Below are 55,411 nucleotides of genomic sequence, written 5' to 3'. Positions count from 1 at the left end.
GCCGGCGGCATGGTGCAGATGATCTCGCACGGCTTCATCTCGGCGGCGATGTTCCTCGCGGTGGGCGTGCTGTACGACCGCCTGCACAGCCGGCAGATCGCCGACTACGGTGGCGTGGTGAACACCATGCCGTGGTTCGCCGCGTTCTTCGTGCTGTTCGCGATGGCCAACACCGGGTTGCCGGGCACCTCGGGCTTCGTCGGGGAGTTCATGGTCATCCTGGCCGCGTTCAAGGCGGACTTCTGGATCGCCTTCCTCGCCGCGACCACGCTGATCCTGGCCGCGGGCTACACCCTGTGGCTGGTCAAGCGCGTGATCTTCGGCGCGGTGGCCAATGACAACGTGGCCGGCCTGTCCGACATGAACCGCCGCGAGTTCTTCCTGATGGGCGTGCTGGCCTTCTTCACCCTGCTGCTGGGTGTGTGGCCGGCGCCGCTGCTGGATGTGATGAACGCGACCATCGACCACCTCGTGGCGCATATCGCGCAGTCGAAGCTCTGAAGGGACGCCTGACATGAATTTCGAGATCCCCAATTTCCTCCCCGCCGTGCCCGAGATGTTCGTGCTCGGGATGGCGTGCCTGATCCTGGTGATCGACGCGTTCCTGCCGGATTCGCGGCGCGATGTCACCTACGGCCTGGTGCAGGCGACGCTGGTCGCGGCGGCCGGCCTGACGCTGTGGCTGATGGGGCCGGAGACGGTCCTGACCTTCTCGGATACCTTCGTGAAGGACCCGATGGCCGACATCCTGAAGGTCGCGGTGTACGTGACCAGCTTCCTAGTGTTCCTGTATGCCCGTCCATACCTGATGGAGCGCGGTATCCACAAGGGCGAGTTCTACGTGCTGGGCCTGTTTGCGGTGCTCGGCATGATGATCATGATCTCCGGGCACAACCTGCTGACCCTGTACCTGGGCCTGGAGCTGCTGTCGCTGTCGTCCTACGCGCTGGTCGCCTTCTGGCGCGACAACAGCCGGGCGACCGAGGCGGCGATGAAGTACTTCGTGCTGGGCGCGCTGGCCTCCGGCCTGCTGCTGTACGGCATGTCGATGATCTATGGCATGACCGGCTCGCTGGATATCGCCGTGATCGCCGCCGAGCTGGTGGCCGCGGACGACAGCCTGAACATCCCGCTGGTGTTCGGCCTGGTGTTCCTGGTGGTGGCCGTCGCCTTCAAGCTGGGGGCGGTGCCGTTCCATATGTGGGTGCCGGATGTCTACGACGGCGCCCCGACGGCGGTGACGCTGTTCATTGCCACCGCGCCGAAGATCGCCGCGTTCGCCTTCCTGATGCGCCTGCTGGTGGAGGGCATGGGCCCGATGCACGCGGACTGGCAGGGGATGCTGATCATCCTGGCCGTGCTGTCGCTGGCGGTGGGCAACGTGATTGCGATCGCGCAGACCAGTATCAAGCGCATGCTCGCCTACTCGACCATTGCCCATATCGGTTTCCTGTTCATGGGCATCCTGGCGGGGACCGACAGCGGCTACGCCTCGGCGATGTTCTACGTGATCGTCTACGCGATCACCGCGGCCGGTGGCTTCGGCATGATCGTGTTCCTGTCGCGCAAGGGGTATGAAGCCGACCAGATCGACGACTTCAAGGGCCTGGCCAAGCGTAACCCCTGGTTCGCCTTCATCATGCTGTTGCTGCTGTTCTCGATGGCCGGCGTGCCGCCGACCGTCGGGTTCTACGCCAAGCTGGCGGTGATCCAGGCGGCCGTGGGCGCGGACCTGGTGTGGCTGGCGATTGTTGCGGTGATCTTCTCCATCATCGGCGCCTTCTACTACCTGCGCGTGGTCAAGATGATGTTCTTCGACGACCCGCAGGAGGGCGCAGAGGAGCCGGTGCAGCCGTCCGGCGCGCTGGCCACCGCGCTCAGCATCAACGGGCTGGCGGTACTGCTGCTGGGAATTTTCCCGGGGCTTCTGCTGTCTCTCACCCACTACGCAATCATTGGGTAAGTCGTGACACAGTGGATTCCGTTCGAGGCCCTCGTCTGGGGGTTTGTGGTAGTCGCGTTCATCAGCGCGAACCTGCCGTGGCTGAGTGAGCGCATCGCATTGATGGTGCTGCCGAAAGATGGGACCAAGGGTCCCTGGACCCGGATCTTCGAGTGGTTCGGGCTCTATATCCTCGCCGGGCTGATCGGTAAGGGGCTGGAGTTCCAGGCAACCGGCGGCATCCATTCGCAGGGCTGGGAGTTCTATGTGATCACCCTGTCGCTGTTCGCGATGTTCGCCCTGCCGGGGTACATCTGGCGCTACGACCTGCGCCCGCATCTGCGTACCGGCGAGCGCCGCACCCGGTAAATAATCATCGGAAACCCTTGCGGCGCCGGACGGCGCTTTGGTATAGTTCTGCGTCTCGGATGCGGGGTGGAGCAGTCTGGCAGCTCGTCGGGCTCATAACCCGAAGGTCGCAGGTTCAAATCCTGCCCCCGCTACCAATTGTCAGAGAGGCCCCGTATGGGGCCTTTTTGTTAAGGATCGATGGTCCGGCCGCAACTGCTCGCGGCCGGGCTGGGTCCTTAAGGCCGCGCTCCCGCGCGCCTCGCAGCGGAAGGTTCGCTGCAGCCATCGTTAGAGGTGTACGAGGGGCGTTCGGCGCCCTTTTTTTGTTTCCGGGTCCCGCCATCGGGACGGAGTCGATCGAGACGCCCTTGTCGCAGAAGGCTGAACAACTGAACACGCTGCTCACCCCGGTGGTCGAGGGGGAGGGCATGCAGCTTTGGGGGCTGGAGTATCACGCCGGTTCCAAGCCGCCCGTCGTGCGGATCTTTATCGATGGCGAGAATGGCGTCACGGTGGACGACTGCGCACGGGTCAGCGAGCAGGTGGGCGCGGTACTGGAAGTCGAGCAGGTCCTGAAGGGCAACTACACCCTGGAAGTTTCCAGCCCGGGCGTTGAACGCCCCCTGTTTACCCCCGAGCAGTTCCGGCGCTACATCGGACACCCGGTGAAGGTGCGCCTGTCATGGCCGGAGCACGATCGCCGCAATTTCCGTGGCGTGCTGCTGTCGGTGGACGAACCCATGATCGAGGTGGAAGTGGACGGCATGGCCTACGAGCTGCCGCTGGCCGCGATCCACAACGCGCGCGTCCTGGAGCAGCTGTAACGCGGCTGCTGCGTGGGACGCTGCTACGCTTTTGTTGAATCGGCAGGTGACTGCCGAGTGCGGAGAGGCAAGACATGAACAAGGAGATCCTGCTGGTCGCCGATGCCGTGGCGAACGAGAAGGGAGTGGAGAAGGACATCATCTTCGACGCCCTGGAATCGGCCCTGGCGATGGCGACCCGCAAGTACCACGGCGGCAAGATGGACGTGCGCGTAAGCATCGACCGCGAGGAGGGCGACTACGAGGCCTTCCGGCGCTGGACCGTGGTGGACGACGAGGACCCGGAGTTCGAGTCCCCGGAGTACCAGATCCTGCTGTCCTATGCCCAGCAGAAGAACCCCGATGCGCAGGTTGGCGACGTGATCGAGGAGCCGGTCGAGGCCGTCGACTTCGGGCGTATCGCCGCCCAGACCGCCAAGCAGGTCATCGTGCAAAAGGTGCGCGAGGCGGAACGCGCCAAGGTGGTCGAGGAGTACCAGGATCGCGTGGGCACGCTGGTCATGGGTATCGTCAAGCGCACCGACCGCAACGGGACCTACGTGGATCTTGGCAGCAACGCCGAGGCGCTGATTCCGCGCGAACACATGATCCCGCGCGAGACGGTACGCACCAATGACCGCCTGCGGGGCTTCCTCAAGGAGATCCGTCCCGAGGCGCGCGGACCGCAGCTGATCCTCAGCCGGACCGCGCCGGAGTTCCTGATCGAACTGTTCAAGCTCGAGGTGCCGGAGGTCGGGCAGAACATCATCGACATCATGGGCGCGGCGCGCGATCCGGGCATGCGCGCGAAGATCGCGGTGCGCTCGAACGACCCGCGCCTGGATCCGGTCGGGGCCTGTGTCGGCATGCGCGGATCGCGCGTGCAGTCGGTCTCCAATGAACTGGCGGGCGAGCGCATAGACATCATCGTCTGGGACGAGAACCCGGCGCAGTTCGTGATCAATGCGATGTCGCCGGCCGAGGTCCTGTCGATCGTGGTCGACGAGGACAAGCAGTCGATGGACATCGCGGTCGAGGAGGACAAGCTGTCGCTCGCGATTGGTCGTGGCGGGCAGAACATCCGCCTGGCCTCCCAGCTTACCGGCTGGGAACTGAACGTGATGACCGAGGAGCAGGCGGCCGAGAAGAGCGAGGCCGAGGCACAGCAGCTGGTCACCTTCTTCATGGAGGCCCTGGATGTCGACGAGGAAGTCGCCGGCATCCTGGTCCAGGAAGGCTTTACCACCCTGGACGAGGTGGCCTACGTGGACGAGGCCGAGCTGCTCGCGATCGAGGAATTCGACGAGGACATGGTCGAGGAGCTGCGCAACCGCGCGAGCGATGCACTGCTGACCAAGGCCATTGCGGCCGAGGAAGGCCGTGAGGGCTATCAGCCCGCCGAGGATCTCCTGAGCATGGAGGGCATGACCGCTGCGCTGGCGAACAAGCTGGCGTCACACGGCGTGTGCACCATGGAGGACCTGGCGGAGCAGGCATCCGACGACGTGGTCGAGATGACCGGTCTGGATACGGAGGAGGCGTCGGCGCTGATCATGACGGCGCGCGCCCCGTGGTTCGAGACCGGGGATTAACCCCCGGTCGCCGTTATCGCGAACCCGTATCCCGGCTGTCGGCTGGCCTGAAAAGAATCTGGAATGGAGGTAGGCGCCATGGCGCAAATGACAGTGCAGCAATTCGCGGAATCGGTGGGGACACCGGTTGACCGCCTCATGGTTCAGCTCAAGGAGGCGGGCGTCGAGGTCGATGGTCCCGAGGCGGCGATCACCGATGCCGAAAAGCGCAAGCTGCTCGATCACCTCCGCCAGTCGCACGGCGAAGGCGGCGAGTCGGGGCGTGTGACCCTGAAACGCCGCACCCAGGCGCAGACCCTCAAGGTCAGCTCTGGCCAGGGCCGTTCCAAGACGGTCAACGTCGAGGTGCGCAAGAAGCGTACGCTGAAGCGCAAGCCCGCCGAGGCACAGCCCGAGGCGCCGGTGGAAGAGGCCCCGGTGGTCGAGGAACAGGCCCCGGCGCCGGAGGCCCCCGAAGAGACCCGCGCCGCGGCCCCGGTGGAGGAGTCGGTCGCCGAGTCGCCGGCCGAGGAGACCCCGGCGGCCGAGGAAGCCCCGGTCGAGGAGCCCGAGGCGCCCGCCGAGCCGGAGCCCGAACCCGAACCCGAACCCGTCGAGGAGGCGCCCGCCGAAGAGGCCGCGCCGGAGCCGGAGCCGGCCAAGCCGAAACGTCCGCTGAGCCGCACCGAGCAGCTGGCGCTGCAGGTCGAGGCCGAGCGCGAGGCCCAGCGCAAGGCGTCCGAGGCGCGCAAGCAGGAGGCGGCTGAACGCGAGGAACGCCAGAAGCGCCGGCAGAAGGAGCTGGAGGCCCAGGAGGCCAAGCGCGAGAAGGAAGAACAGGCGCGTCTGGAACGCGAGGCTGCGGCCAGGGCGGCGGCGCCCGCGGCGCCGGCAGGTGATGCGAAGGCCGGCAAGGGTGCCCGCAAGGGCGGCCGCAAGGACGATCGCAAGGAACTGCATGTGGCCGGCGACCGGCGCGGGCGCCGCAAGAAGGGCGAGAGCCGCAAGGCCCAGTCCGCGGCTGCCCAGGCGGTGACCAGCAAGCACGGCTTTGCCAAGCCGACCGCGCCGGTGGTGCGGGATGTCGAGGTGCCGGAAACCATTACCGTGGCGGACCTGGCGCAGGCGATGGCGATCAAGGCGCCGCAGCTGATCAAGGCGCTGATGGGCATGGGTGTGATGGCCACCATCAACCAGTCCATCGACCAGGACACGGCGATGCTGGTGGTCGAGGAGATGGGGCACAACCCCATCGCGGCCAAGGAGACCTCGGTCGAGGACGAGATCGATACCGGTCTCGAGCAGACCGCCGAGGCCAAGCCGCGCCCGCCGGTGGTCACCGTGATGGGTCACGTGGACCACGGCAAGACCTCGCTGCTGGACTACATCCGCAAGGAGAAGGTCGCCTCTGGCGAGGCGGGTGGCATTACCCAGCACATCGGCGCCTACCATGTGAAGAACAACCACGACGGCGTGACCTTCCTGGATACGCCCGGCCATGCCGCGTTCACCGCGATGCGGGCCCGGGGCGCGCAGTCCACCGACATCGTGATCCTGGTGGTGGCCGCGGATGATGGCGTGATGCCGCAGACCATAGAGGCCATCCAGCACGCGAAGGCGGCGGGTGTGCCCGTTGTGGTCGCGGTCAACAAGGTCGACAAGCCGGAGGCCGAACCAGAGCGCGTCATGAACGAGCTGGCCCAGCACGAAGTGATCCCGGAGGCCTGGGGCGGCGATACCCAGTTCATCCATGTCTCTGCCCATACCGGACAGGGGATCGACGAACTGCTGGAGGCCCTGGGCCTGCAGGCCGAGGTGATGGAACTGAAGGCCCCGGACGAGGGCCCGGCGCGTGGCGTGGTCATCGAATCGCGCCTGGAGAAGGGCCGCGGCCCGGTGGCCACCATCCTGGTCCAGTCCGGCAAGCTCAAGCACGGCGACATCCTGCTCTCGGGCAAGGAGTACGGCCGCGTGCGGGCGATGTTCGACGATACCGGCACGGCGGTGAAGGAAGTCGGTCCGTCCATGCCCGTGGAGGTCCTCGGCCTGTCCGGTGTGCCAGAGGCGGGTGACGAGGTCCTGGTGGTCGCGGACGACAAGACTGCCCGTGAGGTGGCCGAACATCGCGACACCAAGCAGCGCGAGCGCAAGCTGGCCGCGCAGCAGGCGGCGAAGCTGGAGAACATCTTCAACCAGATGCAGGAAGGCGAGATCGCCACCGTGAACATCCTGATCAAGGCGGATGTGCAGGGCTCGGCCGAGGCGCTGCGCGAATCGCTGGTCAAGCTGTCCACCGACGAGGTGCGTGTGAAGGTGGTCTCCGCCGGGGTTGGCGGGATCTCCGAGTCCGACCTGAACCTGGCGATGGCCTCCGAGGCGATCGTGATCGCGTTCAACGTGCGTGCCGATGCGGGCGCCAAGCGCCTGGCCGCCGAGAACGAGATCGACGTGCGCTACTACTCGGTGATCTACGAGGCGATCGACGACGTGAAGCAGGCGCTGTCCGGCCTGCTGTCGGCCGAGATCCGCGAAGAGGTGATCGGTCTGGCCGAGGTCCGCGATGTGTTCAAGGCCTCCGGCTTCGGCCAGGTCGCTGGCTGTCTCGTGGTCGAGGGCGCGGTCAAGCGTGGCAATCCGATCCGCGTGCTGCGCGATAACGTGGTGGTCTACGAGGGCGAGCTGGAAAGCCTGCGTCGCTTCAAGGACGACGTGAACGAGGTCAAGGCCGGCACCGAGTGCGGGATCGCGGTGAAGAACTACAACGACGTGAAGGCGGGCGACCAGATCGAGGTCTTCCAGCGCGTCGAGGTGGCCCGGACCCTCTGATGCCCGGAAACCGCGACTTTCATCGCTCGGACCGGGTCGGCGAGCAGATTCAGCGCGAGCTGGCCGAGCTCATCCGCATGGAGGTCAAGGATCCGCGCGTTGGCATGATCACCTTGGCGGGGGTCGAGGTATCCCGCGACCTGGCTCATGCCCGGGTGTATTTCACCCAGCTGGGCGGAGCCGAGAAGGGCGCGGAGGCGCAGCAGGGGCTGAACAATGCCGCCGGGTTCCTGCGCCGGGCTCTGGGGCAGCGCATGCGCCTGCGCTCGGTGCCGCAACTGCGCTTCACCTACGACGACACCCCGGAGCGCGGGGCGCACCTGTCGTCGCTGATCGACCAGGCACTGGCCGAGGATCGTGCGCACCACGCGGACGATCCCGATGCCGGGGACGGTAGCGGCGAGTCCTCACAGGGGGATGCCGAGGACGCCCGTGACCCGGGCGAAGGGCCGGAACGCGGGGCCTGAGCCCCGGCGTTTCCGGTCGGGCGATCCATCCATGGCGGGCAAGCGGCGCGAGGTCGACGGCATCCTGTTGCTGGACAAGCCTCGGGGGCGCAGTTCCAACCAGGCGCTGGGTCGCGTCAAGTATCTGCTGCAGGCGAAGAAGGCCGGTCACACCGGGGCACTGGACCCGCGGGCGACCGGCCTTCTGCCGTTGTGCTTCGGTCAGGCGACCAAGGTCTCCGGCTGGCTGCTGGATGCGGACAAGCGCTACATCGCCGAGGCACAGCTGGGAGTGGAGACCGACAGCGCCGACCTCGATGGCGAGGTGATCCGCGAGTCCCGGGTGCCGGCGATTGCATCGACCACCCTGCGCGAGCTGGAGCAGCGTTTCAGCGGCGATCAGGCCCAGGTCCCGCCGATGGTCTCGGCGCTCAAGCACCAGGGCCAGCGGCTGTACGAGCTGGCGCGGCGCGGGGTGGAGGTCGAGCGGCCGCCGCGCCCGGTCCGTATACATTCCCTGCGTATCGAGCAGACCGCCCCGGACCGGCTGCGCCTGGAGGTGCACTGCTCCAAGGGCACGTACATCCGGTCGCTGGTCGCCGATATCGGGCATGCGCTGGGGTGCGGTGCGGCGGTGGATACCCTGCACCGGGTCGGGCATGGCCATTTCGATGCCGAGTCCATGGTGTCGCTGGAGACGGTCGAGGCCGCGTTCGAGGCCGGCGGGGCCGCGGCCATCGAAGCCCTGCTGCAACCCGCCGAGGCGGCGCTCGCGCACTGGCCGGCGGTGACCCTGGATGCGGCCGCCAGTGCCGCCATGCGCCACGGCAATCCCGCGGCGGCGACGGCGGTGATCGCCGAGGCCCCGGGCGCGTCCGATGCCCCGCGCGAATCCGAAACCGGCTGGGCCCTGGTCCGGGTGTTCGATGCCGCAGGGGCCTTCCTGGCGGTGGGGGTGCGCGACGACGCGGGGCAGGTGCGGGCGCGGCGGCTGTTCGTTCCCGCGGCCTGACGGCGGCCCGGCAAGCGGGTGGTTGTATTCTGTTCATGCCGGCGTGGGCCGTGGTACCATTGCGCGCCTATCGCCAGCGCCACTGGTCGATTAACGGTCAAGTAATCTCAGGAGTCAGGTTTTCATGTCGCTCACTACCGAAGAAAAATCGGCCATCGTCGAGAAGCACAAGCGCGATGCCAACGACACCGGTTCGCCGGAGGTCCAGGTCGCGCTGCTGACGGCCCGCATCCAGCATCTGATGGGGCACTTCGACAAGCACAAGCAGGATCATCACTCGCGCCGCGGCCTGCTGAAGATGGTCAGCCAGCGTCGCAAGCTGCTGACCTACCTCAAGCGCCACGACCAGGACCGCTATCAGGCCCTGGTTCAGGAGCTTGGGCTGCGCCGCTAAGGCCGGCACGACAGGCCCGCGCCACTGGTGCGGGCCTGTTCGCTTTCGGGGCCGCGCAATGGCCCGCGAAGGCCAGAATTCAGGCATCAACGTTGGATGAACACGGGAAACGGGAAATAACGTGGCATACAAGAAGTCGTTCCAGTACGGAAACCATACGGTCACCTTCGAAACCGGTGACATCGCTCGCCAGGCCAGTGGCGCCGTCCTCGTCAACATGGCCGAGACCGTGGTCCTGGTCACCGTGGTCGCCCGCAAGGAGGCCGATGCGGGACGCGACTTCTTTCCCCTGACCGTGAACTACCAGGAACGCACCTACGCCGCGGGCAAGATCCCCGGCGGGTTCTTCAAGCGCGAAGGGCGTCCGAGCGAGAAGGAGACCCTGACCTCGCGCCTGATCGATCGCCCGATCCGCCCGCTGTTCCCGGAAGGCTTCAAGAACGAGACCCAGGTGGTCGCGACGGTGATGTCGATCAACCCCGAGGTGGATCCCGACATCCCCGCGATGCTCGGCACGTCCGCGGCGCTGGCGCTGTCCGGGGTCCCGTTCGCGGGTCCGATCGGGGCCGCGCGGGTTGGCTACCGCGCCGGCGAGTACCTGCTGAACCCGACCTACAGCGCGCTGGAGGAGTCCGACCTCGATCTGGTCGTGGCCGGCACCGAGAATGCCGTGCTGATGGTTGAATCCGAGGCCAACCAACTCTCCGAAGAGGCGATGCTGGGGGCGGTCATGTTCGGCCACGAGCAGATGCAGGCCGCGATCCAGGCGATCCGCGAGCTGGCGGCCGAGGCCGGCAAGCCGGCCTGGGAGTGGGAGGCCCCGGCCACCAGCGATTCGCTGGAGGATCAGGTGAAGGCCGTAGTGGGCGATGCCCTGGTCGAGGCCTACCAGATTGCCGAGAAACAGGCGCGTACCCAGCGCATCGGCGAGCTGCGTACCCAGGCCGTCGAGGCCCTCGCCAGCGACGCCGAGTCCGGCCCATCGGCGGATGCCATCAAGACCGCCTTCCACGATCTCGAGTACCGTCTGGTGCGCGATCGCATCCTCGACGGCAATCCGCGCATCGACGGCCGCGACAACAAGACGGTCCGCCCGATCCGCATCGACACCGGCGTGCTGCCACGTGCCCACGGCTCCGCGGTGTTCACGCGCGGCGAGACCCAGGCCATGGTAGTCGCGACGCTGGGGACCGACCGTGACGCCCAGGTGATCGACGCGATCGAGGGCGAGCGCCGCGACCGCTTCATGCTGCACTACAACTTCCCGCCCTACTGCACCGGCGAGACCGGATTCGTGGGCTCGCCCAAGCGCCGCGAGATCGGGCACGGGCGTCTGGCCAAGCGCGGCGTCGCCGCGGCCATGCCGAACGACGAGGACTTCCCGTACGTGGTCCGCGTGGTCTCCGAGATCACCGAATCCAACGGCTCCAGCTCCATGGCCTCGGTGTGCGGTACGTCGCTCGCGTTGATGGATGCCGGGGTGCCGCTGAAGGCGCCGGTCGCGGGGATCGCGATGGGCCTCATCAAGGAAGGGGACCGCTTTGCGGTGCTGTCCGACATCCTCGGAGACGAGGACCACCTGGGCGACATGGACTTCAAGGTCGCCGGGACGTCGGACGGCGTCACCGCCCTGCAGATGGATATCAAGATCGACGGCATTACCCGCGAGATCATGGAGCAGGCGCTGGCGCAGGCGCGCGAGGGCCGCATGCACATCCTCGGCTGCATGAACGAGGTGCTGCCGCGTCATCGCGACGAGATGTCCTCCCACGCGCCGCGCTTCATCACCATGAAGATCAACCCGGACAAAATCCGCGATGTGATCGGCAAGGGCGGGGCCACCATCCGGGCCCTGACCGAGGAGACCGGCGCGAGCATCGACATCCAGGACGACGGGACGGTCAAGGTTGCCTCCACCGACCAGGCGGCGGGTCTCGAGGCCAAGCGCCGCATCGAGGAGCTGACCGCGGATATCGAGGTGGGCCGGCAGTACACCGGCAAGGTCGCCAAGATCATGGATTTCGGCGCGTTCGTCTCCATCCTGCCGGGCCGCGACGGCCTGGTGCACATCTCGCAGATCTCCGACGAGCGAGTCGAGAACGTGGGCGATTTCCTCGCCGAGGGGGATTCCGTGACGGTTCGCGTACTCGAAGTGGACAAGCAGGGGCGCATTCGTCTGAGCATGAAGGCAGTCGAACCCGAGTCCTGATCGGGCTCGTTTCGTTCACGGGCACCGGGTTGCGGTGCCCGGCCATTCAGATTCGGGACGCTTCGGCATGGATCTCGTCAGCATTCGCAAGAGCTACCGGCGCTACGCCCGTCATTACGACGCGACGTTCGGGCGGGTGTTCGCGACCGGGCGCGCAAGTGCGCAGGAAACCCTGGCACCGCTCTCCGGCAAGCGCATCCTCGAGGTCGGGGTGGGTACGGGCATCTCGCTGCCGGACTACCCGGACGACTGCGAGGTCGTCGGGATCGATGTCTCCCGGGAGATGCTGGAGGTCGCACGGGGCCGCCTGAACGGGGGACTCCCGGCCGTATCCGGGCTTTGCGAAATGGACGCGGAGCAACTCGGCTTTGCCGACAACAGCTTCGATGCGGTGGTGGCGATGTACGTGGCCACGGTGGTGCCGAACCCCGACGCCCTGTTCGCCGAGATGTGGCGGGTCTGTCGCCCCGGCGGTCGCCTGCTGGTGGTGAATCACTTCGCCTCGCAGCAATGGCTGTTGCGCGGCTTCGAGCGCTGCCTGCGCCCGCTGTCCAAGGCCGTCGGATTTCGCCCCGATATGGAGTTCGAGGACTTTGTCCGCGTCACCGGGCAGGAACCCTGCATGGTCGCCCCGGCCAGCCTGTTCGGCTACTGGAAACAGGTCGAATTCCGCAAGCCTGCCTGAGCGGCGCCGCTCGCCGGGCTCCGCTACAAGCACTGCCTTGGAATGCCCCCTAGGGGCCGCCCCGGGAGATCGCCACGTCGCTACGCTCCTCGCGATGACGGGGCGCGTGATGATTCCGGGGTGTGTCAGAGGCGTGTGAAGAGCGGCAGCTCGTGGCGGCGCGCATTGGCCGCGATGAAGCGGCCTCGCCCGTCCTGTTCGCGGTCCAGGCGCGCCTGCTCGGTGGACGCCTCGCCGACGATCGTGGCCAGGAAGACCTCCAGTTCGCCCCCGTCCACCCGCAGGCGCCCAAACGGTGACCCGTCCGCGGCGGCGTGCCAGAACAGCCGCGGCTGCCAGTTGCAGCCCTGGATCTTCGGGTGCTGGAAGAGCGCGATCAGGCGGTGTTCGAGTGCGTCGGGCATGGGAACCTCGGTCGGGCTGTAGCGGACGAAAGCCTCAGAGAGACGTCTGAGTGGCCCTGGCCGTCGCGCCAGTGGTCGGAAAAGGCGTTACTGTAGAGGAACCCGCCCACCGCGTCAGAGGATCCGACGAATGGCCATCGACTGGAAGCGCTATGACCCCGCCCCGTTCTATGACGAACTGATCAATAAGCCCGGCAAGCCGCGCGGGCCGGGCAAGGCGCTGGCGGAATACCTGGCCTCGCTGGACGAGGGCGAGATCCACAGCCGCAAGCAGGCCGCGGACAGCGCGATCCTCGAGATGGGGATCAGCTTTACGGTGTATACGGAGGGCGAGAATATCGACCGCGCCTGGCCGTTCGACATCATCCCCCGGGTGATCGCGCGCAAGGAGTGGGACCAGGTGTCCGCCGGCCTGGAGCAGCGCCTGAACGCGCTGAATCTCTTTATCGACGACATCTACAACGAGCAGCGCATTTTTCAGGACAAGGTGATCCCGCGCTACGTTCTGAACCAGTCGAAGAATTTCCGCGAGCAGTGCATCGGCATCAAGCCGCCGCAGGGCGTCTGGGCGCATATCTGCGGTACCGACCTGGTGCGCGACGGATCGGGGCAGTTCTACGTACTGGAGGACAACCTGCGCGTCCCGTCCGGGGTGTCCTACATGCTGGAGAACCGCCAGGTCACCAAGCGCGTGTTCCCGGAGATGTTCGAGAGCTCCAGCATCCTGCCGGTGGATGAATACCCGACTCAGCTGTTCGACATGCTGGCGTCGATCTCGCCGCGCCCGCAGGACTATCCCGAGATCGCGGTGCTGACGCCCGGCATCTACAATTCCGCGTACTTCGAGCACTCCTTCCTGGCCCAGCGCATGGGCGCCGAGCTCGTGGAGGGCGCGGACCTGGTCGTCGGGGACGACGACTGCGTCTACATGCGCACCATCGACGGTCTTGAGCGCGTGGACGTGATCTACCGCCGCATCGACGACGAATTCCTCGACCCGGAGGTGTTCAACCCCGATTCGATGCTGGGCGTGCCCGGACTGATGCGCGCCTGGCGCAAGGGGAACGTGGGCCTGGCCAACGCCCCCGGTGCCGGCGTGGCCGACGACAAGGTGATGTACGCCTATGTCCCCGAGATCATCCGTTACTACCTGGACCAGGAACCGATCATCCCCAATGTGCCGACCTATCTCTGCGTGAACGAGAAGGATCGCGCCTATGTGCTGGACCACCTCGACGAGCTGGTGGTGAAGCCGGCCAACGAGTCCGGCGGCTACGGCATGCTGGTGGGCCCGCACGCGACCAAGAAGCAGCGGGCCGAGTTTGCCCAGCTGATCAAGAAGGACCCGCGCAACTATATCGCCCAGCCGACGCTGGATCTTTCCGTCGCCCCGACCCTGTGCGGCGACGAGATCGAGCCGCGCCATCTGGACCTGCGCCCGTTCATCCTCCAGGGGGTGCGCACCGACGTGACCGCCGGCGGGCTGACGCGCGTGGCCATGCGCAAGGGCTCGCTGGTGGTGAACTCCTCGCAGGGCGGGGGCAGCAAGGACACCTGGATCGTGGACGAGGAGAACTGAGATGCTCTCGAGAGTCGCCGAACGCGTTTACTGGATGGCGCGCTATGTCGAGCGCGCCGAGAATACGGCACGCATGGTCACGGCCTTCAATCTGCTGGCGCTGGACATGCCGAAATCGGTGCAGGTGTCGTGGAAGGGCCTGGTCGAGGTCACCGGCAACGAGGACCTGTTCGATAATCACTATCAGCGGGACGACGAACGCAATTGTGTGAAATTCCTGCTGGCGGATGCCGACAACCCGAGTTCGGTGCTCAACTCCCTGCGGGCGGCGCGCGAGAATGTGCGTACCACCCGCGATCTGGTTCCCTCCGAGGCCTGGGAGGTGATGAACGAGCTGTACCTGTTCGCCCGTGACCATATCGATCAGGGCATCGGCAAGCGCGGCCGGTTCGAGTTTCTCTCCGAGGTGGTTCAGCGCTGCCAGACCCTGACAGGGCTGCTGGCCGGCACCATGAGTCATGATGCGGCCTATGACTTCATCCGCCTGGGGCGCAATCTGGAGCGCGCCGACATGTCCACCCGGCATGTCGACGTGGGCGCCCTCAAACTCCTGAAAAAGGACGGCGAGGATCCCGAGCCCTACGAGGGGCTGCTATGGACCAGCATCCTGCGCTCGGGGAGTGGCTTCCAGATGTATCGCCAGCATGTTAAGCGGCGGATCAACGGTGTGGACGTGGTGCGGTTCCTGCTGCAGGACACCGCCTTCCCGCGTTCGGTGACCCACGCCCTGACTCAGGTGCAGGATGCGCTGGAGAAGCTGCCGCGCAACGAACTGCCGCTGCGCCTGGTGATCCAGGCGCGCCGCCACGCCTCCAGTGCGCATGTGGAGGAGCTGATCGCGGAAGACGGCCTGCATGCCTTCATGGATGTGCTGCAGCGGGATATCGGGGACATCCACGGTGCGAACGTGGAGACCTGGTTCCGGATCGCGCCGGCGCAAACCCAGACGCAGGCGGCATAGGGAGGCATTCGATGGATCGCGGGTGAAGCTGCGATCCGTTCAGCGGCGGGACTTTTTCGCTTTGCTCGAAGTGGGCGCTGCGGCCTTGCCGGAGCCGCGGCTGACCCGCGTCCCGCGCTGCTTGCGCGCGTGGGCGGACTCCCAGTCGAAGCGCGGCAGGTCGGTGAAGGCCTTCTTGATGTTGGTGTCCCAGGCCTGGGTGAGCGAGCGCAGGTAGGCGTCGTCGGTCTCCAGGCACAGGTAATGGTCGAAGGTCAGGGTGCCGCGCTCGTAGACCATCACCTCGATCGGGGGCCCCACAGTCAGGTTCGAACGAATGGTCGAGTCGATGGAGACCAGCGCGCAGCGCGCGGCATCCCCCAGCGGGGTGGCCGGTTCGATGATGCGGTCCAGGATCGGCTTGCCGTACTTGCTCTCGCCGATCTGCAAAAAGCGCGTCTGCTGCGAGGTGGTGATGTAGTTGCCCTGCGGGTAGACCATGAAGATCGCCGGGGCATCGTCGCCGATCTGGCCGCCGATGATCAGGGTGGCCTCGGCCTTGATGCCAGAGCGGGACAGGGCCTCGGAGTGTTTCTCCGCCTCTTCGCGGTTGAGCCGGCCGAGGTATTCGGCGGCATCCGACATGCGCTCCACCGTCGCCAGGCTTTCCTCGGCGCCTTCCTCCATGTCGCGCTTGAGCTGCTGCACGACCGACTGCGTGGTGGCCAGGTTGCCGGCCGCGAGGACCACGAATACCCGCTGCCCCTCGATCTCGAAGGTGTGCATCTTGCTGTAGGTGCTCACCTGGTCCACGCCCGCATTGGTGCGGGAGTCGGAGGCGAAGACGAGGCCGTCGTCCAGGTCGATGGCGACACAGTAGGTCATGGGGGCGCGGGTTTCCGGGCAAGGCAGTGACGGCATACTAGGGCTGGGGTCGGGGGGCGTCAACGCAGTGTCGCGTTGAGTGCCGTCGGCGGATGCACCGAACCGGTGCCCCCGCCGCGTGGTCTGCAGGCCTACTGAATGCGTGTTCTTGCGAGGAGATGCCGATGTTTCGTTCCGGCCTGTGGCTGTTGCTGACCCTGCTGTTCCTGCCCTCGTTGGCGAGTGCCGATGCGCTCGAGCCCGATGCCCTGATCGAGCGCATGCAGGTGGGCGGGCTGGTGATCTACTGGCGGCATGCGGCCACCGATCGCAGTCGCCGCGATCAGGACCTTACCGACATGAGCCGCTGCGAGATGCAACGCAATCTGGACGACCGCGGACGCGAGCAGGCGCGCCGGGTCGGCGCCGGCTTCGAACGTCACGCGATCCCGGTCGAGCGCATTTTGAGCTCGGCGTTCTGCCGCAATATCGACAGCGCCCGGATCGCCTTCGGCGAGGGCTCCTGGGAGGTTCGGGACGACCTGTTCAACGTGCCGCCGGTGCGCGACCGTCAGCGACAGCAGGCGCTGGTGACGGCCCTGCGGGACTATCTCGTGACGCCGCCGGAGGATGGCGACAGCAACGTGGTGATCGTGGGGCACAACATCAACCTCCAGCGCGCGGCGCGGGTGCGCATCGACGAAGGCGAGATCGCGGTGTTCGAGCCGGGCGGGGATGCGCCCCGCGTGCTCGGCATACTGACCCCCGAGGATTTCGACTAAGCGACCCCGGCCCACCCTGGCGGGCCGGGGTCGCGTGGCCGGGCAGAATGACGCCGGAGCGTCTACGCAAAGGGGAGGGCGGAAAGATCGGGGGTGATGTGGTGATGAACGGGATGGTGGGTGGAGTACTGGCCCTGATGCTGGCGATGGTGGCCCCGGCCGGCGCCGAGCCGCTGGCACCGAAGGCCCTGATCGAGCGCCTGCAGGCGGGCGGGCTGGTGATCTACTGGCGGCATGCGGCCACGGATCGGTCGCACGACGACTATGACCTCTCCGACATGACGGACTGCGAAGGGCAGCGCAACCTGAGCACCCGCGGGCGGGAACAGGCGCGGCAGGTGGGCAAGGGCTTCGAGCGGCACGCCATACCGGTCGAGCAGGTGCTGACCAGCGAGTTCTGCCGTAACTGGGAGACCGCGCACTACGGGTTCGGCGAGTACGAGATCCGGACCGAACTCTACAATCTGCCGATTATTCAGGATGCTGCGCGCCGCGAGGAGCTGATCGAAGGGCTGCGGCGGCACCTGAACACGCCGCCCGAAGCCCCGGGGAAGAACATTGTGATCGTGGGCCATGACCTGAACCTGCGCCACGCCGCGGAGGTGGAGATCGACGAGGCCGAGATGGCCGTGTTCGAGCCGCATACTGACGGGCCGCGTCTGCTCGGAACGCTGCAGCCCGATGACCTGATGCACTGAGCCAGGAAAACTCGGATCCATGCACACAATCGCGCGCCCGTCGCTTGGGTGTGGCGCGCGTGGTGAAGGCCGGCCCCGGGTCGGGGCCGGGGCGGGTCGGTCAGTAGAGGAAATCCGGCAGGTGCTTGCGCAGGCTGGCGGCGTCGGTGGACTTGGTCACGTTCTTGGCCACCTCGGCGGTAACGCTCTGGGCGACGGTCGGGTCCAGTACCTCGCGCAGGGCGCCCAAGAAAGTCGGCGCGGCGACGATCACGAGTCGCTTGAAGGTGCCCTCGTGATAGGCGGCCTTGAGCCGCTCGGCGACTTGGCGGGCAAAACGGTTGCGTTCGTTGGCGGCGGGATCGGTACTCTCCTGCATGGCGTGCCGCGCATCCCCGCTGGCACTGCTCCAGCTGCGCCCGGGGCGATCCGAGACGAGATCCTGGTTGTGGGCGCGGGACTCGCTGTGCGAGAGCGTCTCGCTCTCGTGCATCCCCTGACAGGCGCGGCCCTCGCAGGCAAAGATGCGGGCGCGCGCGGCATCGGCGACAACGATCCAGACAGTGTCCATGCAGATCCTCCTGTGGCGTAGACGGTGGCCCCGGGTACCCGTTGGACGGGGCGACGGGACCGCTGCGGGGCCGGCCCGGCAGGCACCGGCCCCGTCTTCGAGTGTAGATGCTCTGCAGCGGCTTGGGGTGGTATCGCAAAGCGCAGGGCCTGTTCCGTGCGGGCGCGCACGGCGTACGGCGCGGTACCCTGATGCCATGTATGCGCGAGCCAAGGTAAAGACCCCATGAGCCTCCTGACCTGGCTGGGTATCCTCGTCTGCCTCTCTCAATCGGCTATCCTGTCCGGGCTCAATCTCGGGCTGTTCTCGCGCAGCAAGCTGGAACTGGAGGTCCAGGCGCAGAAGGGGGATCCGCGCGCGGAACGCCTGCTGGCCCTGCGCGGCGATGCGAACTTTGCACTGGTGACCATCCTCTGGGGCAATGTCGCCGTCAACGTGCTCCTGGCGCTGCTGTCGGGCTCGGTGATGGGGGGCGTGGCGGCGTTCCTGTTCTCCACGGTCGTGATCACGATCTTTGCCGAGATCCTGCCGCAGTCCTATTTCTCCCGGCACGCGCTGAAGGTGGCCGGGGCGCTCTATCCGCTGCTGCGGTTCTACCAGTTCCTGATGTATCCGGTGGCGCGCCCCACGGCCTGGGTGCTGGATCGCTGGCTCGGCGGCGAGGAGATCCGGTTCTTTCCGGAGCGCGATCTGCACTATCTGATCGATCTGCATATGCAGGAGCACGGCAGCGAGATCACGCGGGTCGAGGGCCGCGGTGCCCGCAATTTCCTGGAGCTGGACGACATCCTGGTGCAGCACGAGGGGCAGGCGCTGGATCCGGACAGCGTGGTCGCCATGGAATTCGCGGACGGGCGCCCGGTCTTCCCCGCGATCGCGCCGCGGACCGATGATCCGTTCCTGGTTCGGCTCAATCGGCCGGGGCGGGGATGGATAGTGATTACCGACCCCGAAGGCGAGCCGCGCACGGTGATCCGGGTCCCGGAGTTTACCCGCGAGGCCCTGTTTGCACCGGAACGCTTTGATCCCCACCATCACTGCCATCATCCCCTGGTGGTGCGTGATGGGGGGCGACGTCTGGGCGGGCTGGTGCCGCATTTCAAGGTGCGCCCGGCCAGCAGTGGCGACACCGTGGTCGGCGACGACGTGATCCTGCTGTGGACCGAGGACCAGCGGCGCATCCTGAGCGGGACCGATATCCTGGGCCGTTTGCTGCGTGGTGTGGGACAGCCAGCCCCGGCCGACACCCCGGGAGCGGTCTGAGCGCGAGCGCAGGAGGCCGAAACGAATGGAATTCAGGACCGTGGGCGGGGCGGGTATAACGCCCTATCTGGACGCCGTGGCGCGCCTGCGTATCGCGGTGTTCCGCGAGTGGCCGTACCTCTACGACGGCAGTACGGAGTACGAGGCGCGGTACCTGCAGGGCTACGCGGACTGCCCGGACAGCACGCTGGTGCTGGCGCTGGAAGATGGCCGTGTGGTGGGCGCCTCCACCGCGTTGCCTCTGGCCGCGGCCGAGGCGGAATTCCAGGCCCCGTTTCGCGAGCAGGGGCTGGACCCGGCGGCGTACTACTACCTCGCGGAGTCAGTGCTGGAGCCGGAGTTTCGTGGTCAGGGAGCCGGGCACCGGTTTTTCGACGAGCGCGAGGCGGCGGCCCGCCGGTTGGGGTTTGCGCATGCCACCTTCTGTGCGGTGGTGCGCCCGCAGGATCACCCGCGGCGCCCGGCGGACTATCGGCCGCTGGACGGTTTCTGGAGGAGGCGCGGCTACACCCGGGCCGAGGGCCTGGTCTGCCAGTTTCCCTGGCCGGATATTGGCGAGAAGCAGGGAACCCACAAGCCATTGCAGTTCTGGTGGCGCCGGCTGTGAAGCGGTCGCGGGGGTTTACGCCCCCGAATCGTCATCCTGTGGATCGTTGTCCCCCTTGAGCATGCCGGCCAGCCCGGCGAACGGGTTGTGCGTGGCCGTGGTGCCGCCCGTCTTGCCGCTTCCGGGGGTGGCATCGGTATAGCGCTGGTGCTCGTTGTCGTGGCAGTACAGGCACAGCAGTTCCCAGTTGCTGCCGTCCGGGGGGTTGTTGTCGTGGTTGTGGTCGCGGTGGTGTACCGTCAGCTCGCGCAGATTGGCGCGGGTGAACTCCCGCCCGCAGCGCCCGCAAACCCACGGATACATCTTCAGGGCCTGCTCGCGATAGCCGCGTTCGCGCTCCGCCTGGTCGCGCCGACTGCGGGCCACCAGGTCGTCAAGACGGTTGGAGGTCGAGTGGCTCATGGGGCGTTCTCCAGAGGTTGCTGCATCGAGCGTAGCTTTGATGCGCCGGCGGGGCCAGTCAGTCTAGATCCCGAAGGTATTGCGTTAGCGCATCGAGGCTGCGTTCGTGGCCGGAGGGGAGGGGGGCTTGCGGGTCCTGCAGCCACGCGGCGATGTCGGCGAAGGTGGTTCCGGCGCGGGTGTAGCGGGTCAGCATGTGGTAGCCCTCGGGGTAGAGCACGGCGCGGTGGGCACCGGACTCCTGCGCGGAAAGCCCCTCCAGCAGGCGCGCCAGGGGGCGCGGTGGCACCAGATCGTCGCGCGCGCCGTACAGGGTCAGGCTGGGCGCGGGCAGGTCGGGACCGGTCTCCAGCGCGTGGGTCATCAGGGTGGTCAGGCCATCGAGGGCATCGATGCGCGCGTCGCGCAGCACGAGCGGGTCGTCGCGCATCTGTTGCAGCACGGCGGGGTCGTCCGTCGGGTGGATATCCAGTTCCGCCGCCATCTCGCCGTCCAGGCGCCAGCCGGGGGCCAGGCGCGCTCCCAGCCACAGGCCGAAGCGCTGATACCAGGGCATGTCGCCCCGGCTCCAGACGGCCGGGGCGATCAGCACCGTGCCGGCCACGAGCGGTGTCCCGTCCCCGGCGTCGGGCGCCTCCGCCGCGGCCAGCAGGGCGACCGCGCCGCCCATGCTCTTGCCGACCAGGTAGGGCGTGCGATCGGGATAACGCGCCTGCAGCAGCCGCAGCGCGGTGCGGGCGTCCTCGGCCATGATCCGATGACCGGACCAGTAGCCGGCATTGCGCGTGCCGCCGAAGCCGCGCTGGTCATAGGCGTAGACCGCGATGGCGTGCTCGGCGAGGGCCTCGCCCAGGGCCTGCATGCTGCCGCCGTGGTCGTTGAATCCGTGCAGGGCCAGCACCACCCGCTCCGGGGTCTCCGGACCCCAGCGATGCAGCGGCAGTCGATCACCATCTGCGGTGTGGATGACCTCGGGGGCGAGGATTGGTACGCGGGACTCGCCACCGGACGGGTTGGGCACCGCTCCGGCACAGCCGGCCAGCCACAGGATGGCCAGCAGCAGGAGAACCCGGGCGTGGCTACCGAGCATCGCCTTTGTCGTTTTCGTCGGCGGCGGCTACGGCACGCGGGGGAAACAGGAATTCCCGCGGGCGTTCGCGCAGATGATGGCCGTAGGCGCGGAACACGCGGCCGAAGGCCCCCATGCGCACGCCCCGGGCGCGCAGCGCGACGTACAGCGCGAGGCCGAAACTGACCCACAGGTTGACGGCCCCGATCAGCAGCACGAAGACCAGGAACAGCGTGAATATCCCCGGCCCGGGTGCCTCGCTGGCGGTGACATAGCCGAGATTGGCCGAGGCGAAGGCCACGTGCTGGATATCCAGCGGCAGGCTCAGCAGGTAGCCGACATATCCGGTGACCCCGAGCAGGACGCCGAACAGGAAGTTCCCGATCAGGGCCCCGTAGTTGTAGCCGATCCAGTCAGCCAGGCGGTGGCGGGCGCCGGTGGGCAGCAGGCGGCGCAGCCAAGGGTGTTCCCGCAGGCGGCCGGGCAGGTCGAGATAGGCGCAGCGGTTGTCGAAGAAGCCGGCGATCAGGCCGGAGACGAACAGCCAGACCCCGGCGATCGCGGCGAAGAACAGCGCCAGCCCCATGATCGGGCGCAGGCCGTCCATCAGGTAGTCGGCCTCCTGGCCGGACAGGATCGGGGCATCGAGCAGGCGGGCGGAAAACAGCCCGATCAGGATTGCGGTGGGCAGGGCGATGCCCACGTTGCCCAGCACCGCGGCAAACTGCGAGCGTCCCACCCGCATCAGGAGGTCCGCCATCTTGCGCGGGTCGGCCGTCCCCCGTTCGCTCTCCTCGATGGCGGCGGCCAGGCGCGCGGCGGTCATGGCCGGCTGCTTGGTGGCGACGGTGAAGTGCAGGATGTGGATGAGCACGAAACCGAGCCCGTAGTTCAGGCTGGTCCACAGTGTGTAGGCCGCCTGGGACAGATCCAGGGCCCCGATCTGGATCTTGATCAGCGCCATCACCGCGATGATCAGCCCGGCGCCGGCCCCGGAGCGCAGCATCTGGAAGTATTCGCTGCGCGACTGGGTGATGTAGTGCTCGCCGGTGTCGCTGACATGCTGGGTAATGCTGCGCGAGACCAGCTTGATGTTGTCCTGCCACAGCGCGCGCACCCCGTGCTGGCGGGCGCTGATGGTGATGAGTTCGCGGAACACGCCGACCGAGGCGGCGCGGGTATCGCGCTCCGCATCGGGTTCCAGCAGGTCGAGCAGCTTGTGGATGCGCCGGAGGGTCTGGTCCAGGCGTTCCAGCAGGTGGGTCAGGGACAGGCTGTTGCCGTGGGTGATGGCCAGCTGGCGCAGGCGCGCGATCTGCTCGCCGCACTGCTCCAGCAGCACGCGGGCGTGGCGGTCGTCCATGCGTTCGCGGTTGGGGTCCTCCAGCGCGGCACGATAGTCGCGCACGTAGGCGGAGATCTCGCGCTCCTGGGCCACAAACGCCGAGTTGCGCTCCGCGATCGACGGGTCCAGGCGCAGGAGTTCCGGTTCCAGTTCCTCGGCCGCCACCCAGATGGACAGCATCTCCAGGGCGTAGAGGATCTCCTCGCGGGCCCGATGCAGGACCCCGGGATGCTCGCCGGACAGGCAGCCCAGTGCCTCCAGCAGGCGCCACCAGGCATCGTCCGGAAGGGCGGCGACCCAGACCGCATCGTCGGTCTGGTGAAAGACGTGAAACAGCACATCTTTCAGATCCTGGCGATCCATCGGGCGCGGGTTGATGCGCTCGTAGATCAGCTCCGCCGCCTCGCGAAAGAATCCCTTGCGCGAGAACAGGCCGATCCCGGTGTACAGCGTCAGGTGCCGGGCGTCCTCCAGCCCGTCCTCCAGTCGCTGACGCAGCCGTTCCTGCAGGCTCGGGTGGTCCGCGAGCGCCAGGGTCAGTTGTTCGATCCGGCCGATAACCGGGGCCACATTGCGGGGATCGTCCGGGCGCAGCCAGTCGACGAGTTCGCGCAGGGTCTCGGCCAGGTCGAGGTCGGCATCTTCCACGCGGGCCAGGAGGTGTTCCGCGTCCTGCTTTGTCATGACAATCCCTGTGGCGGCTGGGCTGGCGTAGCATTATACGAGGCCATACGGGGGTTGTGTCCGCGCGTTGCAGGGGCGCCGATGCGGCCCGGAGATTGAGCTTGAGGCCCGCTGCGTTCACAATACGCCCCTCAATTCTCCCGTGTACTCACTCAGGCCGGCGGTAGCAGGCGGCTTGCGTAACCTGTGCGCGGACGCCCCGCGCGGGTTCGGGCCGCGACGCGCGGGACCCATGGGGCCCAGGCCCCGGCCCAGAGCGAATCGATGATCCAGCTGCGAACCTACGTCTACATGGATTCCCTCCAGCCGCAGCTGGCGGAATACATGGCTACGGTCTCCCAGGGCTTTCTGCCCGTACCGGGGGACTCCTGCCTGTGGGTGGAGGTTTCGCCGGGGATGGCGGTGCACCGTCTAACCGACGTGGCGCTGAAGGCGACCAACGTGCACCTCGCGCAGCAGGTCGTGGAGCGCGAGTTCGGTTCCATGGTGATCCACCACCGCGACCAGAGCGAGGTGCAGGAGGCCGGTCGCGTGCTGCTCTCGCGCCTGGGCGCCAGCCAGGAGGATCGCCAGCCCTGCCGCATCCCGTGGCAGGAGACCATCCGCGGGATGACCCCGGATCACACCGTGCTGATCAACCGCCAGAACCGCCGCGGGAACATGATCCTGCCGGACCAGAGCATGTTCATCCTCGAGGCGGAACCGGCCGGCTACATCATCTATGCCGCGAATCAGGCGTTGAAGGCGGCCAATGTGTCGCTGATCGATGTGCGCGCGGTGGGCGCCTTCGGGCGTCTGACCCTGGCCGGCCGCGAGGGCGACGTGGACGAGGCGGCGCGTGCGGCGATCCACGCGCTGCACAACCCCGCCGGGACCTGAGATGCATCGCGCGCAGCTGCTGGACCTGCTGGCCCGTCACCAGACGACCTTCATCGAGGAGGCCGGCTTCGTCCGCCGCGCGCTGGATTTCGTCAACGACCACCCGGACTGCTTCAATTGCGACCTGACGCCGGCCCACGTGACCGGCTCGGCCTGGGTGGTCAGCCCGGATCGCGAGCAGGCCCTGTTGCTGCTGCACGGCAAGCACCATCGCTGGTTCCAGCCGGGCGGGCATGCCGACGGTCAGGCGGATATCCTGCAGGTGGCGCTGCGCGAGACACACGAGGAAACTGGCCTGCCCCCCGAGCATATCCGGCTCGTCGAGGAAGACATCTTCGACCTGGATATCCACACCATCCCCGCCAGCCCGCATTTCCCGATGCACGAGCACATCGACGTGCGCTTCCTGCTGGAGATCGATGACCGCCTGCCGGTGCCCGGCAGCCACGAGTCGCACGACATCCTGTGGGTCCCGCTGCAGCATGTCTCGCGCTACAACAACAGCCGTTCCCTGTGGCGCATGGTGGAGAAGACCCGCCGCCTGCGCACCTACCGGCACATTCACCCGCGCTGATCCCGTATCCCCGGCGGGGTGGTGACGTTTCCGCCTGCCCGGCAGGGCGCTATAGTCGCCTTCCGTCTCCCTGATCCGTGCGTCCCGTGTCGATGAGCGTTCTGCCACGTCTTGGCCTGCTGCTGTGCCTGATTCTGGCTGCGCCGGTGCTGGCCGACGCCGCGGAGCCGCGTTCGATGACCGTGACGGATCCCGCCGGCGTGGAGCTGGACGTGACCGTCTACCCGGCCGAGGGTGAGCGCCTCTACCTCTGGCTGCTGCCGCAGGCGGGCGCGCACGCCAACCATGCCGAGTTCGGCCGCGAGCTGGCGGCCCTGGGCATTGAGGTCTGGCAGGTGGACCTGCTGGATGCCCATTTCCTCCCCCGCACCAACGAGAGCATGCGCAGCCTGGATGGTGTCAGCGTGGCCGCGTTGCTGCGCGCCGCGCATGAAGAGACGGGCAAGGAGGTCATGCTGGTGGCCTCCGGTCGCCCGGCCATCAGCGCGCTGCGCGGCCTGCGCAAGTGGCAGGAAGACGGGCCCGACTCGGCTTACGTGCTCGGGGCGGCCCTGGCCTTCCCCAGCCTGATGGTGGACACGCCGGTCGCCGGGGCGCCCGCGGAGTTTGTGGATGTCGTGCGGGCCACCAGCCTCCCCGTGTTTCTGCTGCAGCCGACCCAGGGCGTCTACCGCTGGCACCTGAACGAGATCCTGACCGACCTGCGCCGGGGTGGCAGCGCGGTATTCGTGCAGATGATCCCGGGGGTGCGCGACTTCTACTACCTGCGCCGTGCCGACCCCGAACCGGAGGAAAGGGCCATGGCGGCCCGTCTGCCCGCGCAGTTGCTGCAGGCGGGCCGGCTGCTGGCCAGCGTCCCGCGCCCGCTGGCCGCGGCGCCGATGCCGGAGCTCGCGCGCGACGTCGAGGCCGGCCGGGGGCTGGTAGCGCGCGATCACCCGCCACCAGTCGACGACTTCACGCTCACCGATCACCTGGGCGATGAGCAGTCGCTGTCCGATTACGCAGGGCAGGTGGTCTTGCTGAACTTCTGGGCCAGCTGGTGCCCGCCCTGTGTCCACGAGATCCCGTCGATGAACCGCATGGCGGAGACCCTGGGCAAGGGTTTTGCCATCGTCTCGGTTAACTATCAGGAGAGCGCCGAGCACATCTCCGCCTTCATGGACGAGGCGCAGGTGGATTTCCCGGTGTTGATGGATTTCGACGGCCGGGTCGCCGCCGACTGGCGTGTATTCGCCTTCCCCAGCTCCTTCATCCTCGGCCGCGACGGCCGGGTGCGCTATTCCGTCAACAGCGCCATCGAATGGGACGACCCCGACGTCATCAACCGCGTCCGTACCCTCATGACCGAGCCCGAATAGCCGGCCGGACGGTCGTGCGTTATTCGTCGGTGGAGCCTTCCACCGTGGTCAGGCCGAAGGCGTGCCACATTTGCATGCCGCCGCGGTACCACTTGATGCGTTCGGCCGGGTAGCCGAGGTTGGTCAGCGTGCGGATGTTGGTGGGGGACTGCCCGCACCAGGGGCCGTTGCAGAACAGCACCAGGGTCTTCGCGTGGCTGAAGTCGTAGAAGTCCCCGTCGAAGACCACGTCGAACCGGTCGCTCAGCACATTGCGTACGTCGTCCGGGTCGGCCCCGGAGGCGAAGTGCAGGCGATCCCAGGGGATGTTGATGGCACCGGGGATGGTGCCGCGGCGATATTCGCGTGGGGTGCGTGAATCGATGATCAGCAGGTCGTCGCGCTCGGTGGTCTGGCGCAGGTAATCGATGAACTCCAGTTCACCCAGCGTCTCGACCCCTCGACCCAGGCTCATCGGCTGGATGCAGAAGGGCGGACAGGGGCGCGCAATCTGCGCATAGTCGAGATCGATGGTCGCGAAGGTGTCCTGGTCGCGGGTCACCGTCACGCGCTCGTCGCCGTGGCGCACCTCGAACTCGGCCATGTCGGCGGTGATGCCCACCTCCACCTCCGCGAAGGTGGGCGAGGCCACCAGCAGTGCCAGGCTCGCGAGCAGGCCGCATACACGGGGCGATGCGGGTTGGGGCTTTTCCATCGGATTCTCCTCGGCATCCGCCATTCCTCAAGCGTAGTCCCGAATATTGCCGAGCACGCGCAAGGGCCCACGTGTGGCGGGTATTTCGGGCGGCGGCGTTACCCTTGCGCCTGTTCGTCGAGGAGTTCGCGGATCTGGTCGATGACGCCGGGTTCGGTCCATTCGATCGCGCCGAACAGGTAGTAGCGCAGCTGGCCCTCGCGGTCGATGACGTAGCTGGTGGGGTAGGCCATCGCGCGCCAGTCATTCAGGGAGGCCTGGTCCGGGTCGAGGAGGATGGTGAAGTCCGTTTGCACTTCGTCCTCGATGAAGCGGCGGATGGTGGCCTCGTCCTCGCCGAGATTCACCGCGAGGATGCGAAAGCCTTCCGCGCGCAGTTCATCCTCCAGCAACTGCATGGATGGCATCTCGTGCACGCAGGGCGGGCACCAGCTTGCCCAGAAGTTCACCAGCACGACCTCGCCGCGATAGTCCTCCAGACGACGGGTGTCGCCGGCAAGGTCGGGCCGTTCCAGCGGCGGGGCGGCCACGGGCTCGTCCAGGGTATTCAGTTGCGCGTCGCCGCCGGTGGGGGTGCGCACGGCCAGGTCGGTGTCCGCATCGGCCACGGCCGGCGTCCGCTGGCGGGGCAGGCGCGACAGCATCTCCATGCCGAAGGCGATCTCGCGATGGAAGTGCTCGCTCGCCAGTTGCTCGCCGGCCGTGGCATCCGGGCGGAAGAAGAACCGGTCGCGGATGCCGGGAAGCAGGCGGGCCCCCACGGCACTACCGCCCTCCGTGAGACCCGCGCGGATGCGGCCGAGTTGCTGGCGCTGTGGGGATTGCGCCGGTTGCAGGATGTACACGGGGAGGTTGGTCAGCCCGACGATGGCCTGCAGCTCGGCACCTTCGGTGTCCACGCCGGTGTGCAGGTAGGGGCTGGCCATCAGCAGGCCGGCCATGTGGTCCGCATCCGGGTGGGCGAGCTGCCACTGGTAAAGCCCGGTGAGCAGCCAGGGCAGGGCGCGGTCGTGGCCGAACGCGAAGACGGCGCGACCGGTATCGGCGTGAGCCGACTCGATCAGGTCCGCGACCGTCGTGGTGGGCATGTCATCGAAGCTGGAGGCCGCCTCCGGCAGGAAGTGGCCGCTGAAGGGGTCAACCAGCCAGACCTCGATGCCGATGGCCTGCAGGGCCAGGGCCTGGGTGCGGTGGCCGTCGCGCAACCCGTGCTCGGACGGGAACCACAGCAGCACGGCGTCGCCGTCGGCGCGATAGCGCTCCACCGGGACCTCGGCGCCGCCGGCCTCGATGATGGCGGCTGCGTTCGCAGCGCCGGTTGGATCCCCGGCATCCTGGGCCAGGGCGATAAGCGGCGTCCCCAGAAGCGCTACCAGAGTGAGCAGAACAACGGCGAGAGAACGGGTCATGCAGGCCTTTCCGGAGGGTGTTCGGGGAGAGACGCACGAGGGCTCGATATTGATCCGCCGGTGCTGAATGCAGTCCGGTCGTCCCGTGGACATCCTTGTGAGATTCCACACCTAGAGCGACACCGGGACCCGGCGATACGGCTCGGGGGGCGGCGGTCTGTGGTCGCCGCTTTCGGGGAAGCGCTGGATCAGCTTGTCGTAGTAGCTGCGGATGTTCTGCACGTAGACGACCGGCTCCCAGCCACGGGCGTAGCCATAGCGGGTGCGCTCGTACCATTCGGGGTCGGCCAGGCGCGGGAGCCACTGCATCACGTCCAGCCAGCGATCCGGATCGTCGCCATGCGCATCCGCCAGGCGACGGGCGTCGTGCAGGTGACCGAGGCCGACGTTGTAGGCCGCCAGGGTCATCCAGGTGCGGTCCGGTTCCGGGATTCGCTCCGGGAGTCGTTCGCGCAGATCCAGCAGGTATCGCGTGCCACCGTCCACGCTCGATGCGGGATCGGTGCGGTCGTCGATGCCGAGACCCGCAGCGGTGTTCTGGGTCAGCATCATCAGCCCGCGCACGCCGGTGGGCGACACGGCGTTGGCATTCCAGTGTGACTCCTGATAGGCCACCGCCGCGATGAAGCGCCAATCCAGGCCGTATTGCTCGCCGGCGCTCTCGAACAGGTCGCGAAAGCGATCCAGGCGGTCCTCCACTCGGCGGGCGAAGGTCAGGGCGTCCACCAGGTCGTGGGTCTCCAGGTGGCCCAGGTAACGGTCGGTCATCAGCTCCAGTTCGCGGCTCTCGCGCAGGCGCTCGATATAGCGTTCCGCCGCTTCGATCAGGCTGTGGTCGAACCCGGACGGGAACAGCCAGGTGACGGTCGCACCGCGCTCGAACTCGTACGCGGTGCGCAGCTCCGGATGCAGGCGCCGCAGCCGCCCGAACTCCAGCGAGTTCATCAGGGCATAGTCGATCTCGCCTGCGGCCAGGGCCTGGCGCAGCGCCTCGGCGGTGCCCAGCGGTACCAGGTCGATCGCTGGGTCAGGTGGCTCGTCGCTCAGCGTTTCCAAGGGGTTCTCTTCCGGATCGGCGGATTCGGGGCCCTCCGCCAGGGTCGAGCTCCGTTGTCTTGAGGCCTCGACTTGGGCCAGGTGGTCCCGCAGGCGTTCCGGCAAGGGGGATTGCGCGGTGAACCCCAGACGGGTTCCGGCAGGCAGATCGTCGAGGGCGGACAGGGCCGCGTTCGCTTCGTTGCCGCGCCAGAAGGCGAGGAGCTGCTGGATCGCGAGGATCTCCGGGCCCGGTTTGACCGCGGGATCGCCGGGATCGACCAGCAAGCCGGCGGCAAGATCCACGCGCTGTTCGCGCAGACGCTGGTGGGCCTCGGCCGCTGTGTCCACGCGGGTGACCCGGATGCGCGTGCCCAGCTCCCGCGCAAAGCCGTGCAGCAAGTCGAGGTCCAGTTGGTCGTGGCCGTTGGCCATGGTCAGTTCCGAACGGCCAAGTGGAGTGTCCACCAGAACGACCTGCAACTCCTCGCGAAAGGTGAGCTGCTCCAGTGCAGAGGGTGGCTGGAACCAGACCCGCAGACCAATCATCACCAGCAGCACGATGAAGATGCCGAGCTCGATCTGACGCCAGGTCGTGCTTGGAGGTCGGAGCTGAAGGTGCGGGGCCATGGACTGGATGATACCCAATCAAGCGGCGTGGCCGCGCGGGACGCGGCGGCGCCGGGTCCGGGTGCTGGTCCTGGCCGGAATGTTTCCCTATCGCCAGTTCAGGACCAGCCCCTGAGCGCGCAGGATCTGCAGCGCGGGGTCGACACAGGTGTCGATGAAGGCGGCCCGGCGCGGATTGTCGCGTGCCAGTCGGCGGTAGTCCGGACCCGCGGGCAGGCCCGCGAGCTGGTAGATATCCGCCGTCGGGTAGTAGAAGGCGTGCACGAACTGACGGAATACCCGGCGCATCAGCGGCCGGTAGGTGGTCTTCTGCCAGGCGGGCAGGGAGTCCAGGTAGCTTTCCAGCGTGTCGCGGGCATGCGCCATGTGGCGGGCCTCGTCGATCATGTGGGTGGTGACGACGTCATGCACCGTGGGGCTTATCTGGTCGCGGCGCTGGTGGATCAGCCGGTTCATCCGATCCGGCACTTCCTCGCCGATCATCACCGCGATCCAGAAGATCGAGGACTCGAACGGGGCGAAGCGTCCGACCAGCGTGGCGAGACGTGGCTTCGGGAAGCGCTTCTCCGGCAGCTCCAGGCCGCTGCGCCGCATGAACTCGATGAACATCAGGCTGTGCCCGGCCTCTTCGCGCAGCTCGTGCAGGCGGTAGTTCAGCCGGTCCAGCCGGCCGGTCGAGTGCATGGAGATGCGCGAGATGCGCTCCATGAACAGGCCCTCCAGCCACAGTGCCCCGCTGATGAAGTAGAGGAACTCGTACTGCGACAGGCGGCGTTTCTGCTCGGCGGACAACGCCGAGTATTCCGGCGTACCGAATAGCGAGACGGCCTCTTCCGGGATCCAGAAGTCCTCCGGCGACAGCGCATCCCAGCGAATCCGCGTGAGCGGATCCTGGTATGGCGAACTGTTGCGGCTCAAGTGATCGAGCAGCTCCTGGGAGGAATTCATCGTTGGCGTGCCGGGGCCCATGCGGATGACGCCGGGAATCATACCGGCTCTGCCCGTCCGGACCAACGCCAACCCGTTGCAATCTGCGGTTGCTCCCCCATGATTAAGGAGACGCTGATTGAATCGCACGTCCGCGTTGGTGCCCCCTGTTTTCCGAGACAAGGCGCGTCGTGCAGCGGGTAGTGGTTCTACCCGCAAGCGGCGCAACGCAGGATCGGGGAACAGGGGGCACCAACCCCACAAGCCATTGAAAGCAGGGGCTCGGCCGCTTTTGCGTGCGCCCGGCGTTGCGGCTCGCTTATGTAGCTCGGCTACACTTCACTCACCGCGCCTTGTTCGCACGCAAAAGCGACTCGAGCGCGGACGTGCGATTCAATCAGCGTCTCCTTAAGATCATGGACAAGAACATACGTTACCGGATCAGCTTTCTGAACAATGGCAAAACCTACGAATTGTTCGCCCGTGATGTTTATCAGGATGAACTGTACGGGTTCGTGACCATCGAGGGTCTGCTGTTCGGGGAGCGCTCGCAGGTCGTGGTGGATCCCTCGGAGGAACGCCTGCGTACCGAGTTCGAGGGAGTGGAGCGCTTCCACGTGCCGATGCATGCCCTGATTCGCATCGACGAGGTCACCGCCGTGGGGACGCCGCGCATCCACGACGCGGGCGCGGTGGGTGGAAACGTGCATGCCTTCCCGGGGTTGCCAGGCAAGGGTGGGTCCTGATCCGCAAGCGTTTTCCACCGGCCCTCCATTGCGCTGCTGCCGCGCCTGGTTTAGGATTCCGCGCTCTGTAGCCGTCCAGCGGTTGCGGAAATTGGAGAGGTGGCCGAGCGGTCGAAGGCGCACGCCTGGAAAGTGTGTATACGGTAACCCCGTATCGAGGGTTCGAATCCCTCCCTCTCCGCCAGATTCGAGCAAAGGGGCCTGCGTGGCCCCTTTTGCATGTTTGGCCCCGGAGGTGCCGGGATTCGAACCCGAGGAACAAAAACGCTGGTTCGACGGGTGACGCGGAGCGGCACCCGAGCGTCGCCGCAGGCGACGACCCGGAGGGCGAGGCACAACGTGCCGAGTAATCCCTCCCTCTCCGCCAGATCAAAGCAAAGGGGCCCCAGTGGCCCCTTTCGCATGTCTGGCCCCAGCGCTCGGCATTCGGCTAATGAATGCGGTGATTCGGCTGGAGGCTGGCCCTGGTTCGGCATCTATTGTTTGCGGTGCCTTCGGTCCGCCGCCTGCCCGGCGCTGACTCGCCAGCGCGCCGCGAGGTCCTTTCTTGCTTGCCCAAGAAAGGACCCAAAGAAGGGCACCCGGATTCCGCCCGGGAACCTTGCTCCAGGGCCCTCGGGCCGGCGGCGCTGAACTCGCTACGCTCAGAGATCCAGCGCCCCGAATTTATAGAAAACGGGCCGGCCCGATAACCCTTCCGCAAGGGACTCCATACGGGAGGGGAAGGTCAAAACAGAAGGCATCCCAACGCCACGACACGACAACGGCCCTGCCGCCTGAACCCCCCGGCGCCCGCACCGCGGGTGCGGCACGCTATGGCCGAAGGCCGAGCGTGCCCAAGATGTGCGAAGACCTAGCCTTCATCCACTGGCAAGACCGTCGGGACAGCCGTTGTCTTGACCTTGAGCCCCCCGTTGTCGTCGCGCCGAGCGGAGAGGGTTTTCGCGGGACGATTCAAAATAGAAACGGGGGCGCTGGATGTCTGAGCGGAGCCGCAGGCGCAGCGAGTTCAGCGCCGCCCGCGAAAACCCTCGGAGCGAGGGAAACCCCGGCCCGCACAGCGGGCCGGGGTCGCGGCAGTCGGGCGTGTTTCTTGGGTACTTCTTTGCACGAGCAAAGAAGTACCTCGCGGCGCGCTGGCGAGTCAGCGCCTGGCAGGCGGCGGACCGGAGGCACCGTAAACACAGGATGCCGAACCAGGCCCAGCCAACAATCGGCAGTATGCGGACCGAAGGCGCTGTAAACCCCAGAGGCCGAGCCAGGACCAGCCTCAACAAGGCAGGCGGCCGACCGAAGCCTTCCCGAACGAAGGCCGGTTGCGGGTCGAGCGGTTAATCGAGGCGCAGGGAGTAGTCGATCGCGTGGAGGTGCTTGGTCAGCGCACCCACGGAGATGTAGTCCACGCCGGTCGCCGCGATGGCCGCCAGGCTGTCGGCGGTGACTCCGCCGGAGGCCTCGGAGATCGCGCGGCCACGAATGAGCAGCACCGCAGTGGCCAGGTCGTCCAGCGACAACTCGTCGAGCATGATGACGTCGGCACCGGCGGCCAGGGCCTGGTCCACCTCGTCGAGGGTCTCGGTCTCCACCTCGACCCAGCGTCCGGCACCCAGGGTGCGGGCGCGCTCGACCGCGGCGGCGATGGAGCCGCATGCGGCGATGTGGTTTTCCTTGATCAGCACCGCATCCCACAGCGCCAGCCGGTGGTTGTAGCCGCCGCCGCAGCGCACCGCGTACTTCTGCCCATGCCGCAGCCCCGGAAGGGTCTTGCGGGTGTCCAGGACGCGGCTCTCGGTGCCTTCCAGGCGCGCGACCCAGCGCGCGGTCTCGCTGGCGGTTCCGGAGAGGGTCTGCAGCAGGTTCAGGGCCGCGCGTTCGGCGGCCAGGACGGCCCGGGCCGGCCCCTCGAGCGTCGCGATCACCCGGGGTTGGCCGTCCACGGTTACCCGGGCGCTCTCGGGTACCTGCCAGTCGATGCGGATCTCCGGCGCGAGGCTGGTGAATACGCGCTCGAACCACGCCTGTCCGCAGACGATCGCGGGCTCCTTGAGCAGCAGCGTGGCGCGCGCGACGCGTTCGGCCGGGACCAGGGCGGCGGTCAGGTCGCCGTCCAGACCGTTGGGGCCCAGGTCTTCCGCGAGGGCGGCCTCGACCTCGCGCACGAGCATGGCGGCATCGGGCCGCGCCGGGCCCTGGGCGAACGGGTCGCTGGGGCCGCCTGCGACCAGGGCCTTATCCGTCATGACGATCCGGGATCGGGCGGTGGGCCACGTAGTCGTCGCGCAGCTTCTTCACCAGGCCGGCCAGAAGGATGAGCGCGATCAGGTTAGGTGCGGCCATGGCGATGTTGGCGATATCGGAGAAGTTCCAGACCACGCCCAGCGGGATGGTGGCCCCGATCACGATCAGGATGACGAACACGATGCGGTAGGGCATGACCGCGCGCTCGCCGAACAGGAAGTAGGCCGAGCGGTCGCCGTAGTAGGACCAGGCGATCATGGTGGAGAAGGCAAACAGCATCAGGCTGATCCCTACCAACATGGCGCCGAACGGGCCCAGGGTGGAGCTGAAGGCGGTGGCGGTCAGGGAGGCACCCACGACGTCGTCGGCGCGGTCAATGTAGGCCCCGGTAACCACGATGGCCAGACCGGTCAGGGTGCAGACTACGATGGTGTCGATGAACGGCTCGAGCATGGCCACCGAGCCCTCGCGCGGCGGATCGCCGTTCTTGGCCGCGGCGTGCGCCATGGCCGAGGACCCCAGGCCCGCCTCGTTGGAGAACATGCCGCGCGCGACGCCGTACTGGATGGCGAGACCAATGGCCCCGCCACCGGCCGCCCAGGGGTTGAGCGCAAGGTTCAGGATGGTGGCGACCGCGGCCGGGACGGCATCGATGTTGGCGACGATCACCACGAAGGCACCCAGCATGTAGATCACGGCCATGAACGGGACGATGGTCGAGGCGATCATGGCGATGCGCTTGACGCCGCCGATGATGACCAGCGCCACGAGCACGGCCATGGTCAGGCCGATGATCAGGGCCATCCAGCCCATGATGTCGTCGTCCGCGCGCAGGTCCGGCACGATGAAGGTCAGGCCGTCGACCACGGAGTTGGCCTGCACCATGTTGCCGATACCGAACGAGGCGATCAGGGTGAAGGCGGCGAACAGGATCGCCAGCTTCTTCATCTTCAGGCCGTTGAGGAGCGTGAACATCGGGCCGCCGGCGATGCTGCCGTCCGGGGCGATCTCGCGGTAGCGCACCGCCAGGGTGGTCTCCGCGAACTTGGTCGCCATGCCGAAGAAGGCGGTGACCCACATCCAGAACAACGCCCCGGGGCCGCCCAGAGCGATGGCCGTGGCTACGCCGGCGATGTTCCCGGTCCCGATGGTCCCGGACAGCGCGGTGGAGAGCGCCTGGAACGGCGAGATCTGTCCGGTGCCGCCGGCCCGACCGTCCGACCCGCGCAGGGCGCGCCAGCCCTCGCGGAAGGCCACGACCTGAACCAGACCCAGGCGGATGGTGAGATAGAGCCCCGTGCCCAGCAGCAGGATCAGGGTAATCGGGTTGCCCCAGAGAAGGCCGGCGGTGTCGCCGAGGAACTGGTCGATGGTGTCGAGCATCGGTGGGTCCTTGTAATCCGGGTGGGACGGCCGCAGTGCTGGCCGAAAACTCTACCGCGCACGGCCGTCGTTTACGATAGGTTGAGCGCACCGCGGCCATAGCCTGTGCCTGTGAAACCCGCAGGCGGCCCGGGAATCCATGGTAGAAACACCACGCCGTCAGGACGTTCAAGGATCGAGCATGAGCGAATCAAACGAGTCCGTCGTCGAATACGATCACGGCAAACCGGTCCCCCGGGTCTTCCTGATCGGGTCGCTGATCGCGCTGGCGGCCTTCATCTGGCTGGTCAGTCTGGTCTGGCCTTCGCTGGAAGAGCGGCTCGTCGGCCTGAGTACGCTGCAGATCGGCCTGCTGGCGAGCTTCGTGGCCGGGCTGATGACAGCCGTGGGCGCGCTTCCGATCTTCTTCCTGCGCCGGATCAGCCAGTCGGTAGAGGACGCGATGATGGGCTTCGGCGCCGGAGTGATGCTCTCTGCCACGGCCTTCGAGCTGGTTCTGCCGTCGGTGGAACAGGCCGAGCTGCAGTATGGCGGCGTGGGTATGGCGATTGTCGTGCTGGCGGTGGGTATGGCGCTCGGGGGCGGCGCGCTGCTCGCCCTGCACAAGTGCGTGCCGCACGAACACTTCCACATCGGCCCGCAAAGCGGGGCAGACCCCGCCAAGATCCGCCGTGTCTGGTTGTTTATCTTTGCCATCGCCCTGCACAACCTGCCCGAGGGATTGGCCGTCGGCGTAGGTTTCGGGGGCGATGACGTCCGTGACGGGATCGCGCTGGCCATCGCGATCGGTCTGCAGAACATGCCGGAGGGGCTGGTGGTGGCAATCGCCTTGCTGTCGCTGGGCTACAGCAAGTGGGCCGCATTCGGGGTGACCCTGCTGACCGGGCTGGTGCAGCCGGTCGGTGGTCTGATCGGGGCCGGCGCCATCACGCTGATGGAGTTCCTGTTGCCCTGGGGGCTCGCCTTCGCGGCCGGGGCGATGCTGTTCGTCATCAGTCACGAGATCATCCCCGAGTCGCACCGCAAGGGGCACGAGGCGCAGGCGACGGTCGGCGTGCTGGTCGGTTTCGTCGTCCTGCTGGCGATCGACCTGGCGCTGTAGGGCGCCACGCACATGCACCGTCATTCCGAGGAACCCCAGACGACGCGGCACAAAAACGCGCTGCGCGCTGAACGGCCGCAGGGCGGCCCGAAGGGCGGGCGCAGCGAGTAACCTTCGAAAGCTGGCCGCGCGTCAGCATCCGGTGGTTTCGTAAGGAGGTTGCTTCGTCGCTGCGCTCCTCGCAATGACGGTGCCCCGGTTGCGCGAAGGGGGCGCGGGTCGAGCGGTTGCTCCGGGCCGGAAAGTCGCCGCCGGGCGTCCGGGCTTTCGCTCCGGAGATATTTTGGTCTACAATTAGTTTCGTCTGCGGGTGCCCGACAATGCCCGCACACCGTTCTGGAAGAGATCTGCGATCGCGAGTCGATTGGCAGACGCCGAAGGCGCAACATCCGCCCGGAATCGCTCAGGCTACAGGACCGGAACGGTGCAGGAGACACACTCTGGAGAGCGGCCGGAAACGGCCCACCGAAGGGGGCGGTCACGCAGTCCGGAAACGGATTGACGCGACGCAAACTCTCAGGTTTCAGGACAGAGGGGCGGCTGGCAGATTCATTCTGCCGGCCGCCCCTTTTTTTATGCCCGGAGCGCGGCGGCCGGGCCTCGCGGTTCCACCGGCGGCTGCCGGCGAGCCGACCACGACACGCAAGCAAGGCGAGAATCAGATGACGACGTTGAAGACAACTCCGCTCCATGCCGCGCATCAGCGCGCGGGGGCCAAGCTGGTCGATTTCGCCGGCTGGGAGATGCCGCTGCACTACGGCTCCCAGATGGAGGAGCACAAGCGGGTGCGCGAATCCGCCGGGATGTTCGACGTGTCGCACATGCAGGTCGTGGATATCCATGGCCCGCAGGCGCAGGCCTTCCTGCGCTACCTGCTGGCGAACGACGTGGCCAAGCTCAAGACCGAGGGCCGCGCGCTGTACAGCTGCATGCTGAACGAGGCCGGCGGGGTGATCGATGACCTGATCATCTACTGGACCGGGGGCGCCAGTTACCGCGCGGTGGTCAATGCCGCTACCGCCGAGGGCGATATCGCCCACATGCAGAAGGTCGCGAAGGATTTTGACGTGAACGTCGAGCCGCGCCCGGAGTTCGCGCTGATCGCGATCCAGGGCCCGCAGGCGGTGGAGAAGACCCTGCCGCTGCTGCCGGATGAGCTGCGTAGTGCCGGGGATCTCAAGCCGTTCTCCGCGGTCTGGAATGACACTTGGTTCGTCGCCCGCACCGGCTACACCGGCGAGGACGGTTTCGAGGTGATGCTGCCGGCCGAGGCCGCCGACGGTTTCTGGGAGAAGCTGAAGGCCGCCGGCGTGCATCCCATCGGTCTCGGCGCGCGCGACACCCTGCGCCTGGAGGCCGGCATGAATCTCTACGGCACGGATATGGATGACCAGACCAATCCGCTGACCGCGAACCTTGGCTGGACCATCGCGCTTAAGGATGCCGAACGCGATTTCATCGGCCGTGCGCCGATCGAGCAGTCAAAGGCCGCGGGCGTGCCGGAACGCATGGTCGGGCTGGTGCTGGACGGGCGCGGGGTGCTGCGTGGCGGCACCCGCATCGAGACCGAGGCCGGCGACGGCGTGGTCACCTCCGGCAGCTTCTCGCCCAGCCTCGGGGTGTCGGTCGCCTTCGCGCGGATCCCGGCCGGGGTCGAGGCCGAGGAGCTGCACGCGGACATCCGCGGCCGCAAGCTGCCGGTGCGCGTGGTGAAGCCGGTGTTCGTCCGCAATGGCGAGCCGCAGATCGAACTGAATCGCTAACGAATTATTGCCTCATGCCGCGTGTGCCGGACTACACTGCGCAGGCGGGATCCAAACGAAAAAGGAAGACGTCATGAGCGAAGCACCGAAGGACCTGAAGTACACCAAGAGCCACGAGTGGGTGCGCAGCGAGGCCGATGGCAGCGTGACCGTGGGCATCACCGATCACGCGCAGGAACTGCTGGGTGATCTGGTGTTCGTCGAGGCCCCGGAAGCGGGCAGCAGCATCGAGGCGGGTTCGGCCTGTGCCACCGTGGAATCGGTCAAGGCCGCCTCGGATATCTATGCGCCGATCTCCGGCGAGGTGACCGAGGTCAACGAGGACCTGGCAGACAGCCCCGAGAAGGTCAACGAGTCGCCCTTCGAGGACGGCTGGCTGTTCAAGGTGAAGCCGTCGGACGCCGGCGAGCTGGACGCCCTGATGGACGCGGATGCCTATGCCGCGCACGTCGAGGCCGAGTCCTGAGCCTGGCTGTGCATCACTGGTCCCGGTCATGTCCGGCCGGGACCCAACCGAACTTCGCCATCATTGGCGGAAGCGAGACCTGACATGCCGTTTATCCCGCATACCGAAGAAGACATCCGCGCCATGCTCGATAGCATCGGTGCCGAATCCGTCGAGGATCTTTTCGACGAGATCCCCGCCGATCTGCGCTCGCCGCCGCTCACGGGGATCCCCGAGGGCGAGAACGAGATGGGGATTACCCGCCTGATGCAGGAGCGGGCCGCGAAGGACGGCATGCCATCGAATTTCATCGGGGCCGGTGCCTACGAGCACCACATCCCGGCCGCCGTGTGGCAGATCGCCACCCGCGGCGAGTTCTACAGCGCCTACACGCCCTACCAGGCCGAGGCCAGCCAGGGCACGCTGCAGCTGATCTACGAATACCAGACCATGATCAGCCGCCTGACCGGGATGGAGGTCTCCAACGCCTCGCTGTATGACGGCGCCTCTGCCCTGGCCGAGGCCGTGCTGATGGCGGTTCGCGTGAACCGCCGCTCCAAGGCCAAGCGCGTGCTGCTGCCGGGCGCGCTGCACCCGGACTACCGCAAGGTGGTCAGGACGCTGATCGGCAACCAGGGCATCGAGCTGGTCGAGCTGCCGTTCGACGAGACCACCGGCCAGACCCCGGTGGACGCCCTGGCGCCGTATGCCGACGAGGACGTCACCGCCATGGTGATCAGCCAGCCGAATTTCTTCGGCATCCTCGAGGATGTGGACGCCCTGACCGGCTGGGCCGAGGAGCGCGGCGTCCCGGTGATCGCCGTGGTGAATCCGGTCTCGCTGGCGCTTTTGAAGCCGCCGGGCGAGTGGGGCACCAACGGCGTCGATATCGTGGTCGGCGAGGGCCAGCCGCTGGGGGCGCCGCTGTCCTCCGGCGGGCCGTACTTCGGCTTCATGACCACCCTGAAGAAGCACATCCGGCAGATGCCGGGGCGGATCGTCGGCCGCGCCGAGGATGCCGACGGCAAGCCCGGCTTCGTGCTGACCCTGCAGGCGCGCGAGCAGCATATCCGCCGCTCCAAGGCGACCTCGAACATCTGCACCAACCAGGGCCTGGTGGTGACGGCCGCGACCATCCACATGTCCATGCTGGGTGACGAGGGTCTGACCCGCGTGGCCGAGGCCTGCTATGCCAACACCCACGCACTGGTGGAAAAGCTGGCGGCCAAGGGCATCAAGCCGCGCTTTACCGGCGAATACTTCCACGAAGTCGCGCTGGACTTCGGCGGTGACGCCGCCGGCCGCGTGCAGACCATGGCCGACGCCGGCGTGCTCGCGGGCTTCGAGCTGGGCCGCGACTACGCGCAGCTGGATGGCTGCGTGCTGGCCTGCGCCACCGAGACCAAGACCGAATCCGACCTCGAGCAGTACGTGACCACGTGGGAGCAGGCCGCCTGAGGCGGTCTGATTCCCCGGGTCAACGACCCCACGCGCCATACACACAACGCCGGGAGGCAACCATGGCCGAAATCAAGCTGCAAGGTAACCCGATCAATACCAACGGCGACCTGCCGCACGTGGGCTCGCCGGCCCCGGACTTCAAGCTGACCAACAAGGATCTGCAGGATGTCTCGCTGGCGGACTTCGGCGACAAGCGCAAGCTGATCTCCATCGTGCCCAGCCTGGACACGCCGGTCTGCGCCGATTCCACCAAGAAGTTCAACGAGATGGTGGCCAGCCGTCCGGATCTCGAGATCCTGATCGTCTCCGCCGACCTGCCGTTCGCGATGAGCCGCTTCTGCGCCGCCGAGAACCTCGAGCGCGTGACCGTGCTGTCGATGATGCGTGATCGCAATTTCGCCAAGGATTACGGCGTGCTGATCCAGGACGGCCCGCTGGCCGGGATCACCGCCCGCGGCGTGGTCGTGCTGGATACCGACAACCTGGTGATGCACGCCGAGCTGGTCTCCGAGATCGGCGACGAGCCGGACTACGACGCCGCGTTCGCGGCCCTGGATGACCGGGCCAACCTGAGCCCGACCCAGTAACCGGCGCGGAGAACCACCGCGCCGCCGGTGGCCGGGCCCGTGCCCGGTCGCCGTCACCCGAATATGCAAGCGAGAAACCGCTATGAGCACCACAGACGCCCATCTCATCTTCGAACGTTCCCGCGCCGGTCGCTCGGCCGTGGCCCAGGCGCCGCGCGACCATGCCGCGACCCGTATCCCCGCGAACCTGCAGCGCAAGTCCGCGCCGGGTCTGCCGGCCGCCTCGGAACTGGACGTGGTGCGGCATTACACGCGGTTGTCGCAGAAGAACTTCTCCATCGACACCGAGTTCTACCCGCTGGGCTCGTGCACGATGAAGTACAACCCGCGTGCCTGTAACAGCCTGGCGATGCTGCCCGGATTCCTGAACCGGCATCCGCACGCCCCGGCCAGCCACAGCCAGGGCTTCCTGCAGACCATGTTCGAGCTGCAGGAGATGCTGAAGGAAGTGACCGGCATGAAGGCCGTGTCGCTGGCGCCGATGGCGGGTGCCCAGGGCGAGTACACCGGCGTGGCCATGATCCGCGCCTACCACGACGCCCGCGGCGATACCGAGCGCCGCGAGATCATCGTCCCGGACGCCGCGCACGGCACCAACCCCGCGACTGCGATCATGTGCGGCTACGAGGTGCGCGAGATCCCCACCGACGAGACCGGCGACGTGGATATCGAGGCCCTGAAGGCCGCGGTGGGCCCGCAGACGGCCGGGATCATGCTGACCAATCCGTCCACCGTGGGCGTGTTCGAGCGGCGGATCTCCGAGATCGCGAAGATCGTCCATGACGCCGGCGGCCTGCTGTACTACGACGGCGCGAACCTGAACGCGATCCTTGGCAAGGTGCGCCCGGGGGACATGGGCTTCGACGTGATCCACATGAACCTGCACAAGACCTTCTCCACGCCGCATGGCGGGGGTGGTCCGGGTTCCGGTGCCGTGGGCGTCTCCGAGCGCCTGCTGCCGTTCATGCCGATCCCGCACGTGATCGAAGCGGAGCAGGGCGGTTACCGTTTTGCCGAGGAGTCCGACCGCCCGCAGAGCATCGGCCGCCTGTCCGCGTTTGCCGGTAATGCCGGCGTGCTGCTGCGCGCCTATGTGTACATGCGCATGCTGGGCCGCGAGGGCATGGTGCGGGTCTCCGAGTTTTCTACCCTGAACGCCAACTACCTGGCCCGGGAACTGGCCGCGGCCGGTTTCGATCTGGCCTATCCCAAGCGCCGCGCCACCCACGAGTTCATCGTCACGCTGAAGAAGCAGGCGAAGGAACGCGGCCTGACCGCGGGCGACGTCGCCAAGCGCCTGCTGGACCACGGTTACCACGCGCCGACGACGTACTTCCCGCTGCTGGTGCCGGAGTGCCTGCTGGTGGAGCCGACCGAGACCGAATCGAAGGAGACGCTGGACGGCTTCGTCGAGGCGATGGCCTGCATCCTGGCCGAGTCGGAGAACGACATGGAGACCATCAAGGCCGCCCCGCACACGCTGCCCAATCGGCGTTTCAACGAGGTGGCCGCGGCCAAGGCGCTGGATGTGGTGTTCCAGCCCGCCGAGGAAGGGGACGACAGCGCGCCCCGGACCGGTACTCACGGCTAGGGTCGGATCCACCCCGGGCGCTTCGGCGCCCTGCTCGAGACGCCCCCGCTCGCCGGGGGCGTTCTCGTTTTGCACGGCAGTAATCGCGATTTTGTAGGGTCAAGCAGAAACCAGACTCGGCATCTGGTAGTTTCTGGATTCAGTCTACTCAAGCACTGTCAGGCCCGAGGGCAGCCGGCACCGCGAGCGTGTGTCGATCAAGTCTCCGTCAAGAGAGACCAAGACGGGCAAGGAATGCAATCCAATGAGCGAGATTTGTGGCATCCACGGCTATGCGGCGCTGTTCGAACATGCGCCGGTGGGGCTGGCCGAGATGGATACCGAGGGGCGCATCCTGCGCGCCAATCCCCGCCTTGGGGCCCTGCTGGCTTTTGATCCGGCGGATCTGGCCGGTGCCACGCTGGAAGCGCACGTCTGCCCGGACGACCGCGAGCGGGTGGAGGCTCATCGCCATGCCCTGCTGAATGGCGGGTGCGGCAACGGCAAGGTCGAGGCTCGGCTGCTGGATGCCACCGACCAGGCCCAGTGGGTGGAGTTGACGACCAGCCGCATCCCGGCCACCGAGGACAGCCCCGAGGCGCTGCTCGTGGTGGTCAACGATATCGGCACGCGCAAGGCGGCCGAGCAGCGCACCGAGACCCTCCTGCGGGCCAGCCCGGCGGTGATCTACACCATGGATCCGTCGGATCTGGGCACCATGACCTGGCTCAGCCGCAACGTGCAGACGGTGACCGGCTGGAGTCCGGAGCAGATCACGCGCGAGCCGGACTGGCTCGCCACCCATCTCGCCCCCGAGGACTACCGGCGCTGCGCAAGCCAGGTCAAGCGCTGGCTGGCGGAAGGCGCCCGCGGGTTCTGTCGCCTGAACTATCGCCAGCGCATGCCCGGCGGGCACTGGCAGTGGCTGGAGGACCAGATCACCGCGATCCGGGACGACCAGGGGGCGGTGGTCGAGCTGATCGGCGCCTACCAGGATGTGGGCGCGCGGGTGGAAACGGAGCGTCACCTCGAGAAGATCGCGCAGAACCTGCCGGGGGTGATCTATCAGTACCGCCAGTTCCCGGACGGGCATGCGGCGTTCCCGTATGCCAGCGAAGGGATCGTGGATATCTACGGGGTTACGCCCGAGGCGGTGATGCGCGACGCCAGCAGTGTCTTCGAGGTGATCCATCCCGAGGACGTGGACCGGGTGCGGGCGAGCATCGAGGCGTCCATGCGCTGCCTGGCGCCCTGGCGCCAGCGCTACCGGGTGCGTCATCCCGAGCGTGGCGAGATCTGGCTGGAAGGGCATTCCAGCCCCGAGGCCCTGGACGACGGCAGTGTGTTGTGGCACGGCGTGATCCTGGATATCTCCGAGCGGGTGCAGGCCGAGGAGGCGCTCCATCTGCGCAAGCGCGAACTGGCCGAGGCCCAGCGGATTGCCCACATCGGCAACTGGGTGTCGGACTTCGTGCGCAACGAGATTCGCTGGTCCGACGAGGTCTTCCGGATCTTCGGCCTGCGTCGCGGCCAATGGGGCGGGACGCACGAGGCCTTCATGCAGTCCGTCCATCCCGACGATCGCGACCGTATCCAGGCCGAGGTGGATGCGGCGATGGCCGGGGAAGGAACGTTCGATACCACCCATCGCGTGTTGCGCCCCGGCGGCGAGGAACGCGTGGTGCACGAGCGCGGCTACGTCGAATTCGCCGAGGACGGCCGGGCCTTGCGCATGATCGGGACGGTGCAGGACATCACCGAGCGTCACCAGCTGGAGCGCGAGCAGCGCCTGCTGGCGGCGACCTTCGACAGCAGTCAGGCGATCTTCATCACCGACGTTGAGGGGACGATCCAGCGTGTCAACGCCACCTTCACCGAGCTGACCGGCTTCACCGAGGCCGATGCGCTGGGCCGGAACCCCCGGATCATGAACTCCGGCCGCCAGGACCGCAGCTTCTACGAGGAGATGTTCCGGGCCGTGCGCGAGCAGGGGCACTGGTCGGGCGAGGTATGGAACCGGCGCAAGGACGGCCGCGTCTTCCCGCTGCACGAGATCGTCACCGCGATCCGGGATGCCAACGGGGCGATCGAGTACTACGTCGCGGTGTTTCACGACATCTCGCGGCAGAAGGAGCTGGAGGCGGCGCTGGAGCACCAGGCCTTCTACGATCCGCTGACCGATGCGGCGAATCGCGGCCACTTCGAGGCCCTGCTGGAACAGGAGGCCCGGCGCGCCGATCGCTATGCGGACCCCTGCTCGCTGGTGATGCTGGACCTGGACCATTTCAAGCGGATCAACGACACCCATGGTCATGATGTCGGGGACGAGGTGCTCCGGCGCGTGGTCGCCACCACGAGCGATCGGCTGCGCCAGGCCGATGTGCTGGGTCGCTGGGGCGGGGAGGAGTTCATGGTCCTGCTCCCGAGCACGAAGGCCGAGGCGGCCTGTCGCCTGGCGGAGGACCTGCGGCGCCAGGTGGCCGCGCTGGAGTTGCCCCATGTGGGATCGGTGACCATCAGTCTGGGGGTGGCCGAATGCCGCCCGGGCGAGGCGATCAAGGACTGGATCAAACGCGCGGACGACGCGATGTACCGGGCCAAGCACTCCGGGCGAAATCAGGTGGTGCGACGCGATTGAACGACCATGGACGCCAAGCCGGAGCGGGGGGTATGCCGGCAGAATCCGGGCGTGACGGTCTGTTCGATCGCGCGGCCGTGGGGTTGCTGTACCTGGACGCGAACGGTCGCGTGCGGGCCGCCAACGCGCGCCTGGCGGACTGGCTGGGCTGTGCCGCGGAGGATCTCGAGGGACAGTCGCTGGCCGAGTGTGTCCCCGAGGACGCGCGCAAGGCCCTGCGCGATGCGCTGGCCGGCGCCAGCGCGAGCGAAGTCACTCTGGACCTGGCGCTTGCGGCCCCGGGTGATCGAGGCGGAGCGGCGGTGGCCTGCACGGTTGTGCTGGCGCCCGATCCGGACGGGCGGCTGGCCACGGTGCAGCGCCGGGAGCCGGGTGACTCGGCGGCCCGGGTCTACGAGCAGACCTTTACCTCCAATACCGCGCCGAAGCTGCTGATCGATCCCGAGGACGGTGCCATCGTGGATGCCAACCCCGCCGCGGAGGCCTTTTACGGCTATTCGGTCGCGCGGCTCAAGGCGATGCACATCCACGAGATCAATACGCTGTCGGCGGCCGAGGTACGCGCCGAGATGGCCCGGGCGGCGCGCGAGGAGCGCCGGTTCTTCCGCTTCCGGCACCGCGTCTGCGGTGGCGACGTGCGCGATGTCGAGGTGTATTCGGGTCCGGTGGTGCTGGACGGCCGGCGCTACCTCTACTCGATCATCCACGATGTCTCGGAGACCCGCCGCTACGAACGCGAGCTGGAGTTCTACGGGGTGGCGTTCGGCCGGCTGCCGGTGGGCGTCTACCGCAATACACCGGGGCCGGAGGGCCGCTTCGTGCGGCTCAACCCGGCGATGGTGGAGCTGTTCGAGGCCGCGACCGAGACCGAGCTGCGATCGACGCCGGTCCGCGAGCTCTACCGGGACCCTGCCGAGCGGACGGCGCTCAGTCGCGATCTGGCGGCGTACGGGCGGGTGGTCGGACGCGAGGTGGATCTGAAGACGCTGCGGGGGCGCCCCTTCCGCGCCCGGATTACCGCCTACCGGACCGAGGATGCGGACGGTCAGTGTGTGTTCGACGGGGTGATCGAGGACATCACCGAGCTGCGCGCGGCCGAGGCGTTCCAGACGCGCCTGCTGGCAAGCCTTGCCGAAGGCGTATTCGGACTGGATCGCTATGGCCGTTACACCTTCCTGAATCCGGCGGCCTGCCGTCTGCTGGGTTTCGAACGGGAGCTGGATGCCCTGGGGCAGGAATCGCATTCGACCAACCATCACGTGCTGACAGATGGGACGCCCTACCCGCCGGAGGCCTGTCCCATCTACCGCGTCCTCGAGACGGGCAGGCCACTGGAGGCCTGGGATGATCACTTCGTGCGCACCGACGGGAGCCTGTTCCCGGTCAGTGTGTTTGCCGCACCCACATTCGACGTGTCCGGTCGGGTGGACGGCGCCGTGGTCTCGTTCCAGGACCAGACGGCCCGGCGCGAGCGCGAGGCCCACCTGCTGAAGGCGACCGGTCATCTGCCGGGTGCGATCTACCAGTACCGGCTGTATCCGGACGGTCGTCATGAATTCCCGTTTGTCAGCGAGGGTGCGCAGCGGGTGTACGGGGTTTCTCCCGATCTCATCCAGGAGGACGCGGATGCCGCCTTTGCCCGGGTCGATCCAGACGACCTTCCGCGTATCCAGGCGAGCATCGAGGAGTCGGCGCGCACCATGGGCCCCTGGCAGGTCCGTTATCGCGTACGTCATCCACTGCGCGGGACGCTCTGGGTCGAGGGTCGCGCGACCCCGGAGGCACCGCGCCCGGATGGCAGCATCGTCTGGCACGGGGTGATGATCGACATCTCCGAGCAGGTAGCTATGGAGGACGCCCTGCGCGCGCGGGGCGAGGAGCTTGCCGCGGCACAGCGCATCGCGCACATGGGGAGCTGGGTCTGGGACATCGCGGCCGATCGCACACACTGGTCGGACGAGGTCTACCGTCTCTTCAGTCTGCGCAAGGAAGATCAGGAGGCGAACTACGCGGGATTCCTGCAGGCCGTGCACCCGGACGACCGCGATCGCGTGGCCGCGACGGTCGAGGCCTCGCTGGAGAGTGGTGAGTACGACATCCATTTCCGGATCGTGCGCCCCGACGGGCGCGAGCGCGTAGTCCATGCACGCGGATCGACGCAACACGATGCAGGGGGCAAACCCTGTCGCATGATGGGGACCGTGCAGGACGTGACGGAACGCCACGCGTTGGAGGAGAACCTGCGCCGGCTGGTCGGCATCCTGGAGTCCACTCCGGACGTGGTCGCGATGCACGGCCCGGCCGGCAACATGCTGTTCCTGAATGGTGCCGGGCGGCGTCTGTTCGGCCTGCCCCTGTCCTCCGGGGAGCCCTGGGATCCCGAAGGCGGCTGGAACAGCCGCGATCTGCCGGCCGAAACGGGCTCTCTGGAGACCGCGATTCGGCGGTTCCACCCGCCCTGGGCGGCCGACCAGATCCTCCAGGAGGCCGCACCCGTCGCGATGCGGGACGGGGTCTGGGAAGGGGAGACCGCGATACTCGACGCCCAGGGTCGGGAGGTGCCAGTGTCGCAGGTGATTGTCGTACGCCGCGATGGCCACGGGGATGTGCGACAGATCTCCACCATCCTGCGCGACATCTCGCAGCGCAAGGCGGTCGAAGAGGCCCTGCGCGAGAGTGAGCAGCGATTCCGCCAGCTGGCCGGCTCGGTCAACGAGGTCTTCTGGCTCCAGGACGCGGACTCCATCCTGTACGTGAACCCGGCCTACGAGCGGGTCTGGGGCTACAGTCGTGAACATCTGTTGCGCGATCCGGCGGCGATGCTGGAGGCGGTACACCCGGAGGACCGGGCACGGGTGGAATCCGTTTTTCTGGCGCAGCCACTGTGGAATGCCCGGACCGACGAGACTTTCCGGATCCGGCGGCCGGATGGGGAGCAACGCTGGGTGCGCGTCCACCGCTATCCGGTGACGGATCCGGAGGGTCACGTTACCCGAGTCGCGGGCACCGCCGTCGATATCACCGAACTCAAGACCACGCAGATGGAGCTGGAGCGCAAGCAGGCTGAATTGGAGCGTCAGGCGTTTTACGACCGTCTGACCGGTGTCGCCAACCGGCGGTACTTCGAAAGCCTGCTGGACCGCGAACTCCGGCGTGCCGAACGCTATGGACAGGCCTTTTCCCTAGTGATGTTCGATCTTGATCATTTCAAGGCCGTCAACGATACCTATGGCCATGCCACCGGGGATGTCGTGTTGCAGGACGTCACCCGGGTGGCGGGCGAGCGCCTGCGCGCTTCGGATGTGCTGGGGCGCTGGGGCGGCGAGGAATTCATGGTCCTGCTGCCGGGGGACGACGCGGAGGCGGGTGCACGGGTCGCCGAATCGATCCGCGCGCGCGTGGCCGAATATGCCTTCCCCGAGGTGGGCCGCGTGACCATCAGCCTCGGGGTGGCGGCCTTCACCTTTGGCGAACCGCGCAGTGACCTGTTGCGCCGGGTCGACGAGGCGCTTTACCGGGCAAAGCGCGAGGGTCGCAACCGGGTGGCGATCGCGGACCCGCCGGCAGGTTCGGTCGTCCGGACCGGGGACGAACCCGATGGCGCATAGCGGGCGTCGCGGCTTGAGTCGGGTGTGGCACGCCTTCGGGTATTCCTGGCGCGGGCTGCGCGAGGCATTCCGTCACGAGGCCGCCTTTCGCCAGGAGCTGGCGCTGGCGGTCGTACTCCTGCCCCTGGCGATGGTGCTGGGGCAGGATGGCGCCGAACGCGCATTGCTGGCGGGCAGCGTGCTGCTGATCCTGGTGGTGGAACTGCTGAACTCGGCGGTGGAGGCGGCGATCGACCGCTTCGGCGACGGGCATCACCCGTTGTCGGCGCGGGCCAAGGATATTGCTTCGGCCGCCGTGCTGGTCAGCTTCCTGCTGGCGGCACTGGTCTGGGGCCTGGTCCTGCTCTGATCGTCGGGGCATCCGCGCCGCTGGCCTGGCTCATCCCGGCCGTAGCGAAGTGTAGAGCCGGGATCTCTGGCGCAGGAGGTACTACGAGGCGCGAGGCTCCGGGGTCACCGCTGCGCGGTGCCCGGGATGGCGGACGCGGGGCGTGTGGCGATCAGCGAGCGTCCGCCGCCATGCAGTCGGTGAAGCCGTCGGCCAGGCCCTGCATCAGGTCGAACCAGGCATCCGGGCCCGGCTCCAGCTCCGCCCCGATGGGGTCGAGCATGCCGAGGCGGGTGTCCGTACCCTCGACCACGGTCTCGGCGAGGGCCGGGCGGAACTGGGGTTCAGTGAACAGGCAGGTGACATCGCCCTCGGCCAGGCGCGTGCGCAGTTCGGACAGTCGGCGCGCCCCGGGCATGCGCGACGGGTCGACGCTGATGGAGCCGGCCGCGTTCAGGCCGTAGTGCCGCTCGAAGTACTGGTAGGCGTCGTGGAACACCATGAAGCGCTGGTCGCGCACCGGCGCCAGTTGTTCGGCGATCCCGGCATCCAGGTCTTTGATGCGCTGGAGCGAGCGATCCCGGTTGTCGCGGATGGTGGCGGCCTGGTCCGGGTCGTGTTCCGCGAGGCGGTCGGCCAGTTGTTCGACGACGGCCGTCGCCACAGCCGGCGACAGCCACAGGTGGCTGTCGACACCGCCGTGCGCGTGCCCGTGCCCGTGGTCGTGGTCATGCTCGCCGTGCCCGTGCCCGTGCCCGTGGTCGTCCGACCCGTGTGCATCGGGGGCATGCTCGTCATGGGTGTGTCCGTGGTCCCCGTGCTCGTGGTCCCCGTGTTCGTGGTCAGCGTGGTCGTGTTCATGCCTGTCGAGCGCTTCGTGGTGATCGCCGCGCGCGTCATGTCCGTGGTCGCCATGGTCGTGATGACCTTCCCATACGCCGCCGCTACGGCCTTCCAGCAGGTCCAGGTCGAGGTCGTGCATCAGGCTGATCACGGTAGCGCGGTCGGAGATCCCGCGCAGCGGCCGCTCGAGGAAGCCTTCCAGCTCCGGGCCGACCCAGATGACCACGTCGGCCTGTTGCAGGCGGCGCGCCTCGGAAGGCCGCATCGCGTAGCCGTGGGGCGATGCGCTGGCCGGGACGAGCAGTTCGACCTCGTGGGTATCGCCGGCCAGTGCGGCAACCAGACTGTGGACGGGTAGAATCGAAGTGACAATGCGCGGCGCGTCCGCCTGAGCGGGAACGGTCAGCCCCGGCAGCAACGCCAGGGCCAGCAGCAGGGCGGGGAAGATCGGACGGCGAAAGGCGGAACGCATGGGCGGATTCTCCATCGGGGCTATCAACGTTATACTATACCAACATGATCCGAAAAAGCCCTTCCCAGCCCGCTGCAGCGGAAATCGACGCATCGCCCTTGCTGGCGGCTCGTGACGTATCGCTGGAGCGTGCGGGTCGGGTAATCCTGGATCAGGTCTCCGTCCAGGTGCGACCGGCCGAGGTGACGGTGGTGATCGGCCCCAACGGAGCTGGCAAGACCTCTCTGCTGCGCGTCCTGCTGGGGCTTTGGAAACCGGGGCGGGGTCGGGTGCAGCGCCGACGCGGCCTGCGCATCGGCTACATGCCCCAGCGCCTGCAGATCGAGCCGGTGTTGCCGCTGTCGGTGCAGCGCTTTCTGACATTGCGCCAGCGGGCCCCGGAGGCGGTGCTGCGGGAACGGCTCGAACGGGTGGGGGTGCCGCACCTGCTGCACAAGCCCGTGCAGTCGCTCTCCGGGGGAGAGATGCAGCGGGTACTGCTCGCCCGCGCGCTGCTCAATCGACCGAACCTGCTCGTGCTGGACGAACCGGCTCAGGGGGTGGATATCGTCGGCCAGGGCGAGGTGTTCAAGCTGATCGACGATATCCGCCACGAGACGGGTTGCGGGGTGCTGATGGTCTCGCACGACCTGCACCTGGTGATGGCGGGGGCGGATGCGGTGATCTGCCTGAACCAGCATGTGTGCTGTACCGGGCGGCCGGAAGAAGTATCGCGGCACCCGGAATACCAGCGCCTGTTCCCGGAGTCGGACATGCAGGGCATCGGGGTCTACCGGCACGATCACGACCACGTGCATGACGTGGCCGGGGAGGTGCATGAGCATCACGCCGGCTGTGCCCATGGTCGGCCGTCAGGCCCCGGCGGAGGTGGGTCCCGATGATGGAAGGGCTGCTTGACGACTTCCTGGTGCGCGCGCTGCTGGCGGGCCTGATGGTGGCGGCTGTGGCCGGGCCGCTGGGGGCCTTCGTGGTCTGGCGGCGCATGGCCTATTTTGGCGATACCGTGTCGCATTCGGCCCTGCTCGGCGTGGCCCTCGGGGTGTTGCTGGGGTTGAACCTGAACCTGATGGTCACGCTGGTATGCGTGGCCATCGCGATCCTGCTGGTGCTGCTGCAACGCCGCCAGGAACTGGCCGCGGACACGCTGCTCGGGATCCTCGCGCACAGCGCGCTGTCGCTGGGGATCGTCGCGATCACCTTTATCGAGGGGCTGCGGGTGGACCTGATGGCCTACCTGTTCGGCGACATCCTCGCGGTCGGGACCGGGGATCTGCTGTCGATCGCCATTGGCGGTGGCGTGGCCCTGCTACTGCTGATCGTCCTGTGGCGCCCGCTGTTGGCGCTCACGGTGCATGAGGAACTGGCGCAGGTGGAGGGCGTGCCGGTGCTGCTGGTCCGGCTGGGCCTGATGCTGCTGATCGCGCTGGTGATCGCGGCGGCGATGCAGGTCGTCGGGGTGTTGCTGATCACCGCGCTGATGATCATCCCGGCCGCCAGTGCACGGCGCTTCGCCACCACCCCCGAGCAGATGGCGATCCTTGCCGGCATCATCGGCATGCTGGCAGTGGGGGCCGGGCTGTGGGGTTCCTTCCAGTACGACACGCCGACCGGCCCGACCATCGTGGTTGCCGCGATGCTCGGCTTCATCCTCGTCCACCTGCTGCCGGGCCGCCTGATCCCCCATTTCGGCGGCCGCTGAACCCCTTTGTATTCACCACGAAGCACACGAAGGCACGAAGAAAAGCTAGGTCAAGGGCGTTAACAGGAAGATGAGAAGATTTGAAGGATGATGTGAATCAGGGCGAACCGGCGTGCGCAGGCCCGCGCCGCAGGCACAGACCCATTTCAGAATCCTTCCTGACTTCCTTTCTTCCTGTTCAAGCTTTTTGCTTTTGACCTAGCTTTTCTTCGTGCCTTCGTGTGCTTCGTGGTGAACAAAAAGGGCGCCGGAGAGCGGTCAGCGGGTGCGGCGTTCGAGGCGTTCGAAGGTGAAGGGGCAGGCGTGGCGATCGTCGGCCTCGTGGTGTTCGGACCAGACGACGTCCCAGTCCGCGGGGTCGATCGCGGGGAAGTACGTATCCCCGGCGTGGCGCTCGTGCACGCGGGTCAGGTGCAGCACGTCGGCGCGCGGCAGGGCCTCCTCGAACAGGCCCGCGCCGCCGATCACGAAGGCCGGGCCCGCCTCGATGCTGGCCAGGGCCGCGTCCAGATCCGAGTAGACCTCGACGCCGTCAGCGCGCCAGTCCGACTGGCGGGTCAGGACCAGATTGCGCCGCTTCGGTAGCGGTCGTCCGATGGACTCGAAGGTGCGCCGCCCCATGATCATTGGGTGGCCGTTGGTCACGCGCTTGAAGTGCTGCAGGTCCTTCGGCAAATGCCAGGGAAGGTCGTTGTCGCGCCCGATCACGTGATCCGGATCGAGCGCGACCATCAGGTGGATCTCGGGTTGGCGCATGTAGAGATAGTCCGATCGCGGATGGGTCAGGCGGCGTCGACCTGAATGATTTCGCTCTGGCAGTGCGGCTCGGGAATGGGCTCCCCTTGCTCCCGGAGGCCTTCGAGATGGAACTTGATGGCCTCCCGGATTAGGGTTACGACCTCTTCGCGGCTGGCCGCCGAGGCCATACAGCCGGGCAGATCGGGCGCATATGCACCCCAACCATCCTCGCTTTCCTCGATGATCACGGTGTAGTTCATCATCGCCTCCTCGGGTTTTTGTCCTTGAGACCCGCCTGTTTCAGCGCATTGTTCAGTGTTCCGGGGGGAATATCCAGATCAGGTTTTCCCGCCACGGTTACAAGTCCCGGCTTCGTTGGATGCTTGAATTGGCGGTGGCTGCCTCTTTGTCGAACCTGAACCCATCCATCGCGTTCCAGGCATCTGATCAGTTCCTTGATCTTCATTCGGCTTCCTTGCCGGAATCCATTTGCGAGGGTAGCGGAGTCAGATGGCGATGGGGGCCTTGATCGGGGGGTGGGACTGGTAGTCGCGGACCTCGATGTCGTCGAAGGTGAAGGCGAACAGGTCGGTGACGTCGGGGTTCAGGTGCAGGGTCGGCAGCGGCAGCGGCTCGCGTCCGAGCAGTTCTTCGACCTGGTCCTGGTGGTTGCGGTAGAGATGGGCGTCGCCGAAGGTGTGCACGAATTCGCCCGGCTTCAGGCCGACCACCTGCGCGAGCATGTGGGTCAGCAGCGCGTAACTGGCGATGTTGAACGGCACCCCGAGGAAGACATCGGCGCTGCGCTGATAGAGCTGGCAGGACAGGCGGTCGTCGGCCACGTAGAACTGGAACAGGGTGTGGCAGGGCGCCAGCGCCATGCGCCCGGCCGCCGCGTTGGCCTGCGGCGAGACGGACTCGTCGGGCAGATCGGCCACGTTCCAGGCGCTGATGATGTGGCGCCGGGAATGCGGCCGGTTCTGCAGGTTGTCGACCAGTTCGGCCAACTGGTCGTGGCCGGCCCAGTTGCGCCACTGGGCGCCGTAGATCGGGCCCAGGTCGCCGTCCTCGGTTGCCCATTCGTCCCAGATGCGGACCTTGTTGTCGCGCAGGTAGCGGATATTGGTGTCGCCGGCGATGAACCACAGCAACTCGTGGATCACCGAGCGCAGGTGAGTGCGCTTGGTGGTTACCAGCGGGAAGCCGGCGGCCAGATCGAACCGCATCTGGTAGCCGAACACCGAGCGCGTGCCGGTACCGGTGCGGTCCGGACGATCCGTGCCATGGTCGCGGATGTGCCGCACCAGATCGAGGTATTGCTGCATCTCAGGAGGCCTCCGGGGCCGGGCGGGCTGCGGGCAGCGGGTTGCGCCGCGACCAGACGATCAGGGCCACGCCGAACAGGATAACCGGCAGGCTCAGGACCTGGCCCATGGTCAGCCAGTCGAAGGCAAGGTAACCGATGTGGGCGTCGGGCACGCGGACGAACTCGATCGCAAAGCGGAAGCCGCCGTAGAGCGTCAGGAACAGCCCGGAGATCAGGCCCGTGCGGCGCGGCTGGCGCGAGACGATCCACAGCACCACGAACAGCACCAGCCCCTCGAGAAAGGCCTGGTACAACTGCGACGGGTGGCGCGGGATGTAGTCCGCGGCCGGGAAGACCATGGCCCAGGGCAGGTCGGTGGGCTTGCCCCACAGTTCGCCGTTGATCCAGTTGCCGATGCGGCCGGCGCCGAGGCCGATCGGGATCAGCGGGGCGATGAAGTCGGTCAGGCGGAAGAACGGCTGGCCGATCTTGCGGGCATACAGCCAGCAGGTGACCAGCACCCCGGCGAGTCCGCCGTGGAAGGCCATGCCACCTTCCCAGATGCGGAACAGGCTCACCGGGTCGGCCAGTGTGGCGTCCAGGTTGTAGAACAGGGCATAGCCGAGCCGTCCGCCGACCACGACCCCGACCACGCCCCAGAACAGCAGGTCGCCGACCTGCCAGGGGTGCAGGGGGTCCCAGTCGCGGGTGCGCGTGCGCCAGACGCCGAGTGCCCAGAAGGCGATGAAGCCGACCAGGTACATCAGGCCATACCAGTACAGGGTCAGCGGGCCGATGGACAGCGCGACCGGGTCGATAAACGGGTGTGTGGGCATGGGCGCTTGCGGATGAAAAACCGGCTGCACATGCTACCCGGCCGGGCGCCGGCATGCACCTGCATGCGGGTCGTCGGATCCACTTTCCAGGAGGTCGCGCGATGAATCGACTGGCCGGGGCCAGCAGCCCTTATCTGTTGCAGCACGCCGACAACCCCGTGGACTGGTACCCCTGGGGCGAGGAGGCGCTGGAACGCGCCCGCCGCGAGGGCAAGCCGATCCTGCTGTCGATCGGCTACTCCGCCTGCCACTGGTGCCATGTGATGGCGCACGAGTCCTTCGAGGACCCGGACACCGCCGCGGTGATGAACGAGCGGTTCGTCAATATCAAGGTGGACCGCGAGGAGCGCCCGGATCTCGACCGCATCTACCAGAACGCGCATATGCTGCTGTCGCAGCGTCCCGGGGGCTGGCCGTTGACCGTCTTCCTGACGCCCGACCAGGTGCCGTTCTTTGCCGGGACCTACTTCCCGAGCACCCCGCGCCACGGCCTGCCATCGTTCGTGGATCTGATGACGCGGGTTGCCGACTTCCTCGCCGAGCACCCCGACGAGATCCAGCGCCAGAACGAATCGCTGCAGCAGGCGCTGGGTCGGATCTACCGCCCCGCCGGAGGCGCGATCCCGGCGCTCAGTGTCATCGACAAGGGGCGCGCGGAACTGGCGAAGACCTTCGACGAGCAGTTTGGCGGCTTCGGGGATGCCCCCAAGTTT

51 protein-coding genes, 2 tRNA genes, 1 other RNA gene and 2 riboswitches (2 of these 56 running past the window's edge) are annotated in these 55,411 nt (G+C 67.1%); of the genes, 36 read left to right on the top strand and 18 right to left on the bottom strand.

Annotated features, from left to right (window positions below):
* From F793_RS0105325 to F793_RS0105270, 12 genes are all read left to right on the top strand, one after another.
* Positions 1 to 501 carry the 3' portion of an NADH-quinone oxidoreductase subunit M gene (locus tag F793_RS0105325; protein ID WP_018867798.1) on the top strand. It extends 1,014 nt beyond the left edge of the window, so only the last 501 of its 1,515 coding nucleotides appear in the window; the start codon falls outside the window, past its left edge; the stop codon is at positions 499 to 501.
* A gap of 13 nt (positions 502 to 514) precedes the next feature.
* Positions 515 to 1,963, top strand: coding sequence for an NADH-quinone oxidoreductase subunit NuoN (nuoN, locus tag F793_RS0105320; RefSeq protein WP_018881792.1), 1,449 nt, complete (start codon positions 515 to 517; stop codon positions 1,961 to 1,963).
* A gap of 3 nt (positions 1,964 to 1,966) precedes the next feature.
* Complete coding sequence (locus tag F793_RS0105315) at positions 1,967 to 2,311, top strand: DUF2818 family protein (protein ID WP_018881791.1); 345 nt, start codon at positions 1,967 to 1,969, stop codon at positions 2,309 to 2,311.
* Between the two features lie 60 nt (positions 2,312 to 2,371).
* Positions 2,372 to 2,448 (top strand) — tRNA-Met (locus F793_RS0105310).
* Positions 2,449 to 2,661: 213 nt separating this feature from the next.
* Positions 2,662 to 3,117 (top strand): ribosome maturation factor RimP, encoded by a 456-nt coding sequence (gene rimP / locus F793_RS0105305; protein ID WP_018867801.1) that lies wholly within the window; start codon positions 2,662 to 2,664, stop codon positions 3,115 to 3,117.
* A 74-nt stretch (positions 3,118 to 3,191) separates the two neighbouring features.
* Positions 3,192 to 4,688, top strand: coding sequence for a transcription termination factor NusA (gene nusA / locus F793_RS0105300; RefSeq protein WP_018881790.1), 1,497 nt, complete (start codon positions 3,192 to 3,194; stop codon positions 4,686 to 4,688).
* A gap of 63 nt (positions 4,689 to 4,751) precedes the next feature.
* On the top strand, positions 4,752 to 7,493 hold the full coding sequence (gene infB / locus F793_RS0105295; RefSeq protein ID WP_018881789.1) for a translation initiation factor IF-2: 2,742 nt from the start codon (positions 4,752 to 4,754) through the stop codon (positions 7,491 to 7,493).
* The gene (gene rbfA, locus F793_RS0105290) at positions 7,493 to 7,960 is read left to right on the top strand and encodes a 30S ribosome-binding factor RbfA (protein WP_018867804.1); all 468 of its coding nucleotides are present in this window, start codon (positions 7,493 to 7,495) and stop codon (positions 7,958 to 7,960) included. Before infB ends, rbfA begins: the two co-directional genes overlap by 1 nt.
* Positions 7,961 to 7,991: 31 nt before the next feature.
* Positions 7,992 to 8,951, top strand: a complete 960-nt coding sequence (gene truB, locus F793_RS0105285; protein ID WP_018881788.1) for a tRNA pseudouridine(55) synthase TruB — start codon at positions 7,992 to 7,994, stop codon at positions 8,949 to 8,951.
* Between the two features lie 124 nt (positions 8,952 to 9,075).
* A complete protein-coding gene (rpsO, locus tag F793_RS0105280; RefSeq protein ID WP_018867806.1) occupies positions 9,076 to 9,345 on the top strand; it encodes a 30S ribosomal protein S15 in 270 nt (89 codons plus the stop codon).
* Positions 9,346 to 9,466: 121 nt separating this feature from the next.
* Positions 9,467 to 11,554 carry a polyribonucleotide nucleotidyltransferase gene (gene pnp / locus F793_RS0105275; RefSeq protein WP_018877169.1) on the top strand — a complete coding sequence of 696 codons (2,088 nt, stop codon included), beginning with the start codon at positions 9,467 to 9,469 and terminating at the stop codon, positions 11,552 to 11,554.
* Positions 11,555 to 11,621: 67 nt separating this feature from the next.
* Entirely contained in the window at positions 11,622 to 12,239 is a 618-nt protein-coding gene (locus F793_RS0105270; protein ID WP_018867808.1) for a class I SAM-dependent methyltransferase, read from the top strand.
* A 125-nt stretch (positions 12,240 to 12,364) separates the two neighbouring features.
* On the opposite strand, the gene F793_RS0105265 is transcribed toward F793_RS0105270, so the two are convergent.
* Positions 12,365 to 12,643 (bottom strand): hypothetical protein, encoded by a 279-nt coding sequence (locus F793_RS0105265; protein WP_018867809.1) that lies wholly within the window; start codon positions 12,641 to 12,643, stop codon positions 12,365 to 12,367.
* Positions 12,644 to 12,773: 130 nt separating this feature from the next.
* Between F793_RS0105265 and F793_RS0105260 the strand changes: the two genes are divergently transcribed.
* Together F793_RS0105260 and F793_RS0105255 are read left to right on the top strand one after the other, a co-directional pair.
* On the top strand, positions 12,774 to 14,222 hold the full coding sequence (locus F793_RS0105260; protein WP_018877170.1) for a circularly permuted type 2 ATP-grasp protein: 1,449 nt from the start codon (positions 12,774 to 12,776) through the stop codon (positions 14,220 to 14,222).
* A 1-nt stretch (position 14,223) separates the two neighbouring features.
* The gene (locus F793_RS0105255; protein ID WP_028485126.1) at positions 14,224 to 15,183 is read left to right on the top strand and encodes an alpha-E domain-containing protein; all 960 of its coding nucleotides are present in this window, start codon (positions 14,224 to 14,226) and stop codon (positions 15,181 to 15,183) included.
* A 39-nt stretch (positions 15,184 to 15,222) separates the two neighbouring features.
* Here the strand turns inward: F793_RS0105255 and F793_RS0105250 are convergent, their stop codons facing one another.
* The gene (locus tag F793_RS0105250; protein WP_018880339.1) at positions 15,223 to 16,047 is read right to left on the bottom strand and encodes a proteasome-type protease; all 825 of its coding nucleotides are present in this window, start codon (positions 16,045 to 16,047) and stop codon (positions 15,223 to 15,225) included.
* Positions 16,048 to 16,211: 164 nt separating this feature from the next.
* On the opposite strand from F793_RS0105250, the gene F793_RS0105245 reads away from it, so the two are divergent.
* Entirely contained in the window at positions 16,212 to 16,808 is a 597-nt protein-coding gene (locus tag F793_RS0105245; RefSeq protein ID WP_018881787.1) for a histidine phosphatase family protein, read from the top strand.
* Positions 16,809 to 16,921: 113 nt separating this feature from the next.
* Positions 16,922 to 17,506, top strand: coding sequence for a histidine phosphatase family protein (locus tag F793_RS0105240; protein WP_018877172.1), 585 nt, complete (start codon positions 16,922 to 16,924; stop codon positions 17,504 to 17,506).
* 100 nt (positions 17,507 to 17,606) lie between these two features.
* Here the strand turns inward: F793_RS0105240 and F793_RS0105235 are convergent, their stop codons facing one another.
* Entirely contained in the window at positions 17,607 to 18,056 is a 450-nt protein-coding gene (locus F793_RS0105235) for a host attachment protein (protein WP_018867815.1), read from the bottom strand.
* Positions 18,057 to 18,281: 225 nt separating this feature from the next.
* Here F793_RS0105235 and F793_RS0105230 point away from each other — a divergent pair, with 225 nt between their 5' ends.
* Positions 18,282 to 19,319 (top strand): DUF21 domain-containing protein, encoded by a 1,038-nt coding sequence (locus F793_RS0105230; protein ID WP_018881785.1) that lies wholly within the window; start codon positions 18,282 to 18,284, stop codon positions 19,317 to 19,319.
* Positions 19,320 to 19,344: 25 nt separating this feature from the next.
* Positions 19,345 to 19,926, top strand: a complete 582-nt coding sequence (locus F793_RS0105225; protein WP_018881784.1) for a GNAT family N-acetyltransferase — start codon at positions 19,345 to 19,347, stop codon at positions 19,924 to 19,926.
* A 15-nt stretch (positions 19,927 to 19,941) separates the two neighbouring features.
* Here the strand turns inward: F793_RS0105225 and F793_RS0105220 are convergent, their stop codons facing one another.
* From F793_RS0105220 to F793_RS0105210, 3 genes are read right to left on the bottom strand one after another with little or no spacing between them, the layout of a single operon-like run.
* Positions 19,942 to 20,328 carry a YajD family HNH nuclease gene (locus F793_RS0105220; RefSeq protein WP_018880342.1) on the bottom strand — a complete coding sequence of 129 codons (387 nt, stop codon included), beginning with the start codon at positions 20,326 to 20,328 and terminating at the stop codon, positions 19,942 to 19,944.
* A gap of 58 nt (positions 20,329 to 20,386) precedes the next feature.
* Complete coding sequence (locus F793_RS0105215; protein WP_018881783.1) at positions 20,387 to 21,418, bottom strand: alpha/beta fold hydrolase; 1,032 nt, start codon at positions 21,416 to 21,418, stop codon at positions 20,387 to 20,389.
* Positions 21,408 to 23,426 carry a site-specific recombinase gene (locus tag F793_RS0105210; RefSeq protein WP_018881782.1) on the bottom strand — a complete coding sequence of 673 codons (2,019 nt, stop codon included), beginning with the start codon at positions 23,424 to 23,426 and terminating at the stop codon, positions 21,408 to 21,410. Before F793_RS0105210 ends, F793_RS0105215 begins: the two co-directional genes overlap by 11 nt.
* A 264-nt stretch (positions 23,427 to 23,690) precedes the next feature.
* On the opposite strand from F793_RS0105210, the gene F793_RS0105205 reads away from it, so the two are divergent.
* The 3 genes from F793_RS0105205 to F793_RS0105195 all read left to right on the top strand — a co-directional run bounded on the left by F793_RS0105205 (position 23,691) and on the right by F793_RS0105195 (position 26,240).
* Positions 23,691 to 24,305, top strand: coding sequence for a BMC domain-containing protein (locus F793_RS0105205; RefSeq protein ID WP_018867821.1), 615 nt, complete (start codon positions 23,691 to 23,693; stop codon positions 24,303 to 24,305).
* 1 nt (position 24,306) lies between these two features.
* Positions 24,307 to 24,879 (top strand): NUDIX hydrolase, encoded by a 573-nt coding sequence (locus tag F793_RS0105200; protein WP_018867822.1) that lies wholly within the window; start codon positions 24,307 to 24,309, stop codon positions 24,877 to 24,879.
* Between the two features lie 92 nt (positions 24,880 to 24,971).
* A complete protein-coding gene (locus tag F793_RS0105195) occupies positions 24,972 to 26,240 on the top strand; it encodes a TlpA disulfide reductase family protein (RefSeq protein ID WP_018881781.1) in 1,269 nt (422 codons plus the stop codon).
* 19 nt (positions 26,241 to 26,259) lie between these two features.
* On the opposite strand, the gene F793_RS0105190 is transcribed toward F793_RS0105195, so the two are convergent.
* The 4 genes from F793_RS0105190 to F793_RS0105175 all read right to left on the bottom strand — a co-directional run bounded on the left by F793_RS0105190 (position 26,260) and on the right by F793_RS0105175 (position 30,956).
* The gene (locus F793_RS0105190) at positions 26,260 to 26,958 is read right to left on the bottom strand and encodes a rhodanese-like domain-containing protein (protein ID WP_018875910.1); all 699 of its coding nucleotides are present in this window, start codon (positions 26,956 to 26,958) and stop codon (positions 26,260 to 26,262) included.
* A 74-nt stretch (positions 26,959 to 27,032) separates the two neighbouring features.
* Positions 27,033 to 28,343 carry a peroxiredoxin gene (locus F793_RS0105185; RefSeq protein ID WP_018877177.1) on the bottom strand — a complete coding sequence of 437 codons (1,311 nt, stop codon included), beginning with the start codon at positions 28,341 to 28,343 and terminating at the stop codon, positions 27,033 to 27,035.
* 111 nt (positions 28,344 to 28,454) lie between these two features.
* The gene (gene mltF, locus F793_RS0105180; protein ID WP_018867826.1) at positions 28,455 to 30,008 is read right to left on the bottom strand and encodes a membrane-bound lytic murein transglycosylase MltF; all 1,554 of its coding nucleotides are present in this window, start codon (positions 30,006 to 30,008) and stop codon (positions 28,455 to 28,457) included.
* Positions 30,009 to 30,095: 87 nt separating this feature from the next.
* Positions 30,096 to 30,956 (bottom strand): diiron oxygenase, encoded by an 861-nt coding sequence (locus F793_RS0105175; protein WP_018867827.1) that lies wholly within the window; start codon positions 30,954 to 30,956, stop codon positions 30,096 to 30,098.
* A 395-nt stretch (positions 30,957 to 31,351) separates the two neighbouring features.
* On the opposite strand from F793_RS0105175, the gene F793_RS0105170 reads away from it, so the two are divergent.
* The 3 genes from F793_RS0105170 to F793_RS13615 all read left to right on the top strand — a co-directional run bounded on the left by F793_RS0105170 (position 31,352) and on the right by F793_RS13615 (position 32,048).
* Positions 31,352 to 31,681, top strand: a complete 330-nt coding sequence (locus F793_RS0105170) for a DUF1820 family protein (RefSeq protein WP_026279324.1) — start codon at positions 31,352 to 31,354, stop codon at positions 31,679 to 31,681.
* Positions 31,682 to 31,774: 93 nt separating this feature from the next.
* Positions 31,775 to 31,865, top strand: a tRNA-Ser gene (locus tag F793_RS0105165).
* Positions 31,866 to 31,902: 37 nt separating this feature from the next.
* A non-coding RNA gene (locus tag F793_RS13615) (RtT sRNA) lies at positions 31,903 to 32,048 on the top strand.
* Positions 32,049 to 33,012: 964 nt separating this feature from the next.
* On the opposite strand, the gene nadC is transcribed toward F793_RS13615, so the two are convergent.
* Positions 33,013 to 33,921, bottom strand: a complete 909-nt coding sequence (nadC, locus tag F793_RS0105160) for a carboxylating nicotinate-nucleotide diphosphorylase (protein ID WP_018877898.1) — start codon at positions 33,919 to 33,921, stop codon at positions 33,013 to 33,015.
* Positions 33,911 to 35,302 carry a sodium:alanine symporter family protein gene (locus F793_RS0105155; protein ID WP_018882698.1) on the bottom strand — a complete coding sequence of 464 codons (1,392 nt, stop codon included), beginning with the start codon at positions 35,300 to 35,302 and terminating at the stop codon, positions 33,911 to 33,913. The genes nadC and F793_RS0105155 overlap by 11 nt, the downstream gene beginning before the upstream one ends.
* Before the next feature lie 181 nt (positions 35,303 to 35,483).
* Between F793_RS0105155 and F793_RS0105150 the strand changes: the two genes are divergently transcribed.
* The 9 genes from F793_RS0105150 (at position 35,484) to F793_RS0105110 (ending at position 48,825) form a co-directional block, all read left to right on the top strand.
* The gene (locus tag F793_RS0105150; protein WP_018877897.1) at positions 35,484 to 36,404 is read left to right on the top strand and encodes a ZIP family metal transporter; all 921 of its coding nucleotides are present in this window, start codon (positions 35,484 to 35,486) and stop codon (positions 36,402 to 36,404) included.
* Between the two features lie 327 nt (positions 36,405 to 36,731).
* Positions 36,732 to 36,833: riboswitch (glycine riboswitch) on the top strand.
* Position 36,834: 1 nt separating this feature from the next.
* Positions 36,835 to 36,946: riboswitch (glycine riboswitch) on the top strand.
* Between the two features lie 120 nt (positions 36,947 to 37,066).
* Positions 37,067 to 38,167 carry a glycine cleavage system aminomethyltransferase GcvT gene (gcvT, locus tag F793_RS0105145; RefSeq protein WP_018882699.1) on the top strand — a complete coding sequence of 367 codons (1,101 nt, stop codon included), beginning with the start codon at positions 37,067 to 37,069 and terminating at the stop codon, positions 38,165 to 38,167.
* A gap of 73 nt (positions 38,168 to 38,240) precedes the next feature.
* Entirely contained in the window at positions 38,241 to 38,633 is a 393-nt protein-coding gene (gcvH, locus tag F793_RS0105140; RefSeq protein ID WP_018867861.1) for a glycine cleavage system protein GcvH, read from the top strand.
* An 84-nt stretch (positions 38,634 to 38,717) separates the two neighbouring features.
* A complete protein-coding gene (gcvPA, locus tag F793_RS0105135) occupies positions 38,718 to 40,070 on the top strand; it encodes an aminomethyl-transferring glycine dehydrogenase subunit GcvPA (protein ID WP_018882700.1) in 1,353 nt (450 codons plus the stop codon).
* A gap of 62 nt (positions 40,071 to 40,132) precedes the next feature.
* Entirely contained in the window at positions 40,133 to 40,660 is a 528-nt protein-coding gene (gene tpx, locus F793_RS0105130) for a thiol peroxidase (protein ID WP_018867859.1), read from the top strand.
* Between the two features lie 82 nt (positions 40,661 to 40,742).
* Entirely contained in the window at positions 40,743 to 42,251 is a 1,509-nt protein-coding gene (gene gcvPB, locus F793_RS0105125; protein ID WP_018882701.1) for an aminomethyl-transferring glycine dehydrogenase subunit GcvPB, read from the top strand.
* 244 nt (positions 42,252 to 42,495) lie between these two features.
* Complete coding sequence (locus F793_RS0105120; protein WP_018882702.1) at positions 42,496 to 44,868, top strand: PAS domain-containing protein; 2,373 nt, start codon at positions 42,496 to 42,498, stop codon at positions 44,866 to 44,868.
* Positions 44,869 to 44,900: 32 nt separating this feature from the next.
* Positions 44,901 to 48,476 carry a PAS domain S-box protein gene (locus F793_RS0105115; protein WP_018882703.1) on the top strand — a complete coding sequence of 1,192 codons (3,576 nt, stop codon included), beginning with the start codon at positions 44,901 to 44,903 and terminating at the stop codon, positions 48,474 to 48,476.
* A complete protein-coding gene (locus F793_RS0105110) occupies positions 48,466 to 48,825 on the top strand; it encodes a diacylglycerol kinase (RefSeq protein ID WP_038035809.1) in 360 nt (119 codons plus the stop codon). The genes F793_RS0105115 and F793_RS0105110 overlap by 11 nt, the downstream gene beginning before the upstream one ends.
* 151 nt (positions 48,826 to 48,976) lie before the next feature.
* Here the strand turns inward: F793_RS0105110 and F793_RS0105105 are convergent, their stop codons facing one another.
* Positions 48,977 to 50,119, bottom strand: a complete 1,143-nt coding sequence (locus F793_RS0105105; RefSeq protein WP_018882704.1) for a zinc ABC transporter substrate-binding protein ZnuA — start codon at positions 50,117 to 50,119, stop codon at positions 48,977 to 48,979.
* Positions 50,120 to 50,217: 98 nt separating this feature from the next.
* Between F793_RS0105105 and F793_RS0105100 the strand changes: the two genes are divergently transcribed.
* Entirely contained in the window at positions 50,218 to 51,000 is a 783-nt protein-coding gene (locus tag F793_RS0105100) for an ATP-binding cassette domain-containing protein (RefSeq protein ID WP_018877889.1), read from the top strand.
* Positions 50,997 to 51,818, top strand: coding sequence for a zinc ABC transporter permease subunit ZnuB (znuB, locus tag F793_RS0105095; RefSeq protein WP_018867852.1), 822 nt, complete (start codon positions 50,997 to 50,999; stop codon positions 51,816 to 51,818). Before F793_RS0105100 ends, znuB begins: the two co-directional genes overlap by 4 nt.
* A 258-nt stretch (positions 51,819 to 52,076) precedes the next feature.
* Here znuB and F793_RS0105090 read toward each other — a convergent pair whose 3' ends face one another.
* The 5 genes from F793_RS0105090 to lgt are packed head-to-tail and all read right to left on the bottom strand — an operon-like array spanning position 52,077 to position 54,698.
* Entirely contained in the window at positions 52,077 to 52,574 is a 498-nt protein-coding gene (locus F793_RS0105090) for a dihydrofolate reductase (protein WP_018882705.1), read from the bottom strand.
* A 26-nt stretch (positions 52,575 to 52,600) separates the two neighbouring features.
* A complete protein-coding gene (locus tag F793_RS0105085) occupies positions 52,601 to 52,816 on the bottom strand; it encodes a type II toxin-antitoxin system HicB family antitoxin (protein ID WP_018867850.1) in 216 nt (71 codons plus the stop codon).
* The gene (locus F793_RS13610) at positions 52,816 to 53,022 is read right to left on the bottom strand and encodes a type II toxin-antitoxin system HicA family toxin (protein ID WP_018867849.1); all 207 of its coding nucleotides are present in this window, start codon (positions 53,020 to 53,022) and stop codon (positions 52,816 to 52,818) included. Before F793_RS13610 ends, F793_RS0105085 begins: the two co-directional genes overlap by 1 nt.
* A gap of 40 nt (positions 53,023 to 53,062) precedes the next feature.
* Positions 53,063 to 53,881 (bottom strand): thymidylate synthase, encoded by an 819-nt coding sequence (locus F793_RS0105080; RefSeq protein WP_018882706.1) that lies wholly within the window; start codon positions 53,879 to 53,881, stop codon positions 53,063 to 53,065.
* A gap of 1 nt (position 53,882) precedes the next feature.
* Entirely contained in the window at positions 53,883 to 54,698 is an 816-nt protein-coding gene (lgt, locus tag F793_RS0105075) for a prolipoprotein diacylglyceryl transferase (RefSeq protein ID WP_018867847.1), read from the bottom strand.
* A gap of 101 nt (positions 54,699 to 54,799) precedes the next feature.
* Here lgt and F793_RS0105070 point away from each other — a divergent pair, with 101 nt between their 5' ends.
* On the top strand, positions 54,800 to 55,411 hold the beginning of the coding sequence (locus F793_RS0105070) for a thioredoxin domain-containing protein (protein ID WP_018882707.1). Its footprint extends 1,422 nt past the window's final position; 612 of the gene's 2,034 nt are visible here — the first part of the coding sequence; it begins with the start codon at positions 54,800 to 54,802; the stop codon falls past the right edge of the window.

It is taken from the genome of Thioalkalivibrio sp. ALE22, from assembly GCF_000381445.1.
Classification (GTDB): domain Bacteria; phylum Pseudomonadota; class Gammaproteobacteria; order Ectothiorhodospirales; family Ectothiorhodospiraceae; genus Thioalkalivibrio.
Note: the sequence above shows the minus strand (reverse complement) of the source record. Positions and strands in the feature narration are given on the sequence as shown.

What these genes read in the sequence shown, in the direction of transcription:
- nuoN (WP_018881792.1), top strand. Translation starts at nt 515, where the DNA reads ATGAATTTCGAGATCCCCAATTTCCTCCCCGCCGTGCCCGAGATGTTC.
- nusA (WP_018881790.1), top strand. Translation starts at nt 3,192, where the DNA reads ATGAACAAGGAGATCCTGCTGGTCGCCGATGCCGTGGCGAACGAGAAG.
- infB (WP_018881789.1), top strand. Translation starts at nt 4,752, where the DNA reads ATGGAGGTAGGCGCCATGGCGCAAATGACAGTGCAGCAATTCGCGGAA.
- rbfA (WP_018867804.1), top strand. Translation starts at nt 7,493, where the DNA reads ATGCCCGGAAACCGCGACTTTCATCGCTCGGACCGGGTCGGCGAGCAG.
- truB (WP_018881788.1), top strand. Translation starts at nt 7,992, where the DNA reads ATGGCGGGCAAGCGGCGCGAGGTCGACGGCATCCTGTTGCTGGACAAG.
- rpsO (WP_018867806.1), top strand. Translation starts at nt 9,076, where the DNA reads ATGTCGCTCACTACCGAAGAAAAATCGGCCATCGTCGAGAAGCACAAG.
- F793_RS0105270 (WP_018867808.1), top strand. Translation starts at nt 11,622, where the DNA reads ATGGATCTCGTCAGCATTCGCAAGAGCTACCGGCGCTACGCCCGTCAT.
- F793_RS0105265 (WP_018867809.1), bottom strand. Translation starts at nt 12,643, where the DNA reads ATGCCCGACGCACTCGAACACCGCCTGATCGCGCTCTTCCAGCACCCG.
- F793_RS0105260 (WP_018877170.1), top strand. Translation starts at nt 12,774, where the DNA reads ATGGCCATCGACTGGAAGCGCTATGACCCCGCCCCGTTCTATGACGAA.
- F793_RS0105255 (WP_028485126.1), top strand. Translation starts at nt 14,224, where the DNA reads ATGCTCTCGAGAGTCGCCGAACGCGTTTACTGGATGGCGCGCTATGTC.
- F793_RS0105250 (WP_018880339.1), bottom strand. Translation starts at nt 16,047, where the DNA reads ATGACCTACTGTGTCGCCATCGACCTGGACGACGGCCTCGTCTTCGCC.
- F793_RS0105245 (WP_018881787.1), top strand. Translation starts at nt 16,212, where the DNA reads ATGTTTCGTTCCGGCCTGTGGCTGTTGCTGACCCTGCTGTTCCTGCCC.
- F793_RS0105240 (WP_018877172.1), top strand. Translation starts at nt 16,922, where the DNA reads ATGGTGGGTGGAGTACTGGCCCTGATGCTGGCGATGGTGGCCCCGGCC.
- F793_RS0105235 (WP_018867815.1), bottom strand. Translation starts at nt 18,056, where the DNA reads ATGGACACTGTCTGGATCGTTGTCGCCGATGCCGCGCGCGCCCGCATC.
- F793_RS0105230 (WP_018881785.1), top strand. Translation starts at nt 18,282, where the DNA reads ATGAGCCTCCTGACCTGGCTGGGTATCCTCGTCTGCCTCTCTCAATCG.
- F793_RS0105225 (WP_018881784.1), top strand. Translation starts at nt 19,345, where the DNA reads ATGGAATTCAGGACCGTGGGCGGGGCGGGTATAACGCCCTATCTGGAC.
- F793_RS0105220 (WP_018880342.1), bottom strand. Translation starts at nt 20,328, where the DNA reads ATGAGCCACTCGACCTCCAACCGTCTTGACGACCTGGTGGCCCGCAGT.
- F793_RS0105215 (WP_018881783.1), bottom strand. Translation starts at nt 21,418, where the DNA reads ATGCTCGGTAGCCACGCCCGGGTTCTCCTGCTGCTGGCCATCCTGTGG.
- F793_RS0105210 (WP_018881782.1), bottom strand. Translation starts at nt 23,426, where the DNA reads ATGACAAAGCAGGACGCGGAACACCTCCTGGCCCGCGTGGAAGATGCC.
- F793_RS0105205 (WP_018867821.1), top strand. Translation starts at nt 23,691, where the DNA reads ATGATCCAGCTGCGAACCTACGTCTACATGGATTCCCTCCAGCCGCAG.
- F793_RS0105200 (WP_018867822.1), top strand. Translation starts at nt 24,307, where the DNA reads ATGCATCGCGCGCAGCTGCTGGACCTGCTGGCCCGTCACCAGACGACC.
- F793_RS0105195 (WP_018881781.1), top strand. Translation starts at nt 24,972, where the DNA reads ATGAGCGTTCTGCCACGTCTTGGCCTGCTGCTGTGCCTGATTCTGGCT.
- F793_RS0105190 (WP_018875910.1), bottom strand. Translation starts at nt 26,958, where the DNA reads ATGGCGGATGCCGAGGAGAATCCGATGGAAAAGCCCCAACCCGCATCG.
- F793_RS0105185 (WP_018877177.1), bottom strand. Translation starts at nt 28,343, where the DNA reads ATGACCCGTTCTCTCGCCGTTGTTCTGCTCACTCTGGTAGCGCTTCTG.
- mltF (WP_018867826.1), bottom strand. Translation starts at nt 30,008, where the DNA reads ATGGCCCCGCACCTTCAGCTCCGACCTCCAAGCACGACCTGGCGTCAG.
- F793_RS0105175 (WP_018867827.1), bottom strand. Translation starts at nt 30,956, where the DNA reads ATGAATTCCTCCCAGGAGCTGCTCGATCACTTGAGCCGCAACAGTTCG.
- F793_RS0105170 (WP_026279324.1), top strand. Translation starts at nt 31,352, where the DNA reads ATGGACAAGAACATACGTTACCGGATCAGCTTTCTGAACAATGGCAAA.
- nadC (WP_018877898.1), bottom strand. Translation starts at nt 33,921, where the DNA reads ATGACGGATAAGGCCCTGGTCGCAGGCGGCCCCAGCGACCCGTTCGCC.
- F793_RS0105155 (WP_018882698.1), bottom strand. Translation starts at nt 35,302, where the DNA reads ATGCTCGACACCATCGACCAGTTCCTCGGCGACACCGCCGGCCTTCTC.
- F793_RS0105150 (WP_018877897.1), top strand. Translation starts at nt 35,484, where the DNA reads ATGAGCGAATCAAACGAGTCCGTCGTCGAATACGATCACGGCAAACCG.
- gcvT (WP_018882699.1), top strand. Translation starts at nt 37,067, where the DNA reads ATGACGACGTTGAAGACAACTCCGCTCCATGCCGCGCATCAGCGCGCG.
- gcvH (WP_018867861.1), top strand. Translation starts at nt 38,241, where the DNA reads ATGAGCGAAGCACCGAAGGACCTGAAGTACACCAAGAGCCACGAGTGG.
- gcvPA (WP_018882700.1), top strand. Translation starts at nt 38,718, where the DNA reads ATGCCGTTTATCCCGCATACCGAAGAAGACATCCGCGCCATGCTCGAT.
- tpx (WP_018867859.1), top strand. Translation starts at nt 40,133, where the DNA reads ATGGCCGAAATCAAGCTGCAAGGTAACCCGATCAATACCAACGGCGAC.
- gcvPB (WP_018882701.1), top strand. Translation starts at nt 40,743, where the DNA reads ATGAGCACCACAGACGCCCATCTCATCTTCGAACGTTCCCGCGCCGGT.
- F793_RS0105120 (WP_018882702.1), top strand. Translation starts at nt 42,496, where the DNA reads ATGAGCGAGATTTGTGGCATCCACGGCTATGCGGCGCTGTTCGAACAT.
- F793_RS0105115 (WP_018882703.1), top strand. Translation starts at nt 44,901, where the DNA reads ATGCCGGCAGAATCCGGGCGTGACGGTCTGTTCGATCGCGCGGCCGTG.
- F793_RS0105110 (WP_038035809.1), top strand. Translation starts at nt 48,466, where the DNA reads ATGGCGCATAGCGGGCGTCGCGGCTTGAGTCGGGTGTGGCACGCCTTC.
- F793_RS0105105 (WP_018882704.1), bottom strand. Translation starts at nt 50,119, where the DNA reads ATGCGTTCCGCCTTTCGCCGTCCGATCTTCCCCGCCCTGCTGCTGGCC.
- znuB (WP_018867852.1), top strand. Translation starts at nt 50,997, where the DNA reads ATGATGGAAGGGCTGCTTGACGACTTCCTGGTGCGCGCGCTGCTGGCG.
- F793_RS0105090 (WP_018882705.1), bottom strand. Translation starts at nt 52,574, where the DNA reads ATGCGCCAACCCGAGATCCACCTGATGGTCGCGCTCGATCCGGATCAC.
- F793_RS0105085 (WP_018867850.1), bottom strand. Translation starts at nt 52,816, where the DNA reads ATGAACTACACCGTGATCATCGAGGAAAGCGAGGATGGTTGGGGTGCA.
- F793_RS13610 (WP_018867849.1), bottom strand. Translation starts at nt 53,022, where the DNA reads ATGAAGATCAAGGAACTGATCAGATGCCTGGAACGCGATGGATGGGTT.
- F793_RS0105080 (WP_018882706.1), bottom strand. Translation starts at nt 53,881, where the DNA reads ATGCAGCAATACCTCGATCTGGTGCGGCACATCCGCGACCATGGCACG.
- lgt (WP_018867847.1), bottom strand. Translation starts at nt 54,698, where the DNA reads ATGCCCACACACCCGTTTATCGACCCGGTCGCGCTGTCCATCGGCCCG.